Source organism: Hanamia caeni (genome assembly GCF_003721595.1).
In the GTDB taxonomy this organism is placed as follows: Bacteria; Bacteroidota; Bacteroidia; order Chitinophagales; family Chitinophagaceae; genus Ginsengibacter; species Ginsengibacter caeni.
Genome location: NZ_RJJR01000001.1, coordinates 403,701 through 461,371, shown reverse-complemented (window position 1 = coordinate 461,371; position 57,671 = coordinate 403,701). Strand labels below are relative to the sequence as shown.

Below are 57,671 nucleotides of genomic sequence, written 5' to 3'. Positions count from 1 at the left end.
TTGTTTTAGCTCTTTGCGCTCGCTTGCGAAAAAAACAAAAGCCAGCAATATCATGAGCACAGCCAGTATTTCGCGCCAATATACTTTGGGAGAAAAGCCAGAAATTTTCTTATATAGGGAATTAAATCGCAGGATTTTTTTTTACAAAGATAAATGAAACAAGGGCTGCCATTCATGTGTTACCAACCACAATATCTATTTTGAAACAGTCAACAAGCTTTTACAGCATTTTTTTATTTCCTTTCCGCTCAACATCAACAAAGACCGCAATCACCAGGAAGATATTCTTATTAAAACGTTTGTTGGATTCGATTACATTGCAATAATCTGATTTTATATTCCGTTTAGTGTATAAAATTTCTTTATGATGAAAAAGAAACTGCTTATTCATTCATTTCCATTTTTGCTACTTTTTATATCCTGTACTAAAAACAAAAACGAATCGCAGGTTGCTCCTGTGGCCAGCGACACGCTTTCTACAGGATGGAAGAAAATACAAATCAATGATTCAGCCGGTTTTCTCGATGTCTTCTTTATTAATAATACGGGATTTGCTGCAGGCGAAAATATTTTTAAATCATCAGATGGTGGTGAAAGCTGGTCTAAACTTGCTTCGCCTTCAGGATTGGCTTCAACGCCTCTTTTTAATCTCTCAATGGGAAGTACGATGAATGCACTCTTTATTACCCCCACTCAACTTGTTGTAACACATAATGGCGGGGCAAGCTTCACTACCAAGGCTCTTCCAGACCCTGCTGTAACAGACGTTTTCTTTATAGATTCAATCGTTGCTTATGCTATTGGTCATAGTGTTTGGAAAACTATTGACGCAGGCGATAATTGGATAAAGCTCAATGATATTGCACCTTCAAACGGATGGAATTCGCTTTTCTTTACTAATGAGCTAACCGGGTGGTTATTGAAAAAAACGGGCGCTTATAAAACGATAAATGGCGGCATAGATTGGCAAAGAGTCAATACCGATACAATTAACCTTGACCAGGCGGGAGCCATTTTTTTTCTTAATTCAGATACTGGTTATTTTTCAAATAATCTCTCCATTGAAAAGACGGTGAACGGAGGCACTTCATGGAATAAAGTTTTCGCTTGTACTACCAATACTTATCATGATATCCATTTTGTTTCTTCAAACATTGGCTACATCACTGATGGCCCGCGTATTTTTAAAACCGCAGATGGCGGAAATACCTGGACAAAAGAAGTGGCCTTGGGTTCTATCTCTAATTCGTTAATAGAATTGCATTTTACCGATGCAAATCATGGATGGGCTTGTGGTGCAAAGGGAGCTATATTAAAGTTTAACCAATAATAAATAATACGTCAGCAGACTTTAATATGTCTGAACATACCCACATGATAGTTCCATGGTTAACTGATTATTTCATACCAAGAAAACACCAGTTGGTATAAATTATTTTTCTTGCATTAAAACCTACTCCCTGCTTGGCAACCGGAAATACAAGAGCTGATGATGATACCGGAATTATATTTCCCAGAAAATAAGTATACGCACCCTTAATATTTTGGCCGAGCTGTTTACGGTATTGCAATTTTTTGTCTTTATCAATCAGCGCCTCCGCCAACACCATATTTTTTGTTGAATGTGATTCAACAGTTTTTTCATTCACATCCTTCGCTAAATTGTCTTCATTGTCGTTGTACAAAATAATGATATCATCACCCGATGCCACCGCGACAAAGCCGGCAGAAGAATTGGAAACCATCGGAGACTGCACAATTTTAACTATGCCGGAGCCGCTTTCAGCAGACCTGGACAATGAGCTTATTCTGGGCACTATCGCATACTCAAATGTTTTTCCATTTTTATTTGGGTAAAAGGCCAGTATCGGGCCGGTGTTTAACGTTGTAGTACTTTCCAATTTAGTTTTGTTGTTCAACGCCGATGCTGGTTTTGAGCTGGTATTTACCGACTCTTCCTGCGGACTTCCTACAATGGCTACCTCTCCATTGCTCAATTCTACAAGGCCCGCTTCAAAATTATACATCAGGTAATCTTTCTTATGCTTACTACCCCCGCCTTTCTTGCAAATTTCTTCGGTGAATTCAGGTGAAAATTTATACAACAATGGCTTTGCTAACTGCAAGGTGCTGGAGTTAAGTGTAGCAAGAAAGAAACCGCTACAGCAATCCCCGTCTTCTTCTGAAGGGCTGGTAGAAGAATAGACGTAAATATTTTTACGGTCTGCCGACTCGCTTACATGCACCTGCTGAGCCCTTGCGCCGCCGGGAAGGTTTATTTTCGTTTCCGTTTTTTTCCCTTCAGGATTAATGCATACTAACTTTGTATCTCGTTCCGACTGCAATACCAGGCATTCCAGGTTATCGTTTGTTAGCAGAGCTTTTGAAATTTTAAAATCTGCAGTATTGGTGTGTATCACCGATTTTTTAATGATGTTGAGTTCGCCATCTACCACAAAGGTCGAAGTGGAATTTGGCCCGCTATTGCAAACCACCAAAGTTTTACTATTATCTGTAGTATTGGTAAAAAATACGATGCCGCCTTTGATGACAGATTCAAGCTTGAAAATACCGACGTTTTCCTGTTGAATGTTGCAAATCTTTTTTGGTTCTTTCAATTTCAGATTTTCATCCACCTGTGATAAATATAAATTGAAAGAGGCTTTATCATCGCTTTGAAAATAGGCGAGGCAGAGCTTATTATTTATCAACAATAATCTTGGCTGAAGAGGACCAAATACTTTACTGCCATTTTCCAGTTGCGTCTCACGTATTTTTTTCATGTTTTTGTCGAAACTGGCAATCGTAATGGCATATTTCATGTCGTAAAGTTTCGTAAACAGCCATTTATTATTACCGCCGATGCCCGAGTTGGTAGCGGTATAAAATAAGTTATTAAGAAAAACTGAATTGGCTACAGTCTGGTCTTTATAATCATCGTTTTCTGCAATTTTAAACTCATCAGAAAAATTAAGTTGCGTATGCTGACAAAAGGATTTTGCAGACGAAAAGCTTAAAACAGCTAAAAATAAAAATCTGATCATTTTGATAAAATTGAAGTGTTTAATCAGGAAAACGAATATATCCATGAAGTTATTTTATAGGCTTGCGTGACAAGCGCTAAAAAGAGCAACTGCCCAATGATTTTTATCATGAGCCGCAACTACAGAGAATCTCATGAAAATAAAAACCGGTACTATTTATTCATTTACTGGATCAGTACAATTTTTGGATACAACAAACATAGATTTGGCTACACGGATTTATTTGTACGGGTTGACTTTTGCAGTAACAAAAATCAAACCATATGAATATAGTACTCACAGGCTCGTTAGGGCACATCAGCAAACCACTTGCGCAAATTTTAATTCAAAAAGGACATTCAGTAACCGTTATCAGCAGCAAAGAAGAAAGGCAAAAAGACATCGAAGACTTAGGCGCAACAGCCGCCATTGGCACTATGGAGGATGTGGATTTTCTCACAAACACTTTTAAACGAGCAGACATAGTTTATTTGATGGAAGCGCTTGCAGCGGGTAGTTTTTTTGATAAAGATCTTGAATATAACACTGCTATCACTAAGATTGCCAGGAATTACAAACAGGCTATTCAGCAATCCGGCGTAAAGTGCGTAGTGAGCCTAAGCAGTATCGGCGCGCATACGGATAAAGGAAATGGCGTATTAGCATCTGCGTATAATGTAGAAAATATTCTGAAAGAATTGCCGCAAGACGTTTATATCAAATTCATGCGCCCGGTGGGTTTTTACTACAACATGTTTGCCTTTATTTCTACCATAAAAAAACAAGACGCCATCATTCAAAATTATGGCGGGGATAAAAAAGAACCGTGGGCTTCGCCATTAGACATTGCTGCGGTGATTGCCGGAGAAATGGAAAAACCATTTTCGGGTAGGCATATCCGTTATATAGCAAGTGATGAGATTTCGCCAAATGAAGCGGCAAAAATTTTAGGTGAAGCTATCGGCATGCCTCGTTTGAAATGGAAGGAAGTTGCTGACGAACAAATACAGCAGGGAATGTTAGCGGCAGGAATGAATCCGGACATTGCCAAAGGCTTGGTAGAAATGAATGCGGCCAGGCGTAATGATGCATTGTATGAAGATTATTATCGCAATAAACCAACCCTTGGAAAGATAAAACTGACGGATTTCGCAAAGGAATTTGCAGATGCATTTAATAGTAAATAAACCCCGCCTGCCTGTGGCTTTCAGGCAGGAAATAATCTTAAATAAAATTTTCATCATGAAAACCGTATTAATAACAGGCGCTAACAAAGGAATTGGTTTTGAAACCGCTAAACAATTGGCACAATTAAATTACTTTGTTTTTTTAGGCAGCAGGGATAAAACCAGGGGCGCCGATGCAATAAAAAAATTGAAGGCATCAGGAATTATCCATATCGAACTGATAGAAATTGATGTAACAGATTTGAATTCTATCCGCCAGGCAAAACAAGCATTGGAATCTAACATAGAATCATTGGATGTTTTAATAAATAATGCAGGAATTTCCGGGGGCCTGCCTCAAAATACATCTTCCATCAAGATTGAAGATTTACGAAAAGTATTTGACACTAACTTTTTTGGCGCCGTACAAACAACGCAGCAATTTCTTCCGCTTTTAAAAAAATCAAAAGAGCCCCGAATCGTGAACGTTTCAAGCGAGCTGGGTTCCTTATTTGTTCATAACCACACAGAAAATCCAAATTACAAAATCTATGATGCCTACAGTTGTTCCAAAACTGCGCTGAATGCCTTTACCGTGATGTTGGCGAATGAATTTAGAAATACATCTTTCAAAATAAATAGTGTTACGCCGGGTTACACGGCTACTGATTTAAATAATTTTAAAGGAACACAAAGCGCAGAAAAAACCGCCAAAGTAATTGTAAAATATGCAACTGTAGATAAGGATGGACCTACAGGAAAGTTTTTAAAAGATGAGGGGGAGATTGATTGGTAGTTTTACCAACGAATTTTTCAAAAGCAAATTTCAAATAAACAAAAAAATAAAACCTTATGAACACAAAAGAAATCACGATTGCCGGAGAAAGCAATCATTCATTGACCGTAAAACGTTTCGGATTTGGAACGATGCGGCTCACCGGCGAAGGTATCTGGGGCGAGCCTGCCAACCGCGCCGAAGCATTGCAAATTTTGAAACGGTGTATTACAAGCGGCATCAATTTTATAGACACGGCCGACTATTATGGCGAAGACGTGACCAATCGTTTGATAGCCGAAGCATTGTATCCCTATCCCAAAGATTTGGTGATATGCACCAAGGTGGGCGCCGCCCGAAAACCGGACAAAAGCTGGATACCTTTTAATCGTCCGGAAAATTTGCGTAGCAGCATAGAAAACAATTTGCGTACGCTGAAACAGGAACAAATAACACTGGTTCATTTCAGGGTAATGCCTGGGAGCACTGTGCCTTTTGAAGAATCTATGCAGGCCATGTTCGACATGCAGAAAGAAGGAAAAATATTGCACGTAGGCGTGAGCAATGTGAGCCCTGACGAATTGAAAACTGCAATGGCGATAGGAAATATTGCCACCGTAGAAAATATGTACGGCCATGCTCAACGCACTTCATTAAAAATGGCGCACGGAGGAGATTCACGAGGTGGCGAAGAAGTGCTCACTATCTGCGAAGAACATAAAATACCGTTGATACCTTTCTTTACCTTAGTCCATGCAAATTCCAAAAAGGATGAAAGAATCTCCACCATTGCAAAAAAGTATAACGCCACCGATGCGCAGATAAATTTAGCCTGGCTATTGCATCGTTCTCCATGGTTATTGCCTATTCCGGGCACTTCATCATTACAACATTTTGAAGAAAATTTAAAAGCAACTGAAATAAAATTGAGTGAAGAGGATATGAAGTTTTTGGAATAAAAGATGGCGACCTAAGTTTGTCGAAGGCGAGGTCATTTAAAATAGAGTTCTTTTTTGCTAACCCGTCTTCGACAAGCTCAGACTGACACTATAGTCTCTGGCATAGCTCCTTAGTAACCAATAGAAATCTTTTAAAGCACTCAAAATAATCAAAACAAAATAATCAAATGAACACAAAAAATAAAATCGCGTTGATAACAGGTGGTAGCCGCGGCCTTGGAAAAAATATGGCACTGGCCATTGCCAAAAAAGGAATTGATGTGATACTTACTTACAATTCCAATAAAGAAGCGGCAGATGATGTTGTTGGCGAAATAGAATCGCTCGGGCAAAAAGCTGTCGCCTTTCAACTGAACACGAGTGATACAAAGTCGTTTGACAATTTCATCAAACAATCGACATCCTGGTTGCAGGAACAAAAAGGCAGCCCTAATTTTGATTTCCTGATCAATAATGCAGGAACGGCTTTATATGCCCTTGCATCAGAAACCACGGAAGAACAATTGGATGCCATTTTCAATATTCATTACAAAGGCGTATTCTTCTTAACACAAAAAGCCTTGCCCTTCATAAATGATGGCGGCAGCATCATCAATATCTCATCAGGATTATCGCGTCTTTCTATTCCGGGGTCCTCTGTTTATGGTTCAATGAAAGGCGCAGTAGAAGTGCTTACGCGCTATTTAGCAAAAGAATTAGGACCAAGAAAAATTCGTGTGAACGTAATTGCACCCGGTGCTATTGAAACAGATTTTGGCGGTGGCCGCACCCGTGATAATAAAGAAATTAACTATCGCATCGCAAGCCTTACCGCCTTAGGCCGGGTTGGTTTGCCCGATGATATTGGCGGTGTGGTTGCTTTTTTGTGTACCGAAGACGCGGGTTGGATAAATGGTCAACGCATAGAAGTTTCAGGTGGACAGGCGCTTTAAAAATAAAATCTAATTTTGCAATATGCCCAACAATCAACCTTACCGGATAAAAACTATCAGTGAATTTCATCATCTCAAAAAATTACCCAATCCGGCGCATCCGTTAATCAGCGTAATAAATATGGAAGACATGAACAATGCTCATGAGAATAATCAGGGCATTTTCGTTCATGATTTTTACCTCATTGCCCTGAAAAGAAATTGCGCTATCAAAATGAAATACGGACAGCAGGAATATGATTTTGATGAAGGCACTATGTTCTTCACTTCGCCTAACCAGGTTTTTGGAGTTGAACACGACAACAGCAAGAAAGCAGAAAAAAAGTCTGGATGGATGTTGCTCATTCACCCGGATTTTTTATGGAAAACCACGCTGGCAAAGAATATAAAGCAATACGAATATTTTGATTATGCGGTACATGAAGCACTTTTTCTTTCGGAAAAAGAAGAAGCTGTTATGAACAATATCATTGAAAATATTCAACAGGAATATCAATCCAATATTGATAAATTCAGCCAGGACATTATCATTGCGCAACTGGAAGTGCTACTCAATTATGCCGACCGGTTTTATCACCGCCAGTTTCTGACAAGAAAAATAACGAATCATCAAATCCTTGATCGCATGGAAGCCCTTCTTACGAAATATTTCGTAAGCGATGATTTAATAAAAGATGGTTTACCTTCTGTTCAACACATTGCTGAAAGCCTGAACGTGTCGCCTAATTATTTAAGTGGTTTATTAAAAACATTGACAGGCCAAAGCACGCAGCAGCACATTCACAATAAATTGATAGAAAAGGCGAAAGAAAAATTGTCAACAACCAATTTATCAGTAAGTGAAATTGCTTACGAACTGGGCTTTGAATACCCCCAATCGTTCAGCAAATTATTCAAATTAAAAACTCATTCTTCGCCGCTCGAATTCAGGGCATCGTTTAATTGAGAAAAGTGAGAGGTCTGTATTTTCTTTGTGTTTTATCAAAATAAAAATTCTGTTTATTTATCCGTTTACTGCAAAAAAAATCAGTTTATTTCCGATATTAGCCAGGTATCAAAATCTCTCAAAGTGAAAAAAGAGAGATATGAGCAATAAACACGGAATCTGAAGGTTCATTATTATTTTTGAGTAACAAAAAGTTTAACTACTTGTCAGATCACCTTCATTTTTTTTAATGTAATCCCACCAAATTATTTTCGTACTCCAAACAACTTAAATGCATTCTAACCTACTTATATTTTTACTTGCATTAATCGCTTCAGTTTCTGTCGGACCATTATATGGCCAGGATAGCGGATTAATTTTTGGCAATGCCAGGGATAAATATACACAGGCACCCGCAGCAGGCGCCAGTATTGTAATTGAGGGCAGCAACGAGAGTGCTGTAGCGGATAGCAATGGCAATTACAAACTGGAGACCACCGTGGGCGTAAAAAATATAACCATTACCTTTTCAGGATATGCACCGCAAACCAAGTACAACATTGTAGTAAGTTCCGGAAATGCGCAAATCGTAAATTTTGAACTCGAACCCAAAGCTACCAGTTTGAAAGGTATCGTGATTAACCTTGATAAAAATAAATCGGCAAGGGCAGCGGATATGATCACACCCATGTCCACCCAAAAACTTACCTCGGAAGAAATTAAAAGCAACCCGGGTGGTAACTTTGATGTTTCAAAAGTGATACAGGTATTGCCCGGAGTTGCGGGAGGCGCGCAGGCCAATCGAAACGACATTATTGTTCGTGGCGGTGCACCAAATGAAAATGTCTATTACCTGGATGGGATTGAAATTCCGGTGTTGAATCATTTTCAGACACAGGGAGCTTCCGGCGGCGCTACCGGCATCCTGAACGTATCTTTTATTGATGAGGTTCAGCTCACTTCCTCGGCCTTTGATGCGCGCTATGATAACGCACTCTCTTCTACTTTTGTAATCAAACAGAGGCAAGGCAACCCGGAAAAGTTGAGTGGCAATATCCGCCTGGGCGCTTCGGAAGTAGCGGCTACGTTAGAAGGCCCTTTAGATAGCCAGACCACTTTTCTCGCTTCAGCGCGAAGATCCTATCTCCAGTACCTTTTCCAGGCATTAGACCTGCCTATCCGTCCTCAATACTGGGATTTCCAGTTTAAAGTGAGCAGGAATATCGATAAAAAAACAACACTCAATATCATTGGCATAGGCGCCATCGACAAATTCAGGCTGGCTGTGCCACGAAAATCCAGCCCGGAGAATGAATACATTTTAAGATCGAACCCTGCTATTGATCAATGGACCTATACTGTTGGCGCGTCTCTGAAACGATTGATCAGCCATGGCTATATTAATGTGGCGCTGAGCCGGAATATGTTTAACAACCGCGCCAACCAGTTTGAAGATAATAATACACGCAGTGTGCAAACCCTCAACCTTAATTCTGATGAAATAGAAAACAAACTACGCATCGATGTAAACAAGTACGTCAACGGCTGGAGATTTTCTTATGGCGCGGATGTGCAATTCGTAAAGTACAACAGCGACCTCTTTAACCGGGTGAGTAATGAAATAAAAGATGCGAATGGCAATGTAGTGTCGCCGGCGGTAACGGTTGACCTTAACACTGAAATTTCTTTTTTTAAATACGGTGCTTTTGCCCAGCTTTCCAAACGTTTTTTAGATAACAAATTATTACTCTCCGGTGGTGTGCGTACTGATATGAATTCGTTCACTAAAAACGGGAATAATCCTCTCAAAACGCTTTCGCCACGATTGTCTTTTTCTTATAAATTATTGCCGGAATGGGATCTTACCGGCTCTATTGGATCTTATTATAAAATACCTGTTTATACCAATTTAGGCTTCAGAAATAATAATGGCGAACTGGTCAATCAAAATATGGATTACATCCGAAGTGACCATTATGCTTTGGGTTTCCAGTTCATTCCCAGGAATGATTTCCGCCTTACCCTTGAAGGGTTTTATAAAAAGTACTCGCATTACCCTACCTCTGTTCGTACCGGGATTTCATTGGCCAATCAGGGAGCAGATTTTACAGCAGTGGGTAACGAAGCAGTATTGTCAAACGGAAAGGGGACTACTTATGGAGTAGAATTTTTTATGCAGCAAAAATTAATCAAAAACACTTTTTATGCCCTGAGTACCACTCTGTACAAAAGCGAATTTGCCGGGGCCGATGGAAAGCTATTACCCTCTTCGTGGGATTACGGCTACCTGGTGTCTGCTACGTTAGGACAAAAATTCAAAAGAAATTGGGAACTTGGAATTAAGTACCGCCTGGCAGGAGGCGCCCCTTATACGCCCTTTGATTTGGTAGCTTCCAGGGCCAATTACATCACTACCGGTGTAGGCACCCTGGATTATAGTGCCATCAATTCATTGCGGTTAAAACCTTTTCAGCAGGTAGATTTACGGGTAGATAAAACCTACAATTACAAACATACCAGCCTCAATCTTTATATTGATTTTCAAAATCTGCTGGTCTTTAAAACCGAAGGCACGCCACGATATACGTTTAAACGTAATGCAGATAATTCAGGCTTTGAAACGACTGATGGTAATCCGTTGCAAACAGATGGCAGCAATGCCATACCTATTATTTTACCAGACGATAATACTTCATTGCTACCTACCATTGGTTTTATCTTTGAGTTTTAGCATTTGGACTGCTTCGTCCCTCGCTATGATCATAGTGAATAAAGAAATAAGACAATTTTCTGTTTTAAAAATCCAGTCCAGGCCGGAATCGCGATAGCTATCGGGATCAGTAAACGAACAAAAAGCTGATATTTCTATTCTTTAATTATTCCCATCCTGTGTAACTCAATCTTTTAATTTCAGAAATTTCCGACGCAACTTTTAAAGAGATTTAATTAAGTTTGACCAAATTCTTTTCTACGCTACATAATGCATTGCTTGTAAATCTGTAATCATAAATATTGAGAATATATTTTAATAACGAAAAATGATGAAATCCAAATTGTACTGCTTGTTATCTTTTAGCTTGCTGTTTTTGTTTTCCTGTAATGAAAGCCACAAAAAAAATACTGTTCAGGTTGACAGAACCAAACTGACCGAAGATCAAAAGCGATTGCCGGAGAATGCAGTGAGCGCTCTGAAAGTGGCCGATGGCCTGGAGGCGGCCCTGTTTGCAAGCGAGCCCATGCTTTCCAATCCTGCTAATATGGATATAGATGCAAGAGGCCGTGTTTGGATTACTGAAGCCTACAATTACCGGATCAACCTTCATCCTGACCATCCGGTGAGAGCTGCCGGCGACCGCATTCTTATTCTTGAAGATAGGAATGGAGATGGCGTAGCCGATACGAGTAAAGTTTTTTACCAGGACACTTCTATCAATGCGGCTCTGGGTATTTGCGTGTTGGGAAATAAAGTGATCGTATCAGTAAGCCCAAATGTGTATATTCTCACAGATACGAATGGAGATGATAAAGCAGATAAGAAAGAAATTCTCTTCAAGGGCATTGGAGGCATCCAGCATGATCATGCTATTCATGCTTTTACTTTTGGCCCCGACGGCAAGCTTTATTTTAATTTCGGAAACGAGGGCGACAGTATTGAAGATCGCAATGGCAAGGTGATCACAGATAAAGCGGGCAACCCTGTGGATGTAAACGATAAGCCGTACCGGCAGGGAATGATCTTTCGTTGTGACCTTGATGGAAGCAATTTTGAAGTATTGGGTAATAATTTCAGAAACCCTTATGAAGTTGCCGTCGACGCTTTTGGAAATTTGTGGCAATCGGATAATGATGATGATGGCAACAGGGGCGTGCGTATTAATTATATTTTGGAATATGGTAATTATGGATATACGGATGAGATGACCGGAGATGGATGGAGAACACGAAGGGTGAATATGGAAGACTCTATTCCTTTGCAGCATTGGCATCTAAACGATCCTGGGGTAGTACCCAATTTATTGCAAACCGGTTCCGGTTCTCCCACAGGAATTTTGGTAAATGAAGGCAAGCTTCTCCCCGATGAATTTTACGGACAGGTGATACATGCTGATGCGGGGAAAAATATCGTCCGTTCTTACCCGGTAGAAAAAGAGGGAGCGGGTTATTCGGCAAAGATTATTAATATAGTGGAAAGTGTGGATGACAGTTGGTTTCGCCCTTCGGATATCTGTATGGCGCCGGACGGCTCTTTGTTCATTGCCGACTGGTACGATCCCGGCGTAGGCGGCCATGAAGTGGGCGACCTCAACAGGGGCCGGGTGTTCCGTGTAGCTCCGGATGTTTCAAAATATAAAATTCCCACCTTTTCTGTTGACAATACAAAGGATGCCATCAAAGCTTTGGAAAATCCAAATTTAGCAACGCGTTATCTTGCCTGGCAGAAACTGCATGAACAGGGCGCTGCAGCAGAAAAAGATTTGGCGGATGTTTTCAACAATTCTAACAATACCCGGTACCGGGCAAGAGCGCTTTGGCTGTTGTCCAAACTGCCGGTCAAAGGAGCCGAATATATAAATAAAGCCGAAAAAGATAAAGATGAAAATATCAGGGTAACGGCATTTAAAGCAGCGCGGCAAATTGATATGGATGTGATTCCACTGGTGAAAGAGGCGGTAAATGATTCGTCCGCACAGGTACGCAGGGAAGCTTTTACGGCATTAAGACACAATACCTCTCCGGAAGCCCCGGCACTGTGGGCTGCGCTTGCGCAAAAATATGACGGCAAAGACAGGTGGTACCTGGAAGCAGCGGGGATAAGCGCTGACGGGCAATGGGATAATTATTTTGCAGCGTGGAAAACGCTGGTGGGAGACAACTGGAATACGCCCGCAGGTAGAGACATCGTCTGGAGATCAAGAGCCAGCGCTGCTTTACCGATGCTGGCAACTATTATCAGGGATGATAAAATTGATCTTTCGAAAAACCTGAAATTCTTCCGCGCGTTTGATTTTCAGACAGATTCTTCCAAACAAAAAATTCTTCTGTCTTTGCTAAATTCAGGTCCCGAAAAAGAGAATGGACCGAATGAAAACGTAAGAAGAATATATACTTTACTCCAGTTGGATGCTTCTAAACTGGTGGTAACTCCTTCCATAAAACAAATGATTGAGGCCAGCCTTGACGCAACGAAAGGCAGTGCGCAATTTCTCGATTTGCTGTCAAAGTACAACATCAAAAACAGAAATCCTGAATTGTTGGAAATGGCTTTGAAAAATCCAGATGAAGACATTAAAACGAGATCTTTAAACTTGTTAATAAAGAACGGTGGCGCCGGTGCCATAAAATCGGCCATCCATTCTGATACTGCATCAGCAATGATCCTCTTAACTTCATTAGGAAGGGTGAACGATGAGAAGGCCAAAACTCTTCTTCAATCTGTGTTGATGGATAAAAAACTGGACCTTGCCGTAAGGCAAAAAGCCACGGGCGCCTTTGCCAATGGCTACCAGGGCCAGGAAAAATTAATGAACCTGGTATCTTCTAAAAAGCTTCCGCAGGAACTTGATACCACCGCAGAAAAAATTTTACTTCATGCATGGCGAAGCGATATCAATAGAAGAGCCGTGGCTTTTTATCATAAAGGAGAAAACGACAACAATAACTTACCACCTGTTGCCACTTTAGTGAAAATGAATGGTGATAAAGTTCATGGACAATTGATATTTTCTAATACCTGCATGTCGTGTCACCAGGTAAATAATAAAGGAATTAATTTCGGCCCCGACTTATCAGAGATCGGTGCCAAGTTTGCCAAGGATGGGCTGTATGCCAATATTTTAAACCCGGATGCCGGTATCGCTTTTGGATATGATGGCTACCTGGTCACCACAAAAGACGGGAACACGCAACTGGGATATGTTACCAGTGAAACAAAGGAAGATCTGTCTTTAAAAATGTCGGGCGGTGTGGTTGCTAAAATTAAGAAAAGTGATATCGTTTCTAAAAAGAAATATGACCATTCATTAATGCCAACCGGGTTGCTCGCCTCAATGAAACAACAGGACGCCGTTGACCTCGTTGAATATCTTTCAACGCTTAAAAAGAAAGAATAGCCAAAGCTTGAGCTAAATACAAAAAACCGCTATTTATTCGTCTACTGACAGGCACATTCGTTTGCCGGAATTTCGCTGGTTATAAAGTGTGGGGCTGGCACCTTTAAAACGTTGCCAGCCCCCAAATAACAGCGATGAAAAACAACCTTCATTATTACTTTTCATCAAGTGACGCTCCAACCTCGCCTGTAATGATTTCTCCGCCCCGCTTGTAATTGCCTATAAAAACTCCCCTGGTTGTCACATGGCTTTCCGTCAATGTAAATGCTGCCGGCAGAGCATCATTTTCAAACAGCTTTTTTCCTTCACCAAGGATCAACGGGTAAATCTTGAGCCGTAGCTCATCTGCCAGGTCATGCTTAAGCAACAGGTGTATAAGCTGGCTACTGCCCCAAACCTGTATGTCGCCACCTTCAGAGTTCTTAAGCTTTTGGATATCTTCCAGACTTTTGAGGAAAACGGTATTTCGCCAATCGGATTTTTCCCTGGTTTGCGACAAAACGTATTTGGTGCCCTCATTAATGCCGGGCCAAAAGTCAGCATGCTGGGGCCAGTAGGATTCAAAAATCTCAAATGTTTTTCTACCCAAAATATAATCTGCTGGTTTCAGCTCCTCCTGCATTAATTTTCCGGAAAGCTCGTCACCATAAGATGCTGTCCAGCCGCCATATTTAAAACCTCCTGATGTATCTTCTTCAGGCCCGCCTGGTGCTTGCATTACTCCGTCTAAGGAGATCATTGATAAGACAATAATTTTTCGCATGTTATTTAATTTATAGTATAATTGAAAATGGTTGCTTTGTTGACAGGAGGATGATTACTTTAAAAAATCATTCAAATAGTCTAATATAGTTTTCGTCTGCATCATCAGGCTGACATGTGCCTGCGAAGGCACAATGGCCAGGTGCGACTTTGGCATCGGCGCCATATCAGCAGCAATACCCCCTCCCAATAATTGATAGGTTTTTGCCAACTCAACTTTATCCAGCCCGTCATTGTCGCCGGATATGATGAGTACCGGCGCAGCAATTTTCGCAATATTTGAGTCGCCGACATCGAATGGCTCTTTGGCGAAAGCAAACATCTGCGCTAAGAACTTCCTCCATTTTGTTTTATCGGGTGCTACGGCGTCGTAAGCCGTTTTTAGGGGTGTGTTATCAAAAAATTCTGGTTTAAAATCTTTAAATGCACCGTTCACTACAGGTAGCCAACCACTACTTTTATAGGTAGAAGAAATGATCGCCAATTTTCGTAACCGTTTCGGACTTTGTACGGCAAACTGGTAAGCCACAGAGCCGCCCATACTATATCCCACTACATCGACACTATCAATTTTCAGGTAGTCTATCACGCCTTCTACATCGCTTGCCAAAGTAGTGATCGACAATTTTCTATCTGAAAACGGCGTATGCCCATGTCCCTGCATTTCAATGGCAATTACTTTCCTGGTTTTAGATAACTCAGGAATCAATTGTCCCCAGTTCATCTCAATGGTATAAAAAGCACCATGCAATAAAACGATGGGCCTGCCCTCGCCATACACTTCGTAATAAACTTTAATGCCGTTGACAGGCGCGTAGCCACTTTCTGAAGGTTTATTAGGTTGAGCTTTCGACTGAAATACGGTGAAAAAAAGAATAGCCATTATCAATGCCGGCTTTGGAATATTATATATGTTACCTGCTCTTTTCATAAAACGTTATTAAATTATTTTGAATTTATTGACCATGCAAAGATGGAAGGCATTTAACGATTTTACGCAGTGTAAAAACGTCAACTTAGAGGGTGATTACGCCAAACTGTTTCTCTGTAAATTCTGATTCTTCAAAAAGACAAATCCGAAACTCCTGAATAATTCGGTATTAGATCCAGATTTCTTTTAGGGTAATATGCAATAACAGCACGCGTCGCCGTTATCTTTGCCGGTCTGTGCACCACAGAGCCGCAGCACGAACTATGAGGAGAGCTGATTATCTTGCGCATCCCAAAAAATTACCTGAATGCATAGTACACTTCCTTTTTTACTGGCCATGATAGCGGCCATTGTGCTTTTGGAAATGTGGGCCCGGAAATTAAAAATTGCCTATCCCATTTTGTTGGTGGTGGCCGGGCTATTGATCAGTTTTATACCCGGGCTGCCAATGGTAAAAATTAATCCTGATCTCATCTTCTTTATCTTCCTGCCGCCATTGTTATTTGAAGCCTCCTGGTCAGTGTCTTTTAAGGAGATGAAAAAATGGTGGCGCATTATCGGCAGCTTTGCCTTCCTGGTAGTTTTTTTTACGGCATTTTCTGTGGCCATCATCACTAATTATTTCATTCCCGGCTTTTCTATAGCGCTCGGTTTTTTGCTTGGCGGCATTGTTTCTCCGCCCGATGCGGTAAGTACCAGCGCCATCACCAGCTTTGTAAAAATTCCCAAATCTTTCTCGGCCATCCTGCAGGGAGAAAGCCTGATGAATGATGCCTCTTCGCTCATTATTTTTCGCTTTGCGGTGATAGCGGTCGGCACGGGGCAATTTATCTGGCATGAGGCGGCCACGACCTTTTTGTGGATGGTAATTGGCGGCGCGGGCATTGGCTTACTGCTGGGCTGGATCTTTGTGAAGTTCCAGAAGCTATTGCCAACCGATGCCCCGTCAGACATTGCGCTCACGCTGATTGAGCCTTATTTTATGTATTGGATCGCCGAGGAGTTACATTGCTCCGGCGTATTAGCCGTGGTGGCCGGCGGGCTGTACATGTCTGTAAAAAGACTTGTTTTTCTCAACAGCACCAGCCGCGTGCGGGGCTATAGCGTGTGGGAAAGTTTTATATTTATATTGAACGGCATAGTGTTCCTGGTGATTGGCCTGGAGCTTCCTGAAATTGTGCAGGGCCTCCGCGTCAAAGGCATACCACTTTCCACGGCGATTGGCTATGGCGTAATGGTGACGGTGGTGTTGATCGTTGCGCGCATCATTAGCTCGTATGTGGCCATGTTAGCTACTATCATCTTTCGGCCCAATGTGGCGCCCAGCGGTGCGTCCTCTAACAGAACAAGGTTAACGATGCCACTCTTATTGGGCTGGACAGGTATGCGCGGGGTGGTATCGCTGGCGGCCGCGCTGGCCATTCCTGCGGTCATGGCTAATGGCGCCGACTTTCCATTTCGCAACCTTATTTTGTTCATCACTTTTGTGGTGATCCTGCTGACGTTGGTGGTGCAGGGCTTAACGCTGCCCTATATTTTAAAACGTGGTAAATTCTTTACCGCGTTCCTGGAAGAGCCGGAAGAAGAAACGAGGCAACGGATTAAACACGGCCTGAGGGAAACAAATTACCGGTTTCTCAAAGATAAATTTGATCATGAACACGACCCGGGCCTGCAGAAATTGCTGAAAATATGGGAGGCTAAAATCGAAACCACCGGCCAGGAAGGGATGAATGAAAAGACGAAAACCATACTTATAGAAATGCTCGATCATCAGCGCCGGTACCTGTCGGAGCTCAACAAAGATCCTTCCATCACCGAAGAACTCATACGTACACAATTATACCAGATAGACCTGGAAGAAGAGCGGCTGAAAGCAATTTAGTGACCGGATAACAAAGAAGCTGATGCGGCGTCTTTCAAAAATCCACAAGAGAAAATCGAAAATAAATTCCGGTTATTTGTCCGTTTACTGCTTGTGGTGCTGATGTTGGCGTCCAGCCAATATTACTGCTATTTTTCTTCCGCTCTCTTAGCAGGAACGCATGCGCCAACTTTCAGAACGCTCCGGAAGCCTGACGTTTTCTTTATGAACAGCTAGATTATTCAGAGGTAATGAAAACATAATCTATCAGAAGTTAAGTATGAAACGTAATGCAGTAAATTGCGGACTGATAAAAAATGCGCAGCGTTTTTTTAATAAAAAGAATTATATGAAATACGGACTTTTAATAGATATGGATGGGGTAATATATAGCGGCGAAACGCTAATAGAAGGTGCGGATAAATTTATCGGCTACCTGCTTAAGCAAAAAATACCTTTCACTTTCATGACCAACAACAGCCAGCGTACAAGGCTTGAGTCGGTACGTAAATTAAAAGGATTTGGCATTGAGGTTACGGAAGACCATGTGTATACCAGCGCTATGGCAACCGGTAAATTTTTAGGTGACCAGGGTAAAAACGGAACAGCTTATGTGCTGGGCGAAGGCGGCTTATTAACCAGCCTGCATGAAAACGGCATCACCCTTGTGAATACAGATCCTGAATTTGTAGTGCTTGGCGAAGGCAGAAATTTTACTTTGGAAATGGTTCAACGCGCTGTTGATATGATCCTTGCAGGAGCAAAATTTATTACTACGAACAGAGACCCATCTCCCAAAAAGCCGGGATGGAACAACCTGGGAATTGCCGCCACCACCGCGATGATAGAAGAAGCTACGGGCAGAAAAGCATTTGTAACCGGCAAGCCAAGCCCGGTAATGATGCGCTCTGCGAGGAAATACCTGGGATTGGAAACTGCAGAAACAACAGTGATAGGAGATACAATGGAAACTGATATAGAAGGTGGTATCCAGATGGGTTATAAAACAATTTTAGTACTGTCAGGCATTGCAAAAAAGGAAGACATCAGCCATTACGCATTCAAGCCCGACCTGGTGGTGAGCACGGTGGAACAAATTCAGTTTCCATTGAAGTGGTGGTAAAATGTTCTGTTGTTTTATATTAAAATTCTCTATTCAGGTCGGGGCGCACTCTCCAAAAAAATCCGGCTGGGTCGCCAAGTTCTGAATCATCACTCGTTAAAATGTTTTTAAATTCATACAGCCAGCAAGAACTACTGTAAATAGCCTTTTTTTACGCCTGGCAGACCATTTCAGGAAAAACAATAGATAACCTTTCGCGAAAAATGGCGCCCGTGCGCTAGACAGGCAAAGCCCGCACCACTAAAGAATAAAAAAGTTTATTCTCCATCTCTCAAAAAGATTTCTTTGCTATCATCACACCAAATAACACCGCAACAGCGTCCTGTAAAGAATTTTCCATATCCTTCTGCACCCATATAGTGAAAGGCTTTTTTCTGAATTTTACCGCACCTACGTGATGCCCTTCTGCATTTACAAGTACAGCATCGGCTTTAAATGATGCACGTTCAAGAAATAATGAATCTTTTTCTGAAGTTAAAAATCCCTCTGGTGCGGAAAAAATGCTGAATGGAAGTCCACCGTTTCCGAAATTTTTTAAGCTAAACTTCCAGGCTGTTGCAAGGTTGTTTCGTTTTATAGTTCCGTTAATAGTGCTTTCAGAACTTAATACTTCATTTTCCTCTTCATGGTTTTTGCTCATTACTTTTCCCAGGAAGGTTTGTCTTTTTTCTTTTGATTCATTTGTAACAACAAATAAAGCCGCCGTTGAATTTTCATCTGTTCCCATTTGTAATTTGTAAACCCGGCTTTTCTTAATGGTCATGTATTTACTTTGGTCGAATCCACCTGAACCAGAAAATTCTACATAAGCGCTGTCTTTCCTCTTTTGTTTTAGCTTGCCTGAATCCAGCTTTGAAAGATTCATTGTAAAAACCCAGGCAGAACCAGGCTGCGAAAGCCTGAGCATTCCATTTTTATAGACAACGTTCCATTTTTCGCATTTGGCCATCATCAAAGAATCTTCAAACGATTGAGAAAGAGTTTTTCCGATAAACATATTTAGCAGAAAAAGGTAAATGACGAAAATCAGTATTTTCCTTTTCATAATCTTATTTTTAAAACGCGTATGCAAGATACCAGCCACTGTAGCAGCATGTGCTAATGAACCTTTACTAACTTTTGTTCCCAATTGGCTGAGGACGTTTGGAGCCTGCTTATGTAAGTACCTGCAGGTAATTTGCTGCCATCGAAATGGATTTGTTGCACAATTCCCTTTTGTACATATCCATTAAAAACAGTAGCTACCATTTTACCGTTCATATCATACAGCCTGATGCTTGCCGTGCCTGATTCCTGTGTCTTAAACGAGAAAGTAACAGAATTGGTAAAAGGATTGGGGAACGCGCCCTGGAATTCAGTATTTTTAGAAGCAAATGCAGATTTGGGATTTAATGTTGCCTCTTCTTCTGCAAACGGAACTGAATGTTTTTCATCGCATGCGCCCAATGTGCCTCCCTGTGCAATGAGCCTTGAAGCGGCATTGCGTGGCATGCATAAATTTTTGCCATGAAAGCAAATAGTAACCTTTTCATTCTTTTTATTTTCACAGATGAAATCAGGAACGGCATTGTATAAAGCTTTTGCAATGGCATAAATATCTGCTCCATGATAGTTGGTTAATATTACCAGCGTTAGCTTTTTATCAGGCTGATAAAACATAACGGAACGATAACCAGGCGCATTTCCATCATGGCCGTAAAAATCATAAACGCCACTTATTTTTTTTGAAAGAAAGAGGCCGTAGCCAAGCCTGTCGCCATCTTCATCGGGGTTAGGAGCTATGGATTGTAACATGGTATTGAGAATTTTGTTGCCTGTGGCCTTACCGCTAAAGAGATCGGAACTCCATTCTGCAACGTCTTTTACATCTGATACAATAGCGCCCCCTGTAAAGCCAAGCGAGGCAATGGCCGTATAAGGAAACGTGGAAATATTCGTATAGGCATCAGGGAAAGTGGGCTGGCCTGTTTGCAAAAAAACAGGATTGAAAGCGCTGATATTGTCGTGCGGCGCTGCTAAAATTTTGTTATTTGGATTGGGTTCTCTTACATCAAAGTACATTGACTTAAGGCCTAATGGATTGAAAAAGCGATCCCGGTAAAAATCCTCCACCTTTTTGCCGGTAGCTGTTTCTATGATAGCGCCAAGCAATACATAGTTGGTACTGGAATATTTACGCACCGCTCCCACCGGGTTGATTTGGTGAACGAATGAAAGCATTTCATAAGGCGTCCATACATGTGTTGGTTGAGCAGCTACCGCAATCTGTAAATTAATTTCATCTGTAAAATCGCTATAGCCGCTTTCATGAGCGAGTAATTGCCTTATCGTAACATGACTGTCTAAGCCCGGATTTATTGCATTGACCGGAATGTATTTGCTAATGAGGTCATCCAATTTAAAAGCGCCTCCATTAGCAAGTTCCAGAACCAAAGGCGAAGTGAATGTTTTGGTGATACTATAAATACGCGACAACGTATTTACTGTAAATGGAGTACCACCTGCAACAACATTATTGTTTTCTTCTACATTACGAGCGGCATAGCCGGTAGCGCCTTCCCAATCTGCAAGGCCATCTACTTTTATTTCTGCAGACATGCCGCCAATAAAGGGATTGGCAGGATTATTTTGAAAACTGTCAATTACCGATTGGAGCCTTCTTTGCACACTGCCTGAAAACCCCTCGCCATTTTTAAATTGTGGAAATCTTCTCAGATAATCCTCTTTTGTCTGTGCCGGCGAAGCATGTGATGTTAAGAGAATCATTAACATCATTACAAGTTTAATTGATTTCATAATGAATATAATTGGTTTAAAATGATGGTAATCTATTGTAAGGTGAGCGCAACCAACTCATCAACGAAGCTTTTGAAAACATCTTTAAGCCCGCTCTCAGCATCGGTTCCATAATTAACAAAGAAAATATGCGTTACTCCCTTTTGAGGAAAATAAAATAGATTGGCTGAGTAGCCCAGGTCGCGGCCTTTGTGGCCAATTCCGTAATCCCCATTTGGCTGGATGTATGATTTTTGCAAACCATATCCGTAAAAATTAGTGTCATCCTTCTTGCCATAGGTTTGCATAATGGCAAGTGACTTTTGGCTTATCAATGTTTGTTGAATGAACAATGCCTTTTCAAAGGTAAACAGGTCAAATACATTGCTGTAGATTCCGCCATAGCCATTGCCGCTTCCTGTCACCAGGTTGGAAACATTTACAATGGTATGGTTATTATACAAATCAAAATATCCCTGCGCCACCGTATTGGGCAAAACATCATGCGGCTGATAATAGGTATTGGCAAGATGCAATGGATTTAAAATATACTGTTTCAAAAGGTCGCTATGGTTTTTATGCGTTGCGGCTTCAATCACCATAATGACCAAAACAGTATTGGTGTTGGAGTAAATAGCAGTATCACCTGGATTAAAAACGGGCGGCTTGTTATAAATAAATTTAAGTAGTTCTTCCGGCTTCCATATTTTGTTTGGATTGTTTAAAACGGCAAGGTAAAAAGCATCCTGCTCTATCACATCAGGTACGCCGGTTTCATGTTTCAGGCAATCGCCGAGGGTAATTTTATTTCCATTGGGAACCTTACCAGTAACAGACGATGGCAGCCAGTTATTAATTTTTGTATAAAGTGCATTGTATCCAATTCCTGTATGTGCAGAGTCTTCTATCAGTTTAAAAACCAGGACACCCATAAAAAGCTTAGTGATGCTGGCAACTTTAGAAACCTGTCCAACAGTAAAAGGAATGTTTTTTTCTATATCGGCTTTGCCAATTGAACCTACCCATGTACCGTTAGCATCGTTCACCAAAAGTGATATCCCTGGTAAACCTTTGTCGTGATACTTCTCTAGCAACGCCGAAAAGGCTGCGTTCTTTGGATGCAGGGCACTTGAATCACTCCAGGGAACGTCAATGTTTGATAGATGAGTTGGTTGTACCTGCGCTTTTTTGCAGGAGACAGAGACAAGAGCCACGCAAATAAAAAGTATATAATTTTTCATGTCTTTTTATTTTTTAAGTGATTGCAAAGGAACAGTGGCTCCAATGAGCAGTATGTTGTAGGGAAGTATGGGAACATAAGCTTTTACGAATGGTGTTTGCAATAATTGCTGATAAGTTATAAATATTTTCAAAGGCCTTGCACTCAGGGGATGCGGGATATATCCTATGCTAAAATTTAACACGGCCATTGCCTGCGCCCTTCCGATTCCTTTATCATCTTTATATTCTCCGTTATTATCGAGTTTAAGTTTTGCTGTTGCAGGAATCGAATGCAGGTAACCGGCTCCTATGGCTGACTGGGCCATCCAATGTTTCGAAAATTTATACCGGTACCCAACGTCCGTGTATAATGGAAGTGCATGTTGCACATACCTGTGATACAGCCATCCGAACTTAATTTCCTGGTACCAGTCGTGTTTGTTTTTTGTTTTCCAGTTGAAACCATAACCTATTTCAACACCCGGCTGTGCGATGCTTGTGGCTAGACTGCTGAATTGTGAGAAGGGATAGGCACTTGCGGCATTTACGAAGGCAATGCTTATTTCTTTTTGTTTTTGAGCTGGGGCCGATGTTGTAACAAGCAGAAGCAGAAAAAAGCCATATTTATTTTTCATGGTGAAAAGGTTTATTTTTTACACGTGTTTTTGTAAAACAAACCGATGATAAACCAGCGAACCGTTTTCATTAGGTTAGCCGGCGGAGTCTACAATAATTTTGCTATCAACTTGCTGGTTTTTTTGTATATTTTTTCAATTAAAATTTTACCAATCCGGGTTTTAAATCTTTTAAAGCCCTTGTAATCTTTTTTCTTGATTTATGAAATTTTTTTTAGTTACGGGTCTTCGGTCCAAAAGCAATGGTTGCAATATTCTTCAATTCACCACCCTTAGTTGAATTCTCTCCCCATGCGCCGATGCGTTGCATTCCTTTCTCTTGTGAATACAAAAACGTTTATAGGGCCGTTAGTTGCTTCATTCAGTCGCCCGGGCGCTTTTGCTGCTTCAACATGAGTTTCGTAAATAGCCCTTGCATACTTTGTAAAAGGGTGTGCTTTTGTTAGCCGTGTTACCAGCAAAATCATGGAGGAAAAAATAATCGTTTTCATAACGCTTTGTTTTACGATGTAAAGTTCAATTGCGTCTTTCCTGTTACCTAATTGATATTGTCTAAAAGCGGAATTAAATTTTGCGGTTTTAGCAAATGGAGTTGGAATTCTTTTTAGATTTTATATTTTCTGCAAACCGGGGGTGATATCTGTTGCAAAAATATCTTTTTTCATAATAACATATTATAAAAAAGTGACAACTTTGTATCAGGAAGTGAATATAATGTAGGGACAGGTCGCGGCCTGTCCCTACTTAAAAATAGTTATATTTAATAAATAATTGATACATCGTGAATGCAGCCGAATTACAAATCGATTTCTTACAACAGATACGCGGCCGTTTACCATCACACCTGTCACTGGTGGATGCTATTGCAGAACAGTTGAACCTGAGTATTGACAGCGCTTACAGGCGCATAAGAGGTGAGAAACATTTGACATTTGATGAAATACAAATTCTCGCATCACACTATAAAATTTCCTTAGACAGCTTCCTGCACCTGCAAAACGATTCCTTAATTTTCTGGGGTAAAAATATTGACCGCCATACATTTGATTTTGAAAACTACCTGCAAGGCATCGTGCGCCAGTTGGAATATTTTATTCCTTCAAAAGAGAAACAAATGCTTTACCTGAATAAGGACATCCCCATCTTTCACCATTTTATGTTTCCTGAACTGGCTGCATTTAAATGTTATTTCTGGAGCCGTTACGACCTCGATTATCCGAAGTACAATAAAAACCAGTTTTTAATTGAGGATTACATTGATATTTTCAACAACACGGGCAAAAGAATTTCGGAGTTATACCTGCAAATTCCTTCTGTTGAAATATGGAATGTTGATTGCATCAATACCACGATAAGGCAAATAGCGTACTACACGGAAACAAGAATTTTTAAATCGCAGCAGGATATCGAGACAGTTTATGATTGTCTTGAAAAATTAGTTGACCATATAGAAACCCAGGTAGAACATGGTTATAAATTTCCCCCCGGCAAACCGGAACCGGAAAACAAAGTAAAATATAGCGTTTATATTAATGATTTCATCTTAGGAGATAATACCATCGCTGTTGAGCTGGATGGAGAAAAAATGGTTTTCCTGAATCACAACGTTATCAATTATATAATGACCAATAACAAAGAATTTATTAATTATACCTTTGAAACACTTAAAATTTTGCTTAGAAAATCAATGCTTATAAGTGAAATCAGCGAAAGAGACCGGCAGTTATTTTTTCATAACTTACGGGAACGCATACACGAAAAGAGAAAAACAACTAACAGATAGTAAAACATCCTCACTTCTTAATCTGCCATTTCCATCCTAAAAGCCTGTATCTTAGGCTCCGGCTCAGGAGAAAGAGAGAACCAAATTTTAATATTCCCTTTTTCTCCTTTTACTATAAAATAGCCGCGTAGCTGGTTGGTGGCAACTACATCAGAGACGGATAGAATTTCCCCTGCCTTTTTAAACGCTTCCCCGGATTGTTTTTGCAAGTCGGCGATAAAGTAATCATCAAAAAAGTTGTCCGCAAATATTCGCGATTGCTTCGCATTGTTCCAGGACGGAAGCAATGACATAATTTGTTGCTTTCTTTTCTCCAGGATTGGGGAGGCCGGTAAAACGCGTGGTTCCAGCTCCGCCCAATTTAACAGAGAATCGATGGCGGCGGTCAAAACCGCTCCCATAGGCGCATAGGTGAGGTTGCCGAAAACGACGAAACCGAAACCATAATCGGGCAGGATGCGCCATTGGCTGCCAAATCCCGGCAAGCCACCACTGTGTGTAATCGTTCTTACGCCGTCACAATCCAGGTATTCATGCAATCCATAGCAGTACGAATCAATGATATCACAATCCTTGCCTTTTGCATTTTTTTCACCCGTCCACACACGCGAGAAATTCCATGCATGCTGCATTTCCCTTAACGAGCTTCTTTTTATGGGGCCATTATCTGCACCGTCATGAGGCCATGAAGAAAGATGGAACGCCATGTATTTTGCAAAATCTCCGATGGTGGTAATCAATCCGCCCATCGCTCCAAACGACCCGCTGTGTAATAACGGCTGTGCTACGAATTTCCCATCTACATAGCGATAGCCAATTGCCAACTGGTTAGCAGGAACATCATCATAATCCCACCACGTGTGCGTCATTCCAAGGGGCTTTAAAATATTTTGGGTGATGTAATCCTGGTAGGTTTTGCCGGAGACCTTTTTGATGATCAATCCTAAAGATGCAAATCCCAGGTTACTGTATTCATAGCCAGTACCGGGCGTTGTAGAAAAAGAAATTCCATCTGCATACAGGCTATCCAACCAGGCATCACTCCTACCCAATTGCCTGTCGCCCCAGGGATTATCTTCCGGGAGCCCGGCATTATGAGTCAGCAAATGGCGAATCGTAACCAGCGGAGCATCCGTGGTAACGGTTTTCATGCCTTTTGCTTCAGGAATATATTTTTCAATTGGGTCATCAAGCGATAGTTTTCCTTCATCTCTCAATTTCAAAATCGCCATTGCGGTAAAACTTTTGGTCATAGAGGCAATGTGGTAATCAGATAACGGTGAAGCGGCGATATTTTTCTCAAAATTGATGGTGCCTGAATAAAAAGAATGAACAAGCCGGCCATCCACCACCAATCCATAAGAGATGGAGGGAAAATGTTTCTCTGCGGCATATTGCTGAAACAGTGAATCAAGCCTTGCATAGGTGGCAGCAATCTTCGCGCTCCGGTTTTTATCAGCGAAAAATGGCGGCCTGTAGGATTGTGCTATTGCGGTTGAAAAAACAATAGTGAAAAACAGCGTCGTGATTATTCTAGGGATGTCGACATTGGTTTTGTATTTTCTCCTCATGCAGTAAAAATAAGGATTTGCAGAATCCGGTTCATGAGAAGTAGGAGATGGTTCCAAAAAACAGGGCAGCTTAAATTCTTGCACTGTCTTCACAAAATAAAATCTGCTTTATTTCCTGCTTTACTGTAGAGAAGCAAGGAGAGTTGTGCCAGAGCGGAGATGTACAAGAGGGAGGCATTACCACTAAGACACAAAGAAAAACTTCGTTTTTTATTTTCAAAGGAAAAAAGTTCTTCGTGTTTTTGTGCCTTCGTGGTACACCTAATATGTTCAAAATACAGATGGCGGTCAAGATCCGTTGATGTGTACAATGACTGAAACTGAAAGACGAAAAAGTCACCAGGCTGGATGAATACATAAGAAAAATGCATTAACGAAAGGTGGATCTTAATGGATTCCAGTAAACGAAGAAATAAGCCAGGTTTTTATTTTATGCGATTGGGTTCATAATTGCATCACGGTCTGTTGATTCAATTTGGCTCCACTTTATAAACGGAGCAGGCGCATCGCTGTAAACATTTAATTGTAGTTCATACCAACCGACGGTATGCCAGCGATTAAATTTATACCCAATATTTTTATAATCGGCGATCTTACTGAAACCCATCTTTTGATGAAAAATGACACTTTTTTCATTGGGCAAAGTAATACCTGCATAAAGGTTTCTGCAACCCTGGTATTTTAAAATCTGAAATAATTTTTGATAAAGCTTCGTAGCAATTCCTTGTTGCCGGAAACTCTCATTCACATAAACGGAACTTTCAAGAGACCATTGATACGCAGCTCTGTCGCGGTGTTTGGATGCATAAGCGTATCCCGCAATAAAACCACCTGATTCATAAACCAGCCACGGGCAAGATTCCTGGTTCCCCATTATTCTTCGCGTAAAATCTTCGACTGTGGGAACCTCCGTTTCGAAGCTTACGGCCGTGTTTGCAATGTATGGAGCATAAATATCAAGAATAGAAGAAGCATCAGAAGACAGGGCACATCTTATTTTGTTCACAAAAAATTTTATTTAAGAAGATAAAATTATCATTTTCTGTCTTTTCTTTTTACAAATAACTCAACCACCATTTTTCTTTGTGATGGGTTTTATAATTATCATACCATTTACACAATGGAAACAGGGCTATCACTATCGCGATCCAAATGATATAGGTTACCAAAAGGTTGTAACCGTCCTTTGCAGCCAAAAAATAAAAAGGCATACCGCCGCTGATAGTGGTTGCTTGTGCAAAGGAATGCCCTTTGATGAAAACAAAAGCTGCAGACACAATATGAATCGCATAAAGGTGAATGACATAGTAAAAGAATGGAACTCTGCCGTAAATTTTTATTGCCGCGGTAAAACCATTTTTTATTTTTTCAAAAAGTGACAGCAACAGGAAAGCCGGCCCGATCGTAACGCACATATACAATAAGGATGGAGGATATTTTTGAACGTTAATAAATGACAGGAGTGTAAACAAGCCATTCTTCTGAATGTGCCACGGCTCGGGATTTCCATAACCGTTGATAAAACGAATTGCGATAAACAAAACAATTAAACCAATGCCAATACGGTTCAGTATCTTTCTTCTTTGCTCAACAGTAAATTTTTGCGAAAAGAATACACCGGTGCAATAGCCCAGCATCATCAAGCCCACCCAGGGTACGAATGGATAAATGATTAGCAATACATGAGACTGACTGATCGGGTATGCCGCGAAAAAACCATGATGCAGCAGGTTCCACCAAAAACCAGCCTCAAATCCCGGGGCTGATTCCGGGATGTCCAGCAGGTTGTGTCCAAACACAATGATGAATCCAATTACCAAAATAACTTTGAAAGGCAAGCGTACCAGCAGGCCCAGTAAGACCATACTGATACCGATGGCCCATATCACCTGGAAGATAATGACATTATAATGCGGATTAAATGTCCATGCAAATGAGATAACAACAATCTCTATCAATATTAGCCAAAGGCCGCGCTTTATCAAAAAAGTTTGCAGTACTTTTTTTGTTTTACGCAAGCTTTGTAAATAAATGGACGTGCCGGAAAGGAATACAAAAACCGGTGCGCAAAAATGAGTAATCCACCTGGTGAAAAACAGCAAAGGAGTTGTGGTGGCCAGGTCGAGCGGGTCTGCGGACGGATGGAAATAATCCCTTACATGATCAAGCGCCATGATAACCATTACCAGCCCCCTGAGCACATCGATGGATTCTATCCTTCTTGTTTTTGAAGTTAATATGGGTTGCATGAAGTTGTGTTTTGGAATTATGTCCTTTATTTATTGGTATTCCATTGATGAAAGCTGGTATTGCTGAAGGATATATTGGCAGATCAAAGCTAACGTTAGTTTCTTTTAATCTTTCTGTTTTCTTTTAAAATTGTTTTCGTTATTTCAGCACTTTCTTTGCATCGGGATTGCCGGTTACCGAGTCATTCACATCTGCATAATCCAATCCAGCGAAGGTTTTATTGCCTGCAATAGGTAAGCGTCAATTCTTTTAAACGCCCTTTTTTAATTGCCCTTTTTGCGAGATAGTTAAAAAAAGGTTCAGCAATTTTTTGAATTCCTGTCATTTTAGAATTATTCAGGAAAACGAATAATGCAAGGTCTGGTAACTTTTTAGGAGCCCCTGATGTGCTTGCTAATCCATCCTTTGCAAGTCCTTTTGATATTAACAGCGAATTTTCAAAATTTAGATTGCCCGGGCTTACCGTTACTTTTAGCAGGCATTCGGTTTTTGAAATGTTGTGGAAGTAATGTTTTTCATAGGGCTTTATGGTTACAATTTCGCCTTGTCGTAGTTGATAAACCTGGCTGCTTTGTCCAACTTCCAACGCGCCTTCCAGCACTTCGAAGGTTTCTGAGAAAAGTGTGTGATAATGCCACGGCGTCTTTTCGTTCGGAGTTATGTTAAACTCAATTATACTTTTATTAGTAGTAGCTGCTGACTGAATTATTTTGGTAAAATTTTCGCGGTTATTATTCTGCTTCTTCTTATTTCTTAATAAAATCAATCCCAAAGAAAAGCATATAACAATTGCAGAAACATGAGGGATAGCCTGCGCCGGGCTGTTGTAGTCTTTACTTAAAACGATAAGCATATCCACAACGGGAACCATTGTGCCCAGCAATAAAAAGGTACCTAATGCTTTTATTTGTTTACTCAACACGAAAATGCAGATAAGCAAGCCCGAAAGTAAGTCGCGTATTCCTTTAATGTAATGAAAAGAGTAGTCACCATTTTCATTAAAATGTATGCCATAACTGATTTCTGCTGCTTCAGGCGCTATTAAAAATCTTGCGCCTATAAAAATTAATCCCAGCCCGGTCAAAAAAGCGATTGCAATAATGATGTTCTTTGTCATAGTTTAATATTTTTAAAAATTATGACACAAAACTCTATTGCCTAAACCCAAAATCTATGCACCCGGGTTAATAAATTATTTTGATGCTGAAAGTCTTTTACGAATACGGCTAAGCGATTGAGGCTTCACACCGACATACGATGCGATATAGTATTGAGAAATTCTTTGCTGCAGGTCAGGGTGTTCTCTCATGAATTTTTCATAGCGAAGTTCAGGTGTGTCGGTATAAAACGAGCCAAGATCTTGCAATGTATGTATAAAAACCTGTTCAATGATAAGCCTGCCAAACCGCTCCCCCAGTCGAACGGACTTATAAAACGTTTGTAAATCATCATAAGAGATATATAGAATATCGCAATCTTCCAATGCCTGGATATTTTTTGTTGAAGGAGTTTGAGGTATAAAGCTTTCATTGTTGCAGACAAACTCATTTTCCTGTGCAAAAGCGTATGTTTTGTCTTCTCCGTCATGATTGATGTAATAACGCATAAGTCCATTTACAATAAACCCTACCTGCTTGCAAATTTGGCCTTCGGCTAAAAAGAATTCTCCTTTTTTATAATTTTTTTCCGTCCATAAAGACCTTACGATGTCTTTCTCTTCCTGGTTTAGCCTTATTGTATTTTGTATGCTGTCAAGTAAGATATTTATCATGATAAGGTGTTGCTCCGAATTGCGATAATCGCTCATAAAATATTCGAAAGTAGTAAATATGCATCATCTTCAGAAAATTGTAGATGTATGTAAGCGCGTTAAAACAGGAGACTCTATTCAACATATTTGAATAATAAGTGGTTAAAAAAATGTGCTGTCAAAATAGCTCTATGATTTAGGGAATCACATTATCGCTTCTTACATATTTCCTAATCATTGTCAGGAGGTCATGTATCTTAAAAGGCTTTATCATCTGCACCCCGCGTCTTTGGCAAAATCGCAAATAGTAGGATTAGCTAAAAGCATTATAACACGAATATGTTTGGTGCGTTCCTGCGACTTAAGAAACAGGCAAATGTGAGGGCCGTCAAACCTGCAAACTGTTTATATTATCATTTGAGCTTTCCGCTCTTCTGCCTGTGTTTTTTATCGCTAATTTTGACAAATCAAATTCATTAAAAAAGGAACTCAAAAATGTATAGCTCTCTTAAAATTTCCTTGTTACTAATTATCCTTTCCGCTGTCATTTCATGTAAAGAAAGGCAAGCAATTGCGAAGCCCGATTTTGTAATCGGAAATGGGCAAGTGCCGGATATCGCTAAAGATAAGAGCGGAACAATTCACGTGGCTTATGGTATTGGCGATTCTATTATGTATACGGCTTCTTCAGATAATGGGCAGTCCTTTTCTTTGCCATCGGTGGTTGCGGTATTACCGGATTTATTTTCTTTCGCCATGCGCGGACCGCAAATAGCTGTCAATAATTCGGGTATTATTATTACGGCCTGCACTTCCAACGGAAATATTTTTTCTTATTACAAAGACAAACAATACTGGAGGCAGGGAGCGCGGGTAAATGATGTAGATACCATTGCGAAGGAAGGATTAATGGCTTTGGGAGCAGACGGAGAAAATGCATTTGCAGTATGGCTTGATTTAAGGGGAAACAGCAGAAATAAAATTTATGGCGCTGAATCCAACGATGGTGGCAAAAGCTGGTCTAAAAATATTATGGTTTATACGTCACCCGATACCGGCGTTTGTCCGTGTTGCAAACCTTCGGTGGTTGTGAAAGGAAAAACCGTATATGTAATGTTTCGCAACTGGCTGCAAGGCAATAGAGACCTGTATTTGATAGAATCAGACAATAATGGTAATTCATTTTCTGCCGCTCAAAAGCTGGGGACAGGTAGCTGGAAATTAAATGCATGCCCTATGGATGGAGGCGGCTTTGCAATTACTAAAAACGGAAAAGTTCAAACTGTCTGGAAGCGCGAAGGGAATATTTTCACCGCCATACCTGGTGTTCCTGAAGTTAAGATAGGCGAAGGTAGAAATTGTACCATATCGGCAGTCAATAATATAAATATGTATGCCTGGACAGATGACGAAAAAGTGATTTGCATGAAAGCAGTCGGAAAAAAGAAAGTAATTGGAAATGGAAGTCTTCCTGTTTTAAAAGCGCTGGACGATGAACATGCCATTTGTATATGGGAAAAAGACAAGCAACTTCATGCCTCTGTAGTCGCTTTGTAATCGGGAATTTTGAAAATCATTTCAAAAATTGTGTAAACGGACTTTCATTTTTAAAACAAACCGTTACCATAATTTCGACGCATGAAATCTTTGATACTGTTTATCTTTCTATACCTCTGCTATACAACAAAGGCATCTGCACAACAGTATGAAAATTTTGTTTTTAACCCCCGGAAATACATTTGCCACAAAGCAACAGGTACAATAACCATCGATGGCTTGATGAATGAACCCGATTGGCAACAACAGGAATGGACAGAAGATTTCGTAGATATCGAAGGCCACACCCGGCCACAGCCCTTGCAGGATACGAGGGTGAAAATGCTTTGGGATAAAAATTATTTGTACGTGTTTGCCCGCCTGGAGGAAAAGGATATTTGGGCTACGCTCACTCAGCGCGACACCATCATTTTCCAGGAAAATGATTTTGAAGTTTTTATGGATCCCGATGGCGATACACATCTTTATTATGAATTTGAAATAAATGCGCGGAATACCGGGTGGGATCTCCTTCTCACAAAGCCTTACCGCGATGGCGGTCTTCCTATAAGCGGCTGGAATATAGCGGGATTGCAATCAGCAACACATATCGAAGGAACGTTAAACAATCCTTCCGATACGGATCAATATTGGGATGTGGAATTGGCTTTTCCATTGCAAAGTCTTGCTGAAGCGGTACCACGTAGAAGAAAGCCAGCAGATGGTGATCAGTGGCGAATCAATTTCAGTCGGGTTAACTGGCAGACAGAAAAAAATGGACAAGGCTATCAGAAAAAAATAAACCCCGAAACAGGAAAAGCCTATCCTGAATACAACTGGGTATGGTCAGAGCAGGGAAAAATAAATATGCATCAGCCTGAAACCTGGGGCTATCTGCAGTTTACTAACGAGCCCGCCGGAACGAAAGTTGCTTTCAATTATAAAGAAGAAGAAGCCATAAAGTGGAAGCTGCGCCAATTGTATTACGATCAGAAGAAGTTCTTTTCCCGCAACCGCCGTTATAACCGGAAATTACATCAAAAGAATTGTAAGATCAGCGTAAATCCCTTGGGCTTCCTGATACGCTATGATAGCGATTACGGCACATGGAATATAAAAGAAGATGGAAAAATCTGGAAATCGAAATGAGGTGTCCGGCGCTGGAATCAAATTTTTAATTATTTATCCGTTTACTCCTCTATAGTGGCGATTTTTTCATTTGAAATCGTGAAAGTATTACGTAATTTATGAACAAAAAGAAGCGTGATACGGGATGAATTCCAGCTCTTTATTCAGAGTTAGAAAGAAAAAAGCGAGGATTATTTAAATTTTATATCTTTAATTCTAATCTGTTTAAAAATGAGTTTTGCTACAAAACGCAAAGTTCCTGTTTTTTTATCGGGGGGTGGTGAGATGGGGGAACGAATCCGTGATTTCGATTGGGAAAGCACGCCTCTTGGCAATCCAAAAAGCTGGGATCAAAGCCTGAAAACCTGCGTCCGCATCATGCTTTCTTCGCGTCAACCTATCTGGATCGGCTGGGGGAAAGACCTTATTAAATTATACAACGACCCCTACAAATCTATTGTTGGTGGAAAACATCCCGAAGCCTTAGGGCAACCGGCTTCGGTAGTATGGAAAGACATCTGGCATGACATCCATCCGCTATTGAAAAAAGTAATGGAAGAGGATGAGGGAACTTATTCAGAATCACAGTTGCTGATAATGGACCGAAATGGTTATTCTGAAGAAACTTATTATACTTTTTCCTACACGCCAATACCAGGGGCCGATGGCGCTACTGCCGGTATGTTTTGTGCTAACACCGACGATACCTCACGGGTAATCAACGACAGAGCTTTGGAAACACTGGGCAAACTGGGAAAAATTTCTTTAAATGGAAAAAACCTCACAGATATTTATACAAAAACCGCCGAAATATTAGCAGAAAATAATAAGGATTTTCCATTTGCCTGCTTTTATAAAATAGAAGGTCATGAAGCAAAGATGGTAGCAACCGCAGGCAATGAAGCTCACTATAATTACCTGCCTCAAATTATCAATATAAAGGAACCTGATAATAATACGTGGAATATTTGCAAGGCTATCGTAAATAATGAGGTTGTTCTGTCTTTTAATAAAGGAAGAAGACCTAAACTTCCTATGGGCTTTTGGGATATAGTGCCGGAGCAAATATTGCATATTCCTTTTTGCCTTTCAAATGAGAATTATCCAAATGCTGTTCTTACCATCGGGTTAAATCCTTACCGGCAATTTGATTCCGTTTACCAGTCTTTTATTGAATTGGCCACGGATCAGATCCTGCTTGAAATGAACAATATGCATTCAGTAGAAGAAGAACGGAAGCGGGTTGAAGTGCTTGCAGAAACCCGTAAAAAAATAGAAGAAAGTGAGAAGAAATACCGGGAACTGGTTACTTCACTTCCAGTGGCTGTGTATACCTGTAATGCCGCAGGAAGAATTTTATTTTATAATGAAGTGGCCAGGAAACTTTGGGGTTATACTCCGGATCTGGAAGATAAATCTTTGCAATTTTGCGCCTGCTATAAACTATGGGATATTGACGGCACATTTATTCCTCCGAATCGCACGCCTATGGCAATCGCTTTAAAAAACGGGCAGGCATTTCGCAACGTAGAAGCTTTGGTGCAAAGGCCTGATGGAGAAAAATTCTACGCAGCCGTAAATATTGATCCTTTATTTGATGAAGAAGGAAAGATAAAAGGAGCGATCAATATTTTCCAGGATATCTCGAATATTAAGCAGGCGGAAATAGCCTTGCGTGAAAGCGAAGAGCGACTCAGTGATGAATTGGAAGGCACTAAAAAATTACAGGGACTGAGTACATTGTTGATCCAGGAAGAAAACGTTACCGATCTGTATGGGCAGGTTGTTAATGCCGCAGTTGAACTGATGCGGTCGGATATGGGAAGTATACAGATGTATCACCCGGAAAAAAACCAACTGCAATTGCTGGCATATAAAGGATTTCATCCCGATGCGGCCGCATTCTGGGAATGGGTAAATACCGACTCAAAAAGCAGTTGCGGAATGGCATTAATGAATCACCAGCGGATCATCATTCCGGATATCAACGAGGACGAGGTAATGGCCGGAACGGAAGATCTGCACTTCTCCCTTTTGTCGGGGATGAGGGCTGTTCAGTCCACACCCCCTGATTTCACGGGCCGGAAATGTTGTTGGAATGATCTCTACCCATTGGTCCAAACCACATCAACCCTCAGAAAGAGAGCTGCAGTTGTTTGATGTTTTGGCACGCCAGGCTGCTGACCTCATAGAGCGAAAAAAATCGCAGGAAAAATTAGAAGAAAGTGAAAGGCGTTTTCGCTCATTAGCGGAAAGCCTCCCTCAATTGGTTTGGATGACTGATGGTAATGGTAAGCATGAATTCGTGTCAAAAAGGTGGACAGAATACTGCGGTATTCATTGCGATACAATGGAAAAATGGCAATCTGTCGTTCATCCGGAAGATTATGAAAATATCGTTGGATTATGGAAAAAAAGCATTGCCCTCGGCGATGTGTACGAAGGGGAAGTCCGGATTAAAAGTAAGACCGGCGAATACAGATGGCATACGGTAGTAGGAGAGCCGATTTATGATAGTAACCATAAAATTATTAAATGGGTAGGCTCTTTTACCGATATTGATTTTATAATAAAAGAACGGCAGCGAAAAGATGCATTCCTTTCAATGGCGAGTCATGAACTTAAAACACCGGTAACTACCATTAAGGCCTATAATGATATAGCCTTAATGATGCTCCAGGAAAAGGGTGATGAAACGATTACTGAAATCCAGAAGAAATTAGGAAGGCAGGTAAATAAACTTACCACACTTATATCAGATCTTCTTGACAACATCAGGGTTGAAAAAGGTAAATTATTATATACAGAGGCTTCTTATGACTTTATCGCCCTGGTGAAAGAAACAGTTGACGACATGCAGAAAATAAATCCCGGCCGTCGTATTATCTATCATGCCGGGAAGGAACAGGCTATTTTTTATGGCGATACGGATAAAATTGCGCAGGTTGTGAATAATCTTATTACCAATGCGATAAAATATTCCACGGGCAACGAAGTAATTGTTACTCACGAGATACAGAAAGATGGCGTTCAATTATCTGTAAAGGATTTTGGAATTGGTATTCCATTGGAAGATAAAAGCCACATTTTTGAGCAGTTTTATCGTGTCAACAGCAATAACCAGTCAACGTACCCCGGTATGGGAATTGGGCTCTATATCTGTGAGGAAATTATTAAAAGGCACCACGGAAAGATATGGTTTGAAAGCAGTGTAGGCAAAGGTTCTACTTTTTATATCTGGCTTCCGTTTGATTATCGCAAGGTCACTGAAACAGCCGGATAGTAAAAAGAAAACAAATCTAACCCGACTCTTATGCTCCAGGTTAGTTCACGGATCTCCAGTCCTTATTTTTTCTGCCTTGAATATAAATCTGTATTATTTGTTCATTTACTATTCCCCAACGACTGTTGAAATGTGTTTCATATTACCCTGCCGGTATTTGCGGTACAGCCTTTGAATGTCTTCTGAACTGTCGGCAATAAATGGCCCGTGAGAAACAATGTTATCGCCGGTAGGTTTTGCGGCATAAAGAATGAAACGGGTTCCTTCTTCACCCACACTTACTTGCAGGTCGCTTAGCGCAGCTTCATCAGACAAATCGAGCCATCCTGCCTGGCTGGTATTTAATAGTTTCTTATCCTCGCCAACTTTTACGTCACCACTAAGTATATAGAGGAAAGTATTATAGTTTGCGGGAATCTGCAGAACCGTGCCTGCGCCGGCTTCCATAGTAATATCAGCCAGAATAAGCGGCGTGTAATTTTGAATAGGCGAGATAAGACCTGCTAACGAACCACTGTACAATTTAATGAAGACACCGTTTTCAGATAACACAGGCGCATCTTCAAAAGATAAGTGCTGAAGCCGCGGGGCCGCAGCCCTGTCTTTCTTTGGAAGATTTAACCATAATTGCAACAGCCTCATTTTCGCCTTCTTTTCGATGGTTTCCGTATGAACGATTCCGCTGCCGGCAGTCATTATCTGAAAATCACCGCCTTTCATCTTATGCGGCTCATCGCCCATTTCACCTTCCAGCAAAAGAGAAACCGTTTCAAAACCAGCATGCGGATGCGGCCCGCCCACCGGCTCGTTGTCTTTTTTATCCAACATATCGTCCATCAGCAGAATAAAAGGGTCGCTGTCGGAAAAGCTACCGCTAATTACGGGCCGGGCGATGTGGCCGGGTCCTAAAAAGCCGGGCTGCCCTTGCGGCGTATGTATTTTTGATAGTTTCCTCCTGATTAACATGATGCTTTTTATTTTAAAAATTTATTGATTTACGGACCAGGTTGCCAACCTGAGATAGGTTCGCTTAGCTTAAGAGCGCGTCGTGCCTGCGGCTGGCAACCTTCATCCAATTTTGTTGACGATTAAGCAAGCTCCTCTACCTCTTGTTTTACCAATTGTATTTCACTGCTGATCCTTACTTCTTCACCTAGCACCACTCCGCCGGTTTCGAGCGCGCTATTAAAATTTACGCCCCAGTCAGAACGGTTAATTTTTCCGGTGACTACAAAGCCAGACCTTTCTCCACCCCAGGGATCCTTGCTGGTTCCATTAAATTCAACATTGAGTTTCACCGGTTTCGTTACACCTTTCAACGTTAATTCACCGTATAATGCAAAAATATCACTACCTGTTTTTTCAACTTTTGTTGATTTAAATTTCAATTCAGGATATTTTTCTACTTCAAAAAAATCGGAGTTGCGTAAATGCGCATCGCGTTGCTCATTATTAGTGGATATTGAATCCATTTCTGCAACCAGGCTAATTTTCGCGGTGCTAAAATCTTCTTCTTCAGTTTCTACTTCTGCCTGAAAGTTTTTCAAGGCGCCCGATACATTGCTAATCATCAGATGTTTAATCTTAAATTGCAATTCACTGTGCGTTGGATCGAGTAACCATTTTGTCTTTGCCATAATTTTTGTTTTATTGATTTAATTTAATAATGCAAAATTATGTACCTTCGCTCACAAAAAGTAAGCACTATACAAAAGGTTAGTAGTTACCTTTAGGTTAGTATAAATTAATTTCTATGGCTGTATCAAAAACAAAGATGGAACACCCTTCACCCTCAGAATGTAAAGCAACGTTGAATGCCATCGCCGATGCGCTGTATGTGATCGGAGGAAAATGGAAGCTGCGTATCATCGTCGCGTTAAGGGAGGGCAACAGAAGATTCAATGAACTTCACCGGGTAATAGACGGGATATCTGCAAAAGTACTTTCTGCAGAATTAAAAGACCTTGAGCTGAACGGCTTTGTAAGCCGGAATGTATTTACCGGAATGCCTGTGGTCGTTGAATACGAATTGTCTGAATATGCCGAAACATTAAACGGGGTATTGAAATCATTAAGTGAATGGGGAGCCATGCACCGGGAAAATGTAAAAAATAGTATCAAAAAGGAAGCGCTTGCAAATTAACAGCCCCCGGAATGCCGCCTGGCAGAGCGGAATTTGTATATAACAATTCGCATAGGAGCACCGTTTTGCGGGAAGTATTTTACTGGCTTTCTGCGTCGCCGGCTAAATCTAAATAAACATAAAAGCCATAAAAACAGAAAAGAATAGATTGATCTAAATCTCCAATACGACCCGGCTCAAAGCCACTGTCAAGGTTACTGCTTAATGTCTCCATTGATGCTTATATCATCGGTTGCGTATAACATAATGCCGGTTCCGGCTTTGGAAGGCTGCACTTTGCAGTAAAGCAACGCCTAATGTGCCTAAGGCTTTTGCCAGCTTTGCATCAGGGGGAAGAAGAGAAGAAAGGATTTTAGTCCGAATTTATTCACGAAAATAAAAATCCAGTGAATTTATCCGTTTACTGAGAAATCTTACATAGTCATTTTTTCTTCCCTGGCGATTATACTCGGGCCAGCCAGATAAGAAATCATAAGGACTTATTACAAAAGGAGTTAACGGAACTCAAAATGATCATGCAAAAATAAAAATGCATAAAACAAATCCATACGCTAAGCTATTCCCGCGTAAAGCCGGAAATAACAGCAATTATATTTTATGCTTTTAAAGAAGGGGGAAGATTAACGAATTCCAGGGTTCTCTACCCTTTCGGGTTTTTTGACTAAACTTGTACTATGAATACCGCTACACTTAAAAATCTGCAGGCGCCTCTGAAAGAGAAGTACCATCAGCAGCCGCAATCGGCTATTATAACCTTAAAGGCAGAGGGAAAAATTGGGGAAGATATATCGTGCAACGTTGAAACGGGCAGGGCAATGGTAAAAGCCGGGCTTCATCCTGCTACCGGGGGAACAGGATTGCTTGCGTGCTCGGGAGATATGCTTTTGCAGGCATTAGTGGCTTGTGCGGGTGTTACGCTGCAGGCTGTTACCACTTCCATTGGTGTTGAGATAAAAGGCGGCACGATTACAGCGGAAGGCGACCTTGATTTCAAAGGAACCCTGGGTGTTTCAAAAGAAGCGCCCGTAGGATTTAAAAATATTCGTCTACGCTTTGACCTCGATAGTAATGCATCCGAGGAACAAATTGTGAGTGTGAAAAAACTTACAGAAAGATATTGCGTGGTTTATCAAACACTTACCAAAGGGGTGGCAATAGAAACAGCTTATAAAACTTCAGCCTAAACGGCAACCTTCCACCAATTCCATTGATCAGAAAGGTTATCTTAAATTGTAATATTCGATAAGAACACCGGCCAGGGAGCAATTTTTTGGCACTCTTATAATTGAAAATTAATTAACGCTCCTGCGGAAAACCATCACCCAAATTTATTTACGCGGGAATTGTCATTTGATTCATGTTGGCGTGTACTTTCCAAAAATGGTGTTCTCTCGTTAAAATTAGTGACTTTTACAAATACAGGTTCCAAATTGCATGGGAATGGATAGCTTAATGAACATTATAAGAATACATAACAGCATCGAATGATTCTCCGGTTTACTGCATCTCCTGATTTTGACTTCATTACCCAGTTTGCCAGGCAAATTGAAATGCCAATACATAATAATTTGCTGAAAATACCTGAAAGTATGGGCGAAGGATTTGTACGTAAAATAACGTTTGCTGATGATTTCAGATTACTGATGCATAGTTATACGTTAAAAGAAGACCTGGTAATCAGGCGCGATCCTACTTTGGAAATGAACGATTTCCTCGGTATATTTTTTTATAATAATGAGCAGGACCTTGAGATGAAATATAACGAGGACGGACGCATTTCTTTTTCACGGAACAGCCAATCTGCGATCCAGGTCACTACGAATGATTTCAGTTCTACCATCCGGTTTCCTGCCAATACGCATACCCGGTATATGGTTATTGGCATTACCGCTTCCAGGCTTAAAACGCTTTTGTCTATGGCAGATGCAAATGCCACGATAACAACCATCACTACCGAAAAAGCCTCTTTTTTGTTTTTTGAAAGCATGAATGCAGAAATGAAATTGCTTCTGAAAAATATCGCCGGCACAATAATAAACGACGCCCTCAGTCATTTTTATATTCAGATAAAAACACTGGAACTTTTGTATCTGCTATTCAGGCAACTTTCAGGCAGGGAAAATATAAGCCATAAAAATATCAACAATGCCGATGCCGAAAAATTACTGATGATCCGTAGTGAACTTTTGAGCGATTTAAGCGCTCCTCCTGTATTGCACGAGCTGGCACAAATGGCTGCGATGAGTGAAACCAAATTAAAACAACTATTCAAACAAACTTTTGGTGATAGCATTTATAATTATTTTCAAAAGGCAAGAATGGAGGAAGCCGCGTTTTTACTAAGACAGGCAAAACACACCGTTTCCGAAACAGGCTACGAGCTTGGTTTTTCCAACCTGAGTCATTTCAGCCGTTTGTTTGAAAAACATTATGGAATAACCCCAAAAAAGTTTTCTTCAGCCGGATAAGACTATTTTAATGCCCTACAAGGTTATTTTTGACCTTACATTGCGATTCATCTTTGCAGTATCAAATTATTAAATATAGTAAAGATGAAAAAATTATTAACGCCTTTTATTAAAGGCCCACTCGATCTGAAAAATCATGTGGTTATGGCTCCGATGACACGTAGCCGTGCCATTGATAATCTTCCAAATTCTTTAATGGCTGAATATTATGGCCAGCGCACCGGCGCCGGATTGATTGTCACCGAAGGCACAGCTCCTGCTCCCGAGGCATTGGGTTACCCACGAATACCCGGAATCTTTAGCCAACAACAAGTGGAGGCGTGGAGGCAGGTAACGAAAAAAGTGCACGAAGGTGGCAGCAAATTCTTTTTGCAGTTGATGCATACAGGTCGGATAGGCCATATCGATAATCTGCCCAAAGGAACCACTTTGGCAGGCGCTTCAGATATAAAGGCAACCGGGCAGATTTTTACCGACACCAAAGGCTTGCAGGATTTTTCTGCACCGGTTGCCCTCTCGAAAGACGGCATCAATAAAGTAATCGGGGATTTCGTATTGGCGGCAGAAAACGCCATCAAGGCCGGTTTTGATGGGGTGGAAATCCATGGCGCCAACGGTTATTTGCTCGAACAATTCATGAATCCGAATGTAAACAACCGGACTGATGAATATGGGGGCAACATCGAAAACAGAAGCAGATTTACAATAGAAGTAGTCCGGGCAGTGGCTAATGCCATTGGAACTGAAAAAACAGGAATTCGATTTTCGCCTTATTCAAAATTGGGAGATCTGGTATTGTACGATGAACAGGAAACCCGGCTGACTTACGAATGGATTGCACAGAACCTGGATAACATCGGCATTGCATATATACATGTAGCTGTGAACGCGGCTATTCCGGAAAAAACATTTCATGGCATTCGCAATAATTTTTCAGGAACCATCATCTTAAGTAACGGCCTGACACCTGAAACAGGAGAAGCGGCCCTTCATGCCGGTTTCGCTGACCTGGTTGCATTTGGGCGCTCTTTTTTATCCAACCCGGATTTCGTAGAAAGAATAAAAAATAGTTCAGACCTGAATCCGGTGGACTTCGCCAATCTTTATACCACCGGTTCGAGGGGCTACACCGATTACCCGATAACAAATCTATTATCAAGACCAAAAATAAATCAAAATGAAATTTATTAATAAAGCAGCAGTCGTCACCGGTGCAGCTTAGATGTTAATTCACTAACACCAACGATGGAGTGAAATTTTACTTGTAGAATAGAAAGTTAATTTACAAACGTCGCGGGCTGTTTGGCCCGGGCATTGTTTGTTAAGTGCAAACAAGGAACCCTGGTCGCTGGCGCAGTAAATCCGATGCCGGGCATTGGTATTATTTTAACTCCGGAGAAATTAACGAATTTTAATTACGTTGGTTTATAAACGCAACAGGCGCGGGTTGCGACATTGTCCGGATAAGTGCGCCGGTTGCATCATCAACAGCATTGTAGTAAACAAACAAATAATACGATTTTTATTCCGGCATCTCATCTGATAAGTAAATAGTCATCTTCATTTTGTCTTTTAATTAATTAGCATTTCCCAATGAGAAGTTCATCATATTTCAAAGAGCACAAGCTGATCCTTTCATTATGGATTACATCACCAAAAAGACTCTTTTACTTCGGCATCGTTTGCCACCAATTCAAAACCTGCCGTGATAATCTTTGAGCAATATCCGGATATTTCTGTGCTACATTTTCAGACTCAGCGATGTCAGTTTTTAAATTATATAATTCGAGGTTTGATCCGTCATGATTCACCAATAATTTCCAATCTTCATCACGGATGGCGAGGCCGGGACTTCTGTATTGCGGCGTTGCGGGTTTCAGGTTGTACGGAGAAAGTCCATAGACAAACATTAAAGGCTTTTTTCTTTTTTGTGACCTGCCAAGTATCGCCTGGCTCATATCCTCGCCATCATAAGCAGAAGCAATTGGAGATACACTTGACATTTTACACAATGTGGGTAAGAGGTCAATGCCGTTTACAATAGTCGTAGAATCAACTTTTCCGGCAGGAACATGCCCAGGCCAGCGTACTAAGAAAGGTTCACGGATTCCTCCTTCATACAAACTCCATTTGCGGCCACGAAAAAAACCAACGCTTCCTGGCGGCGCATAATGTTCTTTATAATATCTCGGCCAGTCTGTTGGCCCGTTGTCACTCGAAAGAACAACAATTGTATTTTTAGACAATCCTGTCCGATCCAGCATCTTCAGCAAACGCCCGATTTGCTGATCCACTTCATAAAGCACCGCATAATACTGCTGAAGATATTTATTATTGGCAAAGCGCTTGAATTTGTCCATCGCTTCCGGCTTCGGATCAAAGGGATCGTGTACATCATTCAACCAAAGCTCCACATAGAATGGCTGGCTTGAATGCTGATGGATAAAAGCGATCGTTGTATCTACAAACATGGGCGTTTTTTGCCAGTCATGCGCCACCCAGGTTATATTTCCGTGCCCCAATTTGGAGCTTGCCGTATTTAGAAAATCAAATTCCTTTATGAGCACCCTGTTTCCCAATCCTTCAAAAGCAACCAGCGTTTTATCATATCCATACGTTTCGGGAAGGGGCACATCGTCAATGTCGCGGCCTCCGCCCAAATGCCATTTACCAATATGCGCGGTGGCATACCCGGCCTTTTTCATCGCTTTTGCAATCGTCGGCGCGGCTGAATCCAAACAATCAGCCTCATTGCGTTCCTTATTTTTGGAGCGGCTGTCTATATAATCAGTGATCTGATACCGCGCGGGATAATGGCCGGTGATAATCCCTGCCCTCGAAGGCGAGCACACGGGCGAAGCAACTGAAAAATTGGTAAACTTAATCCCTTCTTTTGCCAGCCTGTCAATGTTGGGCGTTTCGATATCATGATTTCCATAAGTGCTCAAATCCGCATAGCCCATGTCGTCAATATAAATGAAAAGAATGTTCGGTGCTTTTGCTTTCGTTTTTACCTGTGCATAACAGGTTCCATGTAATGACACGAGTATAAAAATGAAAAAAAGGAATCGCTTCTTTTTAAATATCAACATAATTAAAAAATGTTATTTGCGCATACATCCGCGAGAAGTTAAACATCTCCGCACATAGAGTATAGAGTATTGTAAAAATAGGAAGTGTTTTACAGAAACTATCTTTCCGGACAAATTTAAAAGCCGGTATCTGGGTTTTGCTGCTGCCATGACATCTGAAAATCAAACGCCTTTCGTGCCGATGATTGTTCAGTAAACGAACAAATGATGGGCTTTTACATTTTGAAGAAAAGTGATTGAGTTGTAAAACTTAGGAGAGAACGGAATTGCTTTAATGGTTTAATCGCTATCGGTCTTTATGCGCCATTGCTCTTCTTTATGTTTTAAAGCAAAAGACTTCAGTTTTTCTAAAAATTTGCCTTCTCCCTCCGGGGCCCGTGTCCATACCGAATACTTTTTACTCTCACCTTGAGGCCACCGGGCACGGAATAAACTAATTTTTTTTGCTGCCGGATGTAACACTTCGGCAGGTTCAACTGTTATATCATAAACAGGTTCAGTTTTATGGAAGCAGCCCAGTTCAAGGCGGAGGTTTTTTGTTGGAAGGACTTGTTATATCGGTTAGCGCTGCGGCTGTTAAATAACACATCCGAAGCTGAAGACGCGGTGCAGCACACCATGATGAATATGTGGCAGAAAAAAGATGAATTGAATAAAATAGAAAATGTAAAGTCCTTTGTGATAACAGCTTTGAAAAATGATTGCCTTAACAGGTTGAAGAAGGAAAAAACAATTGAACGGCATCATGGACAATTTGGTAAAATGCAGTCCTTTTCTCTTGAAGTCCCTAATGGGAATATGCTGGCAATTATAAAAAACGAAATAAATAAGCTGCCTGAAAAGCAAAGATTGATTATTCAGCTTTGCGATGTGGAAGGTTACGATACGAAAGAAATCGCAGGGATAATGGATATAGATGAAGGCGCTGTGAGGACGAACCTGAGCAGGGCGCGACAAAAAGTAAAAATGCAAATAATAAAACTCCGGGAGTATGAAGAGCGAAAATTATGATGAATTGATGGATAAGTTTTATGCCGGCAAAGCGAGTGCTGAAGACATCGGTATATTAAAAGGCAAAGGACTGCTCGACGACCAGGATCTCTTTTATGCTGAGGCGCTCCGCTTAGAAAGAGCACAAAAAATGGACTGGGACTTTGAAGATTTAATGAATGAAATAACTGCAACGAAAGTAGTGGCTCTTCCGCCCCGCAGTGTACGAATGAAAAGAATGATGGCAGCAGCGGCTGTAGTGGCAACAATTTTACTGGCTTGTATTTTTTGGCCTCAGCAGGATAACCGTAAGCAAATAGTACTTGTACCGGTAATTAGTAAAAAAGCTGATAGCGCTGTGGACCTGTCCCCGAAAGCGGCATTACCTGTTGATAAAGTAAAAGATTCAGCCTTGTTATCGGAAGATATAAAAACGCATCCGCGGTCAATTAAGAATTATTCGGTGAAAACCAGGAAGTATCGTCCCTCAAAAAGTAGTAAAGGTGCTGCAACAGACCAGGAGCAAACTGCAGCAAGGGACGATGATTTAATGGTGATGGTAAACGGAAAACGCATTATTGATAAAGCAGATGCCATTGCGATAACGAAGGAATCGCTAAGCATGGTTTCACGCGATTTCACCAATGTGGTAGATCAACTAAAACCAATCGGGCAGATAAAAATAAAATTATAGCTATACGGTAAAACCACTAGTAGAAAAAAGTAAGAATATTAACCGGATGAGTTGACGGTGCATTAAAAACATTAAAACAATTAAAAAAATTACAAATGAAAAAGATACTTATTATCGTCGCAGTTTTCTTTAGCAGCACAGCTTTCGCACAATCACAAATAAACGATGTACACAAAATTTTTGACAAATACCAGGATGTAGATGGCATTACTTCTGTTAAAGTAGGAAAGCCGATGTTTAGTTTGTTGAACAAACTCAACATAGAAGACGAGGATGTGCAAAAATTAAAACCGTTGTTGGGGAAAATTAACTCTATCGATATCCTGATATCCGGTGGAAGTAAATTTCTCGATAGTCTTGTAAATATTAAGCCGGGGCTTATCAAACAAGGGCCAAACCCGGTGGCATTGCAGAATGAAATCAATCTCGCTGTAAAGAAATTAAATTATGAAGAACTGGTAACGGTAAATTCAAGCGGAAGGAAAATAAAACTTATGACCGTAAATTCTTCCGGTAATATGCTGCACAACCTGCTGTTATCCATAACCGGCAGCGATCAGAATGTGCTAATGTTGTTGGATGGAGAAATACCAATGGACGAATTAAACAAATTCATTTCAGAAGAAAAATAATTTCATTACCCATTATACACGATTATGAACCATTTTATATTTCGCATGAAGTTCTTTTTTATTTTTTTACTGGCAGCAGCAAGTTTACCTTCCTGCCTGGTTTCCTCCCGGAGCAACGTGGATGTATTCAATAAAAGTGAATATACCAATTCGGTGTCGGTTAAGACAATTAAAGTGCCTTTGCTTATCAGTAAACCAATAATTAAAGGATATTTAAGAATCGAGGAAGATGTACCAAAAGAAGTTGTTGATTTGATAGGCGGCCTGAAGAAGATCAGGGTTACGCTGGCACAAACAGCCAATCCAAAACTAGTCAATGATTTCCGGATGGCAGCAAAACATTTTGCCGGTGAGGAATGGCTTTCCATGCATCATGGAGATCAGTGGATCTATTTGAAAGCAGATCAAAATGCCGAAAATGTGATTAAAAGAATATCGATTGCGATTTCCTCCCCGGAAGAACAACAATTGGTTTATATAGACATGAAATGCAAGCTCACGCCTGATCAGTTGAGCAAACTGATCAACGCTGCGATGGATTCAGATAAAGGGAAAAAGATGCTGAAAGACCCAACTGAGATCGGCTTGCGATAACCGGCAAATAAAGCAACCCAATAGAATCAGCGAAGAAGAATGGCTGAGTAACCTTCCTCATCAATTATAGTTTGATCTTTATCATGATTGCAGTTGTCCGGATTCTATTTCTTGTCAACCGTTTATAAAGCAGCTTATCTTACTAAAGCTGTCATAGGTTCCGGCAAAATGTTTAGCTGCAAAATTTCAATTCCTGTATGGTGCGATTAAAAGATATTTCCTGTGAAGCCCGCATAGTTGCCATTTACATTTCAATTCCTGATACAAAAAGTACATTGATTTCTTTGAATTTATTTCACCATTCCTTTTATTTCCTGCAATTTTAAAAGCGCTTCTATAGGGGTTAACCGGTTGATGTCTACGGCCTCAAGCGTATTCCGGATATCTGCAAATGCCTGCGAATGCGCGTCGAATATGCTCAATTGCAATTGTGGCGCAGATAGTTGTTTCAGATTTTCTTTTATATTTTTTTTAGTTTTTTGAATCATTTCTCCGGTCGAATTTTCTTCAGACGGCTCAACGTGCTTGGCTTCCATTTGTTTTAAAATGCCGTTTGCCCTTTCTATGAGAGAAGGCGGCATGCCGGCCATTTTTGCAACATGAATTCCAAAGCTATGAACACTTCCTCCGGCGACTAATTTCCTTAAAAAAATAATTTTGTTGCCTGCTTCTTTGTTAGTGATATGAAAATTCTTTACTCTTTCCAGTTTGTTTTCCAACTCATTCAATTCATGATAATGAGTGGCAAATAAGGTCTTGGGAGAATGAGGCGATTGGTGCAAATATTCAACAATGCTCCACGCAATCGAAATACCATCGTAGGTGGAAGTTCCGCGGCCAATTTCATCCAGCAGTATTAAACTTCTCTGGCTGATATTATTAATAATACTTGCCGTCTCATTCATCTCTACCATGAACGTGCTTTCACCGCTGCTCAAATTATCGCTCGCGCCTACCCTGGTAAAAATTTTATCTGTTTGTGGAATCCTCGCTTCCTCTGCCGGAACAAAGCTTCCCATGTGGGCCATTAAAGTTATCAGGGCAGCTTGCCTGAGAATGGCGCTCTTGCCGCTCATATTCGGCCCGGTAAGAATAATAATTTGTTGCGATTGCGGGTCTAAAAAAATATCATTTTCAATATAGCTTTCACCCTGTGGTAAATTTCTTTCTATCACCGGGTGGCGGCTACCTTTAAGCTCCAATTCAAGGCCGGTATGTATTTCAGGCTTTTTGTATTTAAAATGTAACGCGTTATTTGAAAAACAAATTATGCAATCGAGGATTGCAAAAATATGAGCATTCATTTGCATTGGTGCAATATAATCCTGCAATTCATTCAGCAATTGTTCAAAAATATTTAGCTCGAATTGTAAAATTTTATCTTCAGCACCCGTGATTTTTTCTTCATATTCTTTCAACTCGGGAGTAATGTATCTTTCAGCGTTGGTAAGGGTTTGCTTGCGCATCCAGTTTTCCGGCACTTTATCTTTATGCGTATTAGTTACCTCAAGATAATAACCGAATACATTATTGAAGCCAATCTTGAGGGAAGAAATTCCTGTACGCTCAATTTCTTTTTGCTGAAGGTTTAGCAGGTGCGCCTTACCGTTAGTAACAATACTTTTCAATTCATCAAGCTCATTGTTTACACCGCTTGCTATGATATTTCCTTTCGTTGCTGATACCGGCGGATTGTCAATAATTTCTTTAAATATTTTCTCAGCAATGTATTTACACGGATTTAGTGAATCTCCCAGTCTTTTCAAATATTCATTGGTAGATTTTTCACAATCGTTTTTTATTTGCGTTGCTAATTTTAATCCCTTTCCGATTTGCAAGACTTCGCGCGGATTTATTTTCTTTAAAGGAATTTTACTGACTAATCTTTCAATGTCGCCTGCTTGTTTTATGTTCTGTGCAATCTTTGTTTTTTCTTCCGGGCTTTTTATAAAATATTCGACGAGATTTTGTCTTTCCTGTATCTTGGCAATCTCCGTAAGCGGCAGCAACATCCAGCGTTTCAATAATCTTGCCCCCATTGGAGAAACCGTATTGTCCAACACTTTTAATAAAGAATTCGTATTGTCATTATTGCCTAATAATTCAAGATTGCGAATAGTGAAGCGGTCCATCCATAAATAATCGCCTTTGTCAATTCTTTGCAGCGACGTGATATGTTGAAGGTTGGGATGTTCCGTATCTTTCAAATAATGCAGAATCGCTCCCGCGGCAATGATGCCCGTTTTCATGTCCTCAACGCCAAACCCTTTCAGGCTCTGCGTTCCAAAATGTTTTAATAAAGTATCTTTTGCATATTGCTCGGTAAAAATCCATTCATCAAGCGAGTAGGTATAAAATTTGTTTCCAAAATAATTCTTAAAACTTTTTTGCTGGTTGCGTTGAAAAATTACTTCTGCAGGATTGAGGCTTTGCAATAATTTGTCAGCATATTCTTTATCACCTTCGGCAATAAAAAATTCTCCTGTTGAAATATCCAAAAAAGAAATTCCTGCTTTCTCTTCTATAAAATGAATCCCGCATAAAAAATTATTTTGATTATGCTCCAGCAATTTATCGTTAGTGGCAACGCCCGGCGTAATTAATTCTGTAACGCCACGCTTTACAATTCCCTTTGCCTGTTTGGGGTCTTCAAGCTGGTCGCAGATGGCGACACGATAACCGGCTTTCACCAACTTATGAAGATAAGTATCCAACGCATGATGAGGAAAGCCTGCAAGTTCTAATGCGGTTACAGAAGCGCTGTTTCTTTTGGTAAGCGTGATTCCTAAAATCCTTGAAGCGGTAATAGCATCTTGGCCAAATGTCTCATAAAAATCTCCCACACGAAAAAGCAAAATCGCATCCGGGTATTTTGCCTTGATAGCATTGTGCTGTTTCATTAAAGGAGTGTCGGAAGAAGCCATTTTTTCAATGTGCTAATTAGCTAATTTGCTAATGTGCCAATTTAATAATTTAATAATTTAATAATTTAATAATTTAATAATTTAATAATTCAATAATTAGCTAACCAGCACATTAGCTAATCAGCTAATTACCTAAATAAATTATTTTTGCAAATTAATATTCTTTTGATGAGAAAACTAAGAATGGAAGAATTGCATCGTAAATCAGTAAGTGAAGTGAAAGAATCTGATAAATACCCGGTGATTGCCGTGTTGGAAAATGTGCGAAGCGCTTACAATGCAGGAAGTGTTTTCAGAACTGCGGATGCTTTTTTGATTGAATCAATTTATATTACGGGTTACACAGCAACGCCTCCGCACAAGGAAATAACGAAAACAGCTTTAGGGGCGCAGAATTCAGTAGATTGGCAATATTTTAAAACAACCCGGGACGCAATTGAACAACTAAAAAAAGAAGGCTATAAAATATTTGCAGTGGAGCAGGTTTCAGGCAGTATTTTGCTTCAGCATATTAATGATTTAACCGGGGAGAAAGTGGCTTTTATTTTTGGCAACGAAGTAAAAGGTGTGGAAGAGGAAACTATTTCCTTGTGTGACGGATGCGTAGAAATTCCGCAATTTGGTATGAAACACTCTTTAAACATTTCGGTAGCGGCCGGAATTGTTTTGTGGGAAGCTGTGAAGAACATTCAGCTTTCGGAAAAAATATAATTTAAAAATGGAAAGCAATATAAAATCTTTAGAGTTGAAATCTGCTTTAAACGGGATAAAAAATTATTTCTCCCTCGTAAAATTTGCGCACACCATTTTTGCCATGCCCTTTGCATTGATAGGATTTTTTTATGGATTTAAAATGATTAATTATGACTTACAACGGCCATGGTTGCTGCTTTTCGCATTAGTTATTTTGTGTATGGTTTTTGCGCGCAGCTCGGCCATGGCTTTTAACCGGTGGCTGGATGCAGAGCATGATGCAAAAAATCCGAGAACGATGATTCGTGAAATTCCCGCAGGCATTATTCCTAAAAGAAATGCAATGATATTTGTAGCAATAAATTGTATAGCTTTTTTAATTACCACTTATTTTATAAATACAATGTGTTTTTTTTTAGCGCCGGTGGCGTTGTTTGTTATTCTTTTCTACAGCTATACAAAAAGGTTTACCGCGCTTTGCCATTTGGTGCTGGGCCTTGGTTTGAGCCTTGCTCCAATAGGCGCTTATATTGCTGTCACAGGCCAGTTTGACTTGGTGCCGGTGTTGTTTTCTTTTTCTGTTTTGTTTTGGGTGAGTGGTTTTGATATTATTTATGCTTTGCAGGATGAGGAGTTTGATAAAGAAAATAATTTGTATTCAATACCATCGTGGCTTGGCGCTTCAAATGCTTTGCATGCAAGTGAGCTGTTGCATTTACTTTCCGCGATATCGGTTATCGTGGCAGGAATGGTCGGCCATTTTTCATGGTTGTATTGGACTGGTGTTTTTGTTTTTGTTTTTTTTCTTTTTTACCAGCACACACTGGTAAAACCCAAAGATCTGTCAAAAGTTAATAAAGCATTTTTTAGCTCAAACGGAATAGCATCAGTAGTTTTCAGCGGATTCGTTTTGCTGGATATTTTTATTAATTTATAAATAGTGAACAAACAAATAAGGAGAATTTTTTTTTCTCAATCATCTATCTACATTCTTAAATCATCCAAACCTTAGTTTAGAATAGTTTAATTTACCTGTCTAAACCCCTAAACCATCTAACCTATCTAAACAATAAAAAAATGTCCCGCATTCTCTGCATAGATTATGGAAAAAAACGTACAGGCATTGCCGTTACAGATCCTTTGCAAATAATTGCTACGGGACTCACCACCGTGGATTCCCTGGAATTGATTTCTTTTCTTAAAAAATATTTTTTGCAGGAAGAAGTGGAATTAATCGTTATTGGCGACCCTAAAAATTTGGATGATTCCGACACGCATGCTACGCCGCTTGTAAAACAAATTATTAAAAGATTGGAAAAGGAATTTCCTAAAATTCCTATTAAAAAAGTGGATGAAAGATTTACTTCCAAAATGGCAAAGCGGGCTATGCTGGATATGGGCATGAAAAAAAAGGACAGGAGGAACAAACGAACTGTGGATGAAATAGCGGCTACGATTATGTTGCAGCAATATATGGAAGAAAAATCTTTTTAATAAACCAACGGTGTCATTTTTGTATGCCGAATCCGGGAAAATTCTTATTTGATTAGAGATAAATCTATAGGAAATTCGATAATTAAAAATTTCGAAGGCCCGGTAACTTCCGTCATTATCATTTTTAAATTTATCCGGCGGGTATCTTTCGGGTTGCAAAATTAAATTATCTATTTTTTTTAAAATCTCCTTTTCAAATTTTTCAGCGTTTAATGGAGAATCTTCTTCAATATATTTAATTGCTTCAGCAAATTGATTTACCGCTTTTTACTTCCATCGGATTGTTGTTTCCATCTTTTATTTCGAAAACCTTTTTTTGACTTCTTCATGTGTGAAGTAATTTCCGGCTTCAATTTGTGCATTGCCTTCTACTAATTCATCATTATATTCTTTTAATGATTGGCGTTGAGATCTGTTCACAAAAGTTTTTATCAATCCCAATATGCTTTGCTGTTCTTCGATGTTTAATTCACCAAAATATTGCAACATTTCTTCCTGGATAGTTGTTGTTGCCATCATTTTTTTTACAAATTTAGCTTTTATTTTACAGGCTGACTCCCATATTCAGCCACCTGGAAGTTTACTAAAATAACCATAAACCTGTAAATTTGCAGTTCATTTTTTAAACAATAATTTTAGTGTATGGTCCTTCCGATAGTTGCATACGGGAATCCGGTTTTGAGAAAAGTGGGGGTTGACATTACCTCCGGATACCCTGGCCTCAAAAAGCTGGTAGAAGATATGTGGGAAACATTATACAACAGCAAAGGCGTTGGCCTGGCCGCTCCGCAGATAGATAAAGATATCCGGCTGTTTATTGTAGATAGTGTGCAGGTAATAGAAAACCTGGATGTGGATGAAAAAGATTTATACCCTGGTGATGAGGGCTACAAGGGGGTTTTTATTAATGCAAGAATTGCTGAAACAGAAGGGGAAGAATGGCCTTATAACGAAGGTTGCCTGAGCATTCCCAAAATCAGGGAAGATATTTTTAGAAGGGAAAGAGTAACTATCCATTTCCTGGATGAAAATTTTGTTGAGCATACCAAAACTTTTATCGGGGTTACTGCCCGGATAATTTTGCATGAATACGATCACATAGAAGGTAAATTATTTATTGATTACCTTAAGCCGTTAAAGAAAAGTTTGCTCAAACGCAAGCTGAGCGATATTTCCAAAGGAAAAGTTTCAGTGGACTACAAGATGGCCTTTAATAAATAGCGCGCCATTTTATATTTTATTTAAAATTTACAGGCCGGTTTTAAGATTAGATTTACAGCATGAATCAAAAGTTTTTTTTGCTTTCACTACTGTTGCTAACATACGCTTTTGTTTTTGGCCAAAGCAATCGCGACAGCACGGTAAAAATTGATGAGAATTATATCACGCTTTCTGAAATTGTCATTAATAAAAACCTGGATGTCGCTTCATTTATCCGGCGGATAAAAACCGACACTACTTTTTACAAAGCTTTCAGAAACCTGAGAGTAACAGGTTACACTGCCAACAATGATATCAGGATGCTGAATAAAAACGATAAAACAGAAGCCTCTTTAAACAGTATAACCCGCCAGGATCGATTGGGGAACTGCAGAATTATGAGGGTATTAGAACGAAAAGTAACGGGGGATTTTTTTGACAGGAATGGGAATTACAATTACTACACCGCACAAATGTATGCGGGACTATTTTTCACCAAAGACACGATTTGCGGCGAAAACAATATTGTAAAAGGGTATGAATTTTCCACGGCTGGCTTATCTGGTATCGATAAGCATAAAGAGCAGCTAAAGATGTTGTTTTTTAATCCGGGCAAAAAAATAAAAGGCCTTCCGTTCATCAGCAACAAAACAGCAATATTTTCTCCGGAAATGGCTGATAATTACGATATGGAAATTGATTACAAAGATTACAATGGCACGCCCTGTTATGTTTTTTCAGTACAGGTAAAGAAGGACAAGAAAAGCAATGTGGTTATTGACAGAATGGTCACGTGGTTTAATTCAAAAACTTTTGACATTGTTGCCAGGAATTATTCATTAAAATATGATGCGGGCGTTTATGATTTTGACGTAAAGATGAAAGTGCAAATGAAGAAAGTAGGGAATTTGCTGGTGCCCGAATTATTGGCTTATAATGGGAATTGGAAGGTCATGTTTAATAAGAGAGAACGGGGGGTATTTACAGCCACGCTTTCTGATTTTGTAGAATAGAAAATTCATTAATAATATTTGCTTTTTCTAATATCTTTCTTATATGGATAAATACTTAGTAAAATCAGATGGTTTCCATTAAAAGAAAAAAACAATACATTTTTTCGGTCTAATTTATAAATAAAAATTTTGTGTTGGGAAGTGGGACGCGCAATTGATGGCATTTCTGCGAGCTTTTCAATCTTCGCATAAATTATAGAGGCAAATTTTTCAGAAGATTGAACAGACCAATTTTCTTTCAGGAATAAAACAATAGTTTTAAAATCTTTTTCTGCTTCTGCAGACCAGATTATTTTGAAAGCCATTGTTCCACTTTTTTCTTCATTTGGTCATGTGTGATATATCTCCCGTTTTTATAATCATCAAAAGCTTGCCTGATCTTAACTTGTAAATCATCCGGTAAATTTTTAATTTGAATTTCCTGTATTGATTTATTGGGGTATAAAAGTTCATATATTTCCTCTATCAAATTCTCATCCGTTGTCAATTTTAACTTGTGAAGTATATCTTCTTTCTTATCTTTTATATTCATGTTTTAATGCTTTTGCTAATAAAATTAATCAAAGTTGCCTGTTTTAATTTCTTGACGCACTATAATTTCTCCATTTTTCAATCACTGAATTCATGTCTTCCGGCAAAGGGCTCTCAAAATTCATTTGTTCTTTTGTAGTGGGGTGAACAAAACCTAATTGTTGCGCATGCAAAGCATGGCGCGGACAAAGGGCAAAACAATTATCGACAAATTGTTTGTATTTGGTAAAAACAGTTCCCTTCACAATTTTATCGCCTCCATACGTATCGTCATTAAAAAGCGGGTGGCCGGTGTATTGCATGTGTACCCGTATCTGGTGCGTGCGGCCGGTTTCCAGCCTGCATTCCACAAGAGTAACATAATTAAATCGTTCTAAAACTTTGTAATGAGTGATGGCTTCTTTGCCATGCTCGCCTTCAGGATAGGCAGTAAATAATTTCCTGAATCTTTGATGCCTCCCCACATGAGCAATTATCGTTCCTTCATTTTCTTCAAAATCCCCCCAAACCAGCGCCACGTATCTTCTGTGAACCGTATGATCAAAAAATTGTTTCGCAAGATTTGTCATGGCTTTGGCTGTTTTCGCCATCACTAAAAGACCTGATGTATTTTTGTCTATCCGGTGAACAAGCCCGAATCTCGCCAGGTCATTTTCATTAATTTGAGGATTTTGTTTTTTTAAATAAAAAGCAACTGCGTTCACCAGGGTTCCCGAAGGATTGCCACTTCCAGGGTGAACCACCATGCCCGCGTCTTTATCAATTACCATCACATCATCGTCCTCATATACTATTTTCAAAGGAATATCTTCCGGAATAATTTCATTTGTGCCCGGTGAATAATCCTGGTAAATTATTATTTTATCCAGGGGCCGCACCTTATAATTTGATTTAACCGGGCGATCATTCAAAAGCACTCTCTCTGCTTCTATTGCCTGCTGAATTTTATTTCTGGTGGCCCCTTCAATTCTACCCATCAGAAATTTATCGATGCGCAACGGCTCCTGGCCTTTCGCACAAATAATAGTATCGCGTTCAAAAAGTTCGTCCTGCTCTTCTTCCTCTCCGGCTGCATCTTTCGGAATAAGATTATCCATATCTTCATTTACTTCGTCCATAATAATTCAATAATTAATTTAGCTTTTAGCTGTTAGCCTTTAGCCTTTGGGAAAGCATAATCCCAATCCAATAATTAATAATCAATAATTCAATAATCATTTCAGCTTTCAGCTTTTAGCTTTTCTCATTCCTCTTATCTTTGCAAATTAAAATTTTTGTATTGGAAAAACAGGAAGTCATTTTTGAAGATCTCAGGGTCGTTCATTATAAAGATGCATGGGATTACCAGGAAGCGTTGGTAAAGAAGAACCTGGAGATAAAATCGCTGGCCCGTAATGCAGCAAAGAATGGGCAAGCGCCTGGCAGCCCATTTGAATTGCCTACAAAAAATTATTTTCTTTTCTGCGAACATCCTTCGGTGTATACGTTAGGCAAAAGCGGGCACATGGAAAATGTGCTGATGAGCGAACACGAAATGGAGGAAAAGGAAATTGAATTTTTTAAAACCAACAGGGGCGGAGATATTACTTTTCACGGGTTGCAGCAAATTGTAGGATATCCCATTCTTGACCTTGAAAAGTTTTTTACTGATATAGGAAAATACATGCGCAGCCTGGAAGAGGTGATTATTCTGACGCTGCAGGAATACAACATCAAGGGCGACCGCAGCCCCGGTGAAACCGGTGTATGGATTCAACCTGAAATTCCCGGAAAGGAAAGGAAGATTTGCGCCATGGGTATCCGTTGCAGCCGCTGGATTACAATGCACGGCTTTGCGTTGAATGTAAATACAGATTTGAGTTTTTTCAACAACATCATACCATGTGGTATTGTTAATAAGCAAGTTACCTCCATCGAAAAAGAGCTGGGCTATAAAGTAGATTATCAGGAAGCCAAGGAAAAAATAAAAAGAAATTTCGCAAAGGTTTTTGGTATAAAAATCGTGTATCCCTAACCGTAATCTTCCGAAAAATAACAAATAATAAAAAACTTTAAATAACAGATTCTTAACTGAATTTTTTTAGTTCGTGCGTCTAAGAAGGGATTTAAATATTTTTAATCAGACTTAAAAAACAATTGTATGAAACAAATTAATTTAACTCTATTCTTTGTTGCACTTGTATTTGCGGGCCAGGCGCAGATGAAATCTTTTATTGATCAGCCTTATGTTGAGGTGGCAGGCAGTGCGGATACTTTGGTAACGCCGGATGAAATTTATATCAAAATAAATATCTCGGAAAAAGATACAAAAAATAAAACATCTGTTGAAGAACTGGAAAGAAAAATGTTTGACGCTTTAAAAGCGATGGGCATTGATGTCGAAAAAAATCTTACCACCAGCGATCTGTCCAGTAATTTTAAAACCTATTTTTTGAAGAGCAAGGATATTATGAAATCCAAAGACTATATGCTCAAAGTAAAGGATGCAGTTACTGCCACCAAAGTATTTATTAAGCTGGAAGATTTGGGAATTTCAAACAGCTCTATTGATCATGTGGATTATTCTAAGATGGAAGAAATGAAAAATATTATGCGCACTAAGGCGATTGAAAATGCAAAGTTGAGGGCAATAGCGCTTACAAAGCCTTTGCAGCAAGGCATTGGGCCGGCAATTTTTATTTCAGATAATGAAGTGTACCCG

Annotated in this window: 52 protein-coding genes and 1 pseudogene (2 of these 53 cut by a window edge); 30 read left to right on the top strand and 23 right to left on the bottom strand. The window is 40.1% G+C overall.

Annotation, left to right across the window (positions count from 1 at the left end):
• Positions 1–54, bottom strand: the beginning of a protein-coding gene (locus tag EFY79_RS02135; protein WP_123119007.1) for a phosphatidylglycerol lysyltransferase domain-containing protein. Its footprint begins 2,457 nt before the window's first position; the window shows 54 of its 2,511 coding nt (coding positions 1–54); it begins with the start codon at positions 52–54; its stop codon lies off the left edge, out of view.
• Between the two features lie 310 nt (positions 55–364).
• On the opposite strand from EFY79_RS02135, the gene EFY79_RS02130 reads away from it, so the two are divergent.
• Entirely contained in the window at positions 365–1,330 is a 966-nt protein-coding gene (locus EFY79_RS02130; protein WP_123119006.1) for a YCF48-related protein, read from the top strand.
• 67 nt (positions 1,331–1,397) lie between these two features.
• On the opposite strand, the gene EFY79_RS02125 is transcribed toward EFY79_RS02130, so the two are convergent.
• The gene (locus EFY79_RS02125; protein WP_148041829.1) at positions 1,398–3,044 is read right to left on the bottom strand and encodes a hypothetical protein; all 1,647 of its coding nucleotides are present in this window, start codon (positions 3,042–3,044) and stop codon (positions 1,398–1,400) included.
• 263 nt (positions 3,045–3,307) lie between these two features.
• Between EFY79_RS02125 and EFY79_RS02120 the strand changes: the two genes are divergently transcribed.
• From EFY79_RS02120 to EFY79_RS02090, 7 genes are all read left to right on the top strand, one after another.
• The gene (locus tag EFY79_RS02120) at positions 3,308–4,210 is read left to right on the top strand and encodes an NmrA family NAD(P)-binding protein (RefSeq protein WP_123119004.1); all 903 of its coding nucleotides are present in this window, start codon (positions 3,308–3,310) and stop codon (positions 4,208–4,210) included.
• A 55-nt stretch (positions 4,211–4,265) separates the two neighbouring features.
• A complete protein-coding gene (locus EFY79_RS02115) occupies positions 4,266–4,985 on the top strand; it encodes an SDR family oxidoreductase (protein WP_123119232.1) in 720 nt (239 codons plus the stop codon).
• Between the two features lie 56 nt (positions 4,986–5,041).
• Positions 5,042–5,923, top strand: a complete 882-nt coding sequence (locus EFY79_RS02110; RefSeq protein ID WP_123119003.1) for an aldo/keto reductase — start codon at positions 5,042–5,044, stop codon at positions 5,921–5,923.
• Positions 5,924–6,090: 167 nt separating this feature from the next.
• Positions 6,091–6,855 (top strand): SDR family NAD(P)-dependent oxidoreductase, encoded by a 765-nt coding sequence (locus tag EFY79_RS02105; RefSeq protein ID WP_123119002.1) that lies wholly within the window; start codon positions 6,091–6,093, stop codon positions 6,853–6,855.
• Between the two features lie 22 nt (positions 6,856–6,877).
• Complete coding sequence (locus EFY79_RS02100; RefSeq protein ID WP_123119001.1) at positions 6,878–7,801, top strand: helix-turn-helix domain-containing protein; 924 nt, start codon at positions 6,878–6,880, stop codon at positions 7,799–7,801.
• 271 nt (positions 7,802–8,072) lie between these two features.
• Positions 8,073–10,511 carry a TonB-dependent receptor gene (locus tag EFY79_RS02095; RefSeq protein ID WP_123119000.1) on the top strand — a complete coding sequence of 813 codons (2,439 nt, stop codon included), beginning with the start codon at positions 8,073–8,075 and terminating at the stop codon, positions 10,509–10,511.
• A gap of 307 nt (positions 10,512–10,818) precedes the next feature.
• Complete coding sequence (locus tag EFY79_RS02090) at positions 10,819–13,890, top strand: PVC-type heme-binding CxxCH protein (RefSeq protein ID WP_123118999.1); 3,072 nt, start codon at positions 10,819–10,821, stop codon at positions 13,888–13,890.
• A gap of 154 nt (positions 13,891–14,044) precedes the next feature.
• Here the strand turns inward: EFY79_RS02090 and EFY79_RS02085 are convergent, their stop codons facing one another.
• Positions 14,045–14,653 (bottom strand): dihydrofolate reductase family protein, encoded by a 609-nt coding sequence (locus tag EFY79_RS02085; RefSeq protein WP_123118998.1) that lies wholly within the window; start codon positions 14,651–14,653, stop codon positions 14,045–14,047.
• 54 nt (positions 14,654–14,707) lie between these two features.
• A complete protein-coding gene (locus tag EFY79_RS02080) occupies positions 14,708–15,583 on the bottom strand; it encodes an alpha/beta fold hydrolase (RefSeq protein WP_199727413.1) in 876 nt (291 codons plus the stop codon).
• Positions 15,584–15,890: 307 nt separating this feature from the next.
• Between EFY79_RS02080 and EFY79_RS02075 the strand changes: the two genes are divergently transcribed.
• Positions 15,891–17,468 (top strand): Na+/H+ antiporter, encoded by a 1,578-nt coding sequence (locus EFY79_RS02075; RefSeq protein WP_123118997.1) that lies wholly within the window; start codon positions 15,891–15,893, stop codon positions 17,466–17,468.
• A gap of 328 nt (positions 17,469–17,796) precedes the next feature.
• Positions 17,797–18,570: an HAD-IIA family hydrolase gene (locus EFY79_RS02070; protein ID WP_123119230.1), complete on the top strand. Its 774-nt coding sequence runs from the start codon at positions 17,797–17,799 to the stop codon at positions 18,568–18,570.
• A gap of 271 nt (positions 18,571–18,841) precedes the next feature.
• On the opposite strand, the gene EFY79_RS02065 is transcribed toward EFY79_RS02070, so the two are convergent.
• The 5 genes from EFY79_RS02065 to EFY79_RS02045 all read right to left on the bottom strand — a co-directional run bounded on the left by EFY79_RS02065 (position 18,842) and on the right by EFY79_RS02045 (position 23,692).
• On the bottom strand, positions 18,842–19,615 hold the full coding sequence (locus EFY79_RS02065; RefSeq protein WP_123118996.1) for a hypothetical protein: 774 nt from the start codon (positions 19,613–19,615) through the stop codon (positions 18,842–18,844).
• Between the two features lie 53 nt (positions 19,616–19,668).
• Positions 19,669–21,366, bottom strand: a complete 1,698-nt coding sequence (locus EFY79_RS02060) for a serine hydrolase (protein ID WP_123118995.1) — start codon at positions 21,364–21,366, stop codon at positions 19,669–19,671.
• 32 nt (positions 21,367–21,398) lie between these two features.
• Complete coding sequence (locus tag EFY79_RS02055) at positions 21,399–22,586, bottom strand: serine hydrolase domain-containing protein (RefSeq protein WP_123118994.1); 1,188 nt, start codon at positions 22,584–22,586, stop codon at positions 21,399–21,401.
• A gap of 6 nt (positions 22,587–22,592) precedes the next feature.
• Positions 22,593–23,201, bottom strand: coding sequence for a hypothetical protein (locus EFY79_RS02050; RefSeq protein ID WP_123118993.1), 609 nt, complete (start codon positions 23,199–23,201; stop codon positions 22,593–22,595).
• Between the two features lie 272 nt (positions 23,202–23,473).
• The gene (locus tag EFY79_RS02045) at positions 23,474–23,692 is read right to left on the bottom strand and encodes a hypothetical protein (RefSeq protein WP_123118992.1); all 219 of its coding nucleotides are present in this window, start codon (positions 23,690–23,692) and stop codon (positions 23,474–23,476) included.
• Between the two features lie 290 nt (positions 23,693–23,982).
• Between EFY79_RS02045 and EFY79_RS02040 the strand changes: the two genes are divergently transcribed.
• Positions 23,983–24,984, top strand: coding sequence for a hypothetical protein (locus EFY79_RS02040; RefSeq protein ID WP_123118991.1), 1,002 nt, complete (start codon positions 23,983–23,985; stop codon positions 24,982–24,984).
• 17 nt (positions 24,985–25,001) lie between these two features.
• Here the strand turns inward: EFY79_RS02040 and EFY79_RS02035 are convergent, their stop codons facing one another.
• The 5 genes from EFY79_RS02035 to EFY79_RS02015 all read right to left on the bottom strand — a co-directional run bounded on the left by EFY79_RS02035 (position 25,002) and on the right by EFY79_RS02015 (position 30,576).
• Complete coding sequence (locus tag EFY79_RS02035) at positions 25,002–26,648, bottom strand: serine hydrolase domain-containing protein (RefSeq protein WP_199727412.1); 1,647 nt, start codon at positions 26,646–26,648, stop codon at positions 25,002–25,004.
• A gap of 337 nt (positions 26,649–26,985) precedes the next feature.
• Positions 26,986–27,561: a GNAT family N-acetyltransferase gene (locus EFY79_RS02030; RefSeq protein WP_123118990.1), complete on the bottom strand. Its 576-nt coding sequence runs from the start codon at positions 27,559–27,561 to the stop codon at positions 26,986–26,988.
• 49 nt (positions 27,562–27,610) lie between these two features.
• Positions 27,611–28,804 carry a DUF1624 domain-containing protein gene (locus EFY79_RS02025; RefSeq protein WP_123118989.1) on the bottom strand — a complete coding sequence of 398 codons (1,194 nt, stop codon included), beginning with the start codon at positions 28,802–28,804 and terminating at the stop codon, positions 27,611–27,613.
• A gap of 218 nt (positions 28,805–29,022) precedes the next feature.
• The gene (locus EFY79_RS21345) at positions 29,023–29,922 is read right to left on the bottom strand and encodes a DUF4267 domain-containing protein (RefSeq protein ID WP_158605121.1); all 900 of its coding nucleotides are present in this window, start codon (positions 29,920–29,922) and stop codon (positions 29,023–29,025) included.
• Between the two features lie 75 nt (positions 29,923–29,997).
• On the bottom strand, positions 29,998–30,576 hold the full coding sequence (locus tag EFY79_RS02015) for a Crp/Fnr family transcriptional regulator (RefSeq protein WP_233577903.1): 579 nt from the start codon (positions 30,574–30,576) through the stop codon (positions 29,998–30,000).
• A gap of 498 nt (positions 30,577–31,074) precedes the next feature.
• Between EFY79_RS02015 and EFY79_RS02010 the strand changes: the two genes are divergently transcribed.
• From EFY79_RS02010 to EFY79_RS01995, 4 genes are all read left to right on the top strand, one after another.
• The gene (locus EFY79_RS02010; RefSeq protein ID WP_148041828.1) at positions 31,075–32,112 is read left to right on the top strand and encodes a sialidase family protein; all 1,038 of its coding nucleotides are present in this window, start codon (positions 31,075–31,077) and stop codon (positions 32,110–32,112) included.
• Between the two features lie 81 nt (positions 32,113–32,193).
• On the top strand, positions 32,194–33,240 hold the full coding sequence (locus tag EFY79_RS02005) for a carbohydrate-binding family 9-like protein (RefSeq protein WP_123118986.1): 1,047 nt from the start codon (positions 32,194–32,196) through the stop codon (positions 33,238–33,240).
• Between the two features lie 210 nt (positions 33,241–33,450).
• On the top strand, positions 33,451–35,379 hold the full coding sequence (locus tag EFY79_RS02000) for a PAS domain-containing protein (RefSeq protein ID WP_123118985.1): 1,929 nt from the start codon (positions 33,451–33,453) through the stop codon (positions 35,377–35,379).
• Positions 35,318–36,502 (top strand): PAS domain-containing sensor histidine kinase, encoded by a 1,185-nt coding sequence (locus EFY79_RS01995; RefSeq protein WP_123118984.1) that lies wholly within the window; start codon positions 35,318–35,320, stop codon positions 36,500–36,502. Before EFY79_RS02000 ends, EFY79_RS01995 begins: the two co-directional genes overlap by 62 nt.
• 108 nt (positions 36,503–36,610) lie before the next feature.
• Here the strand turns inward: EFY79_RS01995 and EFY79_RS01990 are convergent, their stop codons facing one another.
• Together EFY79_RS01990 and EFY79_RS01985 are read right to left on the bottom strand one after the other, a co-directional pair.
• Positions 36,611–37,468, bottom strand: a complete 858-nt coding sequence (locus EFY79_RS01990; RefSeq protein ID WP_123118983.1) for a pirin family protein — start codon at positions 37,466–37,468, stop codon at positions 36,611–36,613.
• A gap of 122 nt (positions 37,469–37,590) precedes the next feature.
• Positions 37,591–38,139 (bottom strand): YceI family protein, encoded by a 549-nt coding sequence (locus EFY79_RS01985; RefSeq protein WP_123118982.1) that lies wholly within the window; start codon positions 38,137–38,139, stop codon positions 37,591–37,593.
• Positions 38,140–38,255: 116 nt separating this feature from the next.
• Between EFY79_RS01985 and EFY79_RS01980 the strand changes: the two genes are divergently transcribed.
• From EFY79_RS01980 to EFY79_RS01965, 4 genes are all read left to right on the top strand, one after another.
• Positions 38,256–38,645, top strand: coding sequence for a winged helix-turn-helix transcriptional regulator (locus EFY79_RS01980; protein ID WP_199727411.1), 390 nt, complete (start codon positions 38,256–38,258; stop codon positions 38,643–38,645).
• 674 nt (positions 38,646–39,319) lie between these two features.
• Entirely contained in the window at positions 39,320–39,829 is a 510-nt protein-coding gene (locus EFY79_RS01975) for an OsmC family protein (protein WP_123118981.1), read from the top strand.
• A 300-nt stretch (positions 39,830–40,129) separates the two neighbouring features.
• Positions 40,130–41,113 carry a helix-turn-helix transcriptional regulator gene (locus EFY79_RS01970; protein ID WP_123118980.1) on the top strand — a complete coding sequence of 328 codons (984 nt, stop codon included), beginning with the start codon at positions 40,130–40,132 and terminating at the stop codon, positions 41,111–41,113.
• A gap of 84 nt (positions 41,114–41,197) precedes the next feature.
• On the top strand, positions 41,198–42,304 hold the full coding sequence (locus tag EFY79_RS01965) for an alkene reductase (protein ID WP_123118979.1): 1,107 nt from the start codon (positions 41,198–41,200) through the stop codon (positions 42,302–42,304).
• A gap of 476 nt (positions 42,305–42,780) precedes the next feature.
• On the opposite strand, the gene EFY79_RS01960 is transcribed toward EFY79_RS01965, so the two are convergent.
• Positions 42,781–44,205 (bottom strand): sulfatase-like hydrolase/transferase, encoded by a 1,425-nt coding sequence (locus EFY79_RS01960; protein WP_123118978.1) that lies wholly within the window; start codon positions 44,203–44,205, stop codon positions 42,781–42,783.
• A gap of 504 nt (positions 44,206–44,709) precedes the next feature.
• Here EFY79_RS01960 and EFY79_RS01950 point away from each other — a divergent pair.
• From EFY79_RS01950 to EFY79_RS01935, 4 genes are all read left to right on the top strand, one after another.
• On the top strand, positions 44,710–45,216 hold the full coding sequence (locus tag EFY79_RS01950; RefSeq protein WP_123118976.1) for an RNA polymerase sigma factor: 507 nt from the start codon (positions 44,710–44,712) through the stop codon (positions 45,214–45,216).
• A complete protein-coding gene (locus EFY79_RS01945; RefSeq protein ID WP_123118975.1) occupies positions 45,197–45,889 on the top strand; it encodes a hypothetical protein in 693 nt (230 codons plus the stop codon). The genes EFY79_RS01950 and EFY79_RS01945 overlap by 20 nt, the downstream gene beginning before the upstream one ends.
• Positions 45,890–45,984: 95 nt before the next feature.
• Positions 45,985–46,521 carry a DUF4252 domain-containing protein gene (locus EFY79_RS01940; RefSeq protein ID WP_123118974.1) on the top strand — a complete coding sequence of 179 codons (537 nt, stop codon included), beginning with the start codon at positions 45,985–45,987 and terminating at the stop codon, positions 46,519–46,521.
• Positions 46,522–46,566: 45 nt separating this feature from the next.
• Positions 46,567–47,115, top strand: coding sequence for a DUF4252 domain-containing protein (locus EFY79_RS01935; RefSeq protein WP_158605120.1), 549 nt, complete (start codon positions 46,567–46,569; stop codon positions 47,113–47,115).
• Between the two features lie 290 nt (positions 47,116–47,405).
• Here the strand turns inward: EFY79_RS01935 and mutS are convergent, their stop codons facing one another.
• Entirely contained in the window at positions 47,406–50,039 is a 2,634-nt protein-coding gene (mutS, locus tag EFY79_RS01930; RefSeq protein ID WP_123118972.1) for a DNA mismatch repair protein MutS, read from the bottom strand.
• A gap of 168 nt (positions 50,040–50,207) precedes the next feature.
• Between mutS and EFY79_RS01925 the strand changes: the two genes are divergently transcribed.
• From EFY79_RS01925 to ruvX, 3 genes are all read left to right on the top strand, one after another.
• Positions 50,208–50,750 carry an RNA methyltransferase gene (locus tag EFY79_RS01925; protein WP_123118971.1) on the top strand — a complete coding sequence of 181 codons (543 nt, stop codon included), beginning with the start codon at positions 50,208–50,210 and terminating at the stop codon, positions 50,748–50,750.
• Between the two features lie 7 nt (positions 50,751–50,757).
• A complete protein-coding gene (locus EFY79_RS01920) occupies positions 50,758–51,669 on the top strand; it encodes a UbiA-like polyprenyltransferase (RefSeq protein ID WP_123118970.1) in 912 nt (303 codons plus the stop codon).
• 140 nt (positions 51,670–51,809) lie between these two features.
• Positions 51,810–52,226, top strand: a complete 417-nt coding sequence (gene ruvX / locus EFY79_RS01915; RefSeq protein ID WP_123118969.1) for a Holliday junction resolvase RuvX — start codon at positions 51,810–51,812, stop codon at positions 52,224–52,226.
• A 57-nt stretch (positions 52,227–52,283) separates the two neighbouring features.
• On the opposite strand, the pseudogene EFY79_RS21980 reads toward ruvX, so the two are convergent.
• Positions 52,284–52,481 (bottom strand): annotated as a pseudogene (locus tag EFY79_RS21980) (type II toxin-antitoxin system RelE/ParE family toxin); the annotation flags it as partial.
• A gap of 42 nt (positions 52,482–52,523) precedes the next feature.
• Positions 52,524–52,745, bottom strand: coding sequence for a hypothetical protein (locus tag EFY79_RS01905; RefSeq protein ID WP_148041827.1), 222 nt, complete (start codon positions 52,743–52,745; stop codon positions 52,524–52,526).
• A gap of 123 nt (positions 52,746–52,868) precedes the next feature.
• On the opposite strand from EFY79_RS01905, the gene def reads away from it, so the two are divergent.
• Together def and EFY79_RS01895 are read left to right on the top strand one after the other, a co-directional pair.
• Entirely contained in the window at positions 52,869–53,447 is a 579-nt protein-coding gene (gene def / locus EFY79_RS01900; protein WP_123118967.1) for a peptide deformylase, read from the top strand.
• A 59-nt stretch (positions 53,448–53,506) separates the two neighbouring features.
• Positions 53,507–54,439 (top strand): hypothetical protein, encoded by a 933-nt coding sequence (locus EFY79_RS01895; protein ID WP_123118966.1) that lies wholly within the window; start codon positions 53,507–53,509, stop codon positions 54,437–54,439.
• Positions 54,440–54,447: 8 nt separating this feature from the next.
• On the opposite strand, the gene EFY79_RS01890 is transcribed toward EFY79_RS01895, so the two are convergent.
• From EFY79_RS01890 to EFY79_RS01880, 3 genes are read right to left on the bottom strand one after another with little or no spacing between them, the layout of a single operon-like run.
• Entirely contained in the window at positions 54,448–54,744 is a 297-nt protein-coding gene (locus tag EFY79_RS01890; RefSeq protein WP_123118965.1) for a type II toxin-antitoxin system RelE/ParE family toxin, read from the bottom strand.
• A complete protein-coding gene (locus tag EFY79_RS01885; protein WP_123118964.1) occupies positions 54,729–54,971 on the bottom strand; it encodes a hypothetical protein in 243 nt (80 codons plus the stop codon). The genes EFY79_RS01890 and EFY79_RS01885 overlap by 16 nt, the downstream gene beginning before the upstream one ends.
• A 43-nt stretch (positions 54,972–55,014) precedes the next feature.
• Positions 55,015–56,088, bottom strand: coding sequence for an RluA family pseudouridine synthase (locus EFY79_RS01880; RefSeq protein WP_233577902.1), 1,074 nt, complete (start codon positions 56,086–56,088; stop codon positions 55,015–55,017).
• Positions 56,089–56,249: 161 nt separating this feature from the next.
• Between EFY79_RS01880 and lipB the strand changes: the two genes are divergently transcribed.
• A complete protein-coding gene (gene lipB, locus EFY79_RS01875; RefSeq protein ID WP_123119227.1) occupies positions 56,250–56,984 on the top strand; it encodes a lipoyl(octanoyl) transferase LipB in 735 nt (244 codons plus the stop codon).
• Between the two features lie 126 nt (positions 56,985–57,110).
• On the top strand, positions 57,111–57,671 hold the 5' portion of the coding sequence (locus EFY79_RS01870) for an SIMPL domain-containing protein (RefSeq protein WP_123118962.1). Its footprint extends 135 nt past the window's final position; the window shows 561 of its 696 coding nt (coding positions 1–561); the start codon lies at positions 57,111–57,113; its stop codon lies off the right edge, out of view.

Coding starts and splice junctions, on each gene's coding strand:
- EFY79_RS02130 (WP_123119006.1), top strand. CDS start 365: ATGATGAAAAAGAAACTGCTTATTCATTCATTTCCATTTTTGCTACTT.
- EFY79_RS02125 (WP_148041829.1), bottom strand. CDS start 3,044: ATGATCAGATTTTTATTTTTAGCTGTTTTAAGCTTTTCGTCTGCAAAA.
- EFY79_RS02120 (WP_123119004.1), top strand. CDS start 3,308: ATGAATATAGTACTCACAGGCTCGTTAGGGCACATCAGCAAACCACTT.
- EFY79_RS02115 (WP_123119232.1), top strand. CDS start 4,266: ATGAAAACCGTATTAATAACAGGCGCTAACAAAGGAATTGGTTTTGAA.
- EFY79_RS02110 (WP_123119003.1), top strand. CDS start 5,042: ATGAACACAAAAGAAATCACGATTGCCGGAGAAAGCAATCATTCATTG.
- EFY79_RS02105 (WP_123119002.1), top strand. CDS start 6,091: ATGAACACAAAAAATAAAATCGCGTTGATAACAGGTGGTAGCCGCGGC.
- EFY79_RS02100 (WP_123119001.1), top strand. CDS start 6,878: ATGCCCAACAATCAACCTTACCGGATAAAAACTATCAGTGAATTTCAT.
- EFY79_RS02095 (WP_123119000.1), top strand. CDS start 8,073: ATGCATTCTAACCTACTTATATTTTTACTTGCATTAATCGCTTCAGTT.
- EFY79_RS02090 (WP_123118999.1), top strand. CDS start 10,819: ATGATGAAATCCAAATTGTACTGCTTGTTATCTTTTAGCTTGCTGTTT.
- EFY79_RS02085 (WP_123118998.1), bottom strand. CDS start 14,653: ATGCGAAAAATTATTGTCTTATCAATGATCTCCTTAGACGGAGTAATG.
- EFY79_RS02080 (WP_199727413.1), bottom strand. CDS start 15,583: ATGAAAAGAGCAGGTAACATATATAATATTCCAAAGCCGGCATTGATA.
- EFY79_RS02075 (WP_123118997.1), top strand. CDS start 15,891: ATGCATAGTACACTTCCTTTTTTACTGGCCATGATAGCGGCCATTGTG.
- EFY79_RS02070 (WP_123119230.1), top strand. CDS start 17,797: ATGAAATACGGACTTTTAATAGATATGGATGGGGTAATATATAGCGGC.
- EFY79_RS02065 (WP_123118996.1), bottom strand. CDS start 19,615: ATGAAAAGGAAAATACTGATTTTCGTCATTTACCTTTTTCTGCTAAAT.
- EFY79_RS02060 (WP_123118995.1), bottom strand. CDS start 21,366: ATGAAATCAATTAAACTTGTAATGATGTTAATGATTCTCTTAACATCA.
- EFY79_RS02055 (WP_123118994.1), bottom strand. CDS start 22,586: ATGAAAAATTATATACTTTTTATTTGCGTGGCTCTTGTCTCTGTCTCC.
- EFY79_RS02050 (WP_123118993.1), bottom strand. CDS start 23,201: ATGAAAAATAAATATGGCTTTTTTCTGCTTCTGCTTGTTACAACATCG.
- EFY79_RS02045 (WP_123118992.1), bottom strand. CDS start 23,692: ATGAAAACGATTATTTTTTCCTCCATGATTTTGCTGGTAACACGGCTA.
- EFY79_RS02025 (WP_123118989.1), bottom strand. CDS start 28,804: ATGCAACCCATATTAACTTCAAAAACAAGAAGGATAGAATCCATCGAT.
- EFY79_RS21345 (WP_158605121.1), bottom strand. CDS start 29,922: ATGACAAAGAACATCATTATTGCAATCGCTTTTTTGACCGGGCTGGGA.
- EFY79_RS02015 (WP_233577903.1), bottom strand. CDS start 30,576: ATGATAAATATCTTACTTGACAGCATACAAAATACAATAAGGCTAAAC.
- EFY79_RS02005 (WP_123118986.1), top strand. CDS start 32,194: ATGAAATCTTTGATACTGTTTATCTTTCTATACCTCTGCTATACAACA.
- EFY79_RS02000 (WP_123118985.1), top strand. CDS start 33,451: ATGAGTTTTGCTACAAAACGCAAAGTTCCTGTTTTTTTATCGGGGGGT.
- EFY79_RS01995 (WP_123118984.1), top strand. CDS start 35,318: ATGATCTCTACCCATTGGTCCAAACCACATCAACCCTCAGAAAGAGAG.
- EFY79_RS01990 (WP_123118983.1), bottom strand. CDS start 37,468: ATGTTAATCAGGAGGAAACTATCAAAAATACATACGCCGCAAGGGCAG.
- EFY79_RS01985 (WP_123118982.1), bottom strand. CDS start 38,139: ATGGCAAAGACAAAATGGTTACTCGATCCAACGCACAGTGAATTGCAA.
- EFY79_RS01980 (WP_199727411.1), top strand. CDS start 38,256: ATGGCTGTATCAAAAACAAAGATGGAACACCCTTCACCCTCAGAATGT.
- EFY79_RS01975 (WP_123118981.1), top strand. CDS start 39,320: ATGAATACCGCTACACTTAAAAATCTGCAGGCGCCTCTGAAAGAGAAG.
- EFY79_RS01970 (WP_123118980.1), top strand. CDS start 40,130: ATGATTCTCCGGTTTACTGCATCTCCTGATTTTGACTTCATTACCCAG.
- EFY79_RS01965 (WP_123118979.1), top strand. CDS start 41,198: ATGAAAAAATTATTAACGCCTTTTATTAAAGGCCCACTCGATCTGAAA.
- EFY79_RS01960 (WP_123118978.1), bottom strand. CDS start 44,205: ATGTTGATATTTAAAAAGAAGCGATTCCTTTTTTTCATTTTTATACTC.
- EFY79_RS01950 (WP_123118976.1), top strand. CDS start 44,710: ATGGAAGCAGCCCAGTTCAAGGCGGAGGTTTTTTGTTGGAAGGACTTG.
- EFY79_RS01945 (WP_123118975.1), top strand. CDS start 45,197: ATGAAGAGCGAAAATTATGATGAATTGATGGATAAGTTTTATGCCGGC.
- EFY79_RS01940 (WP_123118974.1), top strand. CDS start 45,985: ATGAAAAAGATACTTATTATCGTCGCAGTTTTCTTTAGCAGCACAGCT.
- EFY79_RS01935 (WP_158605120.1), top strand. CDS start 46,567: ATGAAGTTCTTTTTTATTTTTTTACTGGCAGCAGCAAGTTTACCTTCC.
- mutS (WP_123118972.1), bottom strand. CDS start 50,039: ATGGCTTCTTCCGACACTCCTTTAATGAAACAGCACAATGCTATCAAG.
- EFY79_RS01925 (WP_123118971.1), top strand. CDS start 50,208: ATGAGAAAACTAAGAATGGAAGAATTGCATCGTAAATCAGTAAGTGAA.
- EFY79_RS01920 (WP_123118970.1), top strand. CDS start 50,758: ATGGAAAGCAATATAAAATCTTTAGAGTTGAAATCTGCTTTAAACGGG.
- ruvX (WP_123118969.1), top strand. CDS start 51,810: ATGTCCCGCATTCTCTGCATAGATTATGGAAAAAAACGTACAGGCATT.
- EFY79_RS01905 (WP_148041827.1), bottom strand. CDS start 52,745: ATGATGGCAACAACAACTATCCAGGAAGAAATGTTGCAATATTTTGGT.
- def (WP_123118967.1), top strand. CDS start 52,869: ATGGTCCTTCCGATAGTTGCATACGGGAATCCGGTTTTGAGAAAAGTG.
- EFY79_RS01895 (WP_123118966.1), top strand. CDS start 53,507: ATGAATCAAAAGTTTTTTTTGCTTTCACTACTGTTGCTAACATACGCT.
- EFY79_RS01890 (WP_123118965.1), bottom strand. CDS start 54,744: ATGGCTTTCAAAATAATCTGGTCTGCAGAAGCAGAAAAAGATTTTAAA.
- EFY79_RS01885 (WP_123118964.1), bottom strand. CDS start 54,971: ATGAATATAAAAGATAAGAAAGAAGATATACTTCACAAGTTAAAATTG.
- EFY79_RS01880 (WP_233577902.1), bottom strand. CDS start 56,088: ATGGACGAAGTAAATGAAGATATGGATAATCTTATTCCGAAAGATGCA.